The organism is Streptomyces sp. CG 926 (assembly GCF_003148825.1).
GTDB lineage: Bacteria > Actinomycetota > Actinomycetes > Streptomycetales > Streptomycetaceae > Streptomyces.
Window position 1 is genome coordinate 1 of sequence record NZ_QGGZ01000014.1, and the last position, 57,452, is coordinate 57,452.

Here is a 57,452-nt window from a genome sequence, read left to right on the forward strand (position 1 = left end):
CCCGTGAACGTCTCCACCCACACCGGCTCAGCCCTCAACACCCCACCCATACAGGCAAAATGCCCAAAACTGAGCCTTCTGCAACAACCTTTAGGAGTCGATTCGCGAACAGATCGCGCAACGGTCGGGCGAGGAGACGGCCGCCCTGTGGTGGGAGCAACTCCTGCGGCGCCACCGGGACGCGGTGGCGCCGGGCCGGAGGCCGTCGAGGGACTGCCCGAGGCGCCGGCGGAGATCACCCTGCCGGTCTGTGTCGCCTCCGGCGGCTCGCACGACCAGATGCGCCACACCCTCGGCGTCACGGGTCTCCACGAACGCTTCGCGGGCCGCATCTTCAGCGCCTCGGAGGTGGCCCGCGGCACGCCCGCCCCCGACCTTTTCCTGCACGCGGCACGGCGGACGGGCGTCGACCCCGCCGCGTGCGTGGTCGTGGAGGACAGCCGCCCCGACGTCCGGGCCGCCGGCGCCGCCGGGATGCGCGCCTTCGGCTACGCGGGCGGACCCACCCCGGCGGAACGGCTCGCGGGCCCCGACACCGTCGTCCTCCACCACATGCGCGAACTGCCCGCCCTCCTCACCGAACAGCACCGACCGACGCCGGCCACCACCCCGACCGGCGGACTCCGACCGCCCACCCGGACGGCCGGGGCTCGCCGCCCCGACCGGCGACCACCCCGCCCCCACCCCCACCCGCCCGGGGGCCGGGGCCGGGACGGGGGCGGGGGCGGTTTCGGTGCGGGACCTGGGGGTCAGGGGGTGGGCGGGGTCCAGTCGGCGGGCAGACCGGACCGGGACAGGACGGTGGCCAGGCTGTAGTGGTCCCGGTCGGCGACGATCCGACAGTGGTTCCGGTCCAGGTCGAGCTCGGTGGTCATCGGCACGGCGAAGGGCTTGGGCGCGCCCTTGAGGTGGCCGGAGTAGACGGCCCGGACGGTGATGCGGTCACCGTCGAGGCGGGCGGTGCGGATGGTGACGTGGACGTCGTCGATGAGGGTGTCGGCACGGGCCTTCCACCCCGCGATCTCCTCACGGCCCCGGAAGGTCATCCCGACGGCCTCGTCGGTGTAGGTACCGTCGGCGGTGAACAGGGCACCCAACGCCCCGGGTTCGGTGCCGTTTTACGCACGGGCCCAGGCCGCGGCGACGGCCGGGACACGGCGGCCGGTGTCCTGCCCGGCCTGCGCGGCATGCGCGGCGGGGGCCGTGGCGGCAAGGGCGACGGCGGCGGTCGACACGGTGAGGGTACGCAGCATGCGGGACGTCATGGGCGATGCTCCTGGGAGTACGAGGGTGGTGTGGCAGGCCGTCGCTGTCGTGCGGCCGGCCCCGGCACAGACTCCCGTCGGACGGTGTCCACTCTCCAGGCCCCACCGGGCCGGTGACTGTCCAGCACTGCCCACCGATGTCCACCGGTGTCCACCGGGGCGTGCCCGACGGCCCACCGGAGGTTCCCGTCTCCCGCGGCGGACGGGAACGTCCCCGCCCCCGACCGGTCCCCGGTCGTGCGCCCGACCGCAGACCGCCCACGCAACCGCCCCCCTCCCTCCCCCGCCTCCCGCACGTCACACCGCCACCCCGCTCACCGCAACCCCGATCCTCGCCGCGTCACGGCCCGCCGAACCGGCCCCGAAGCACGCCCACCTCCCGACCCACCGCGGGAAGGCCCCGGACGGGAGCCTCGAACAGCCCGGCCGACCGGACGCATCGACACGCCCGGCGCCCACGGGGGCTCCGACCACACCCGCACCACACGGAACACGACCACCCCACCCGCCACCCGCCACCCGCCACCCGCCACCCGCCACCGAGCCTCGACCGCGCGGGGCCGGGGCACGGGGGCTGGGGCTGCGGATCTCGGGGCTGGGGCGCAGCGCGGCGGGCGGGGCTCGGGACCCGGGGCTCGGGCTCGGGGCTCGGGGCTCGGCCCGGGGCGGGCGGTACCCGGGCGCCGGGTGGCGCGCACGGCGGGCGGGGCCCGGGGCGGCGCGCACGGCGGGTGGGGTGCGGGGTTCCGTCGGGTTCGAGACCGTGCGGTTCCACCGACGCACGGACACAACTTCGGGCCCCGTCGGGTGGGGTGGTCGGGCGCGCCGAGAACGGCGGGAAAGCCCGGTGCCGGACGACACCCGGGCCGCCGAGGATGACCGTATGAAGATCACCTCTCAGGCCCGGTCCTTCGACGAGGCGGCCGCCGACTACGCGCAGAACCGCCCCTCCTATCCGCCCGCCGTGCTCGACGCGGTCGAGGAACTCGCCGGCCGGCCGCTGAGGGGCGCCCGCGTCGCGGACATCGGGGCCGGCACCGGACTGGCGACCGCTCTCCTCCACGCCCGAGGTGCGCACGTCCTGGCCGTGGAACCCGGCCCCGCGATGGCTTCCCAGCTCCGCCTCGAGCTGCCCGGGATCCCCCTCGTCCTCGGGGACGGCAACAGCCTGCCCCTCGCCTCCGCATCCTTCGACGTCCTCACCTACGCCCAGTCCTGGCACTGGACCGACCTGCGCAGCTCCGTCCCCGAAGCACTACGGGTACTGCGCCCCGGGGGCACGCTCGCCCTGTGGTGGAACGACTCGGACAGCACCCTCCCCTGGATCGCCGAGCAGGACGCCCGCCTGCGCCGCCTCTTCGCCGGTGACGACGGCGTACCCGACCCGACGGCCCGGTTCCGCGGCCTGCCGCCCGAACTCGACTTCACCACCCGCCGGATGTCATGGACCCGAAGCGTCCCGCTCGCCACACACCTCGCGAACCTCGCGAGCTACTCCGACTTCCTGATGCTCGGGAAGACCGCCACCGACACGTTCCTGGACACCGAACGGAACCTGCTGGCCAAGATCTTCCCGGACGGGACGGTCGAGGAACGATACGTCGTCGGCCTGGCCGTCACCCACCGCTGACGACACCCCACGCACAGGACCCGGCAACCACTCCCCGTCCCCCGACCCGCCCCCGCCCCCGTCGGGTCCGGGTCCGGGTCCGGGTTCGGGTTCGGTTTCCCGGACGGACCGGAGGCCCAGGGCACACCGCTCGCCAACCGGGCCGATCGGAGCCGACCCGTCCGAGGACCTCACCCCCGGCACACGGCGGCGGCCGCGTCCGCCCCCGCAGGCGCGCCCCCGCGGCCCGCCGGGGCGGGACCGCGTCATCTCCCCGGCGGATCCGAAGGCGAACCGGCCGACCACCACGATCCCGACCACCGACCCGACCACCACCGGGCCCCCTCCCCCGACACCGCCCTGACGCCGGCGAGCAGCCATGGCGGGGGCGTCCCGGACCCGGACGGTCACCTCCACGCCCGATGCCGGACGCAGGGGTGGAAAGGCGAGGACGATGACCGTTCCCACCGACGACACACCGGCAGGCCAGGTCGACGGGCCGGGGAGGTGGAGACGGTGACCGTTGCCACCGACGACGTACCGGCAGGCCAGGTCGACGGCCGCGCCGTCGACCTGGGGCGGGCGTCGGCGTCGCAGACCTCGACGGGGCGACGGTCAGTACGGGCATGCCCGCATGCCGGCGTGCCGGGGGTGCCAGGCCGGTACTCGGCGACGAGGGCCGTCGCCGCCCCCATCCGTCCACAGGCGTGCTCTCCACGACCACATCCCCGGCACCCACCCACAGACCACAGGCCACAGACCGCGGGCCGCGGGCCGCGGACGGCGGACGGCGGACGGCGAGCCGCGGATGCTGACGGCGGGCCGCGGATGCGGATGCTCGGCCGTCGGTGGTTCGGCGGGTGATCGGTGTGCTCGACCCGTGCGGGTCGGGTGCACCCCGGGCGTGCCGCCTCCTACCGTCGGGGCCGGCGGTCGCGCGGCCCCCGCGCGGTGGTGTCGTCGCCCGCCCGCACCGGCAGCGGCGGGACCCTGCCGGGCCGCACCGGTCGGTGGCGTACGGCCGTGACGACCACCGCCGTCGCGAACAGGACCACCCCGCCCAGCCGCAGGATCGCGTCGTAGGTGTCCTGGGGCGGCCGCTGCGGTGGCGCCGCGGAGATCGCCGCGGCCGTCCCGGCGAGGGCGATCGCGCCCAGCGTGACCAGGAACGTCAGCAGGACACCCGAGGCCTCCCCCGCCCTGGCCGGTGCGACGACCTGCTGGGTCGCCACACCGGCGAAGGTCCAACCCAGCCCGAGACCCAGACCGCACCACGCGAACACCGGCACGTACAGCCACCAGACCTCCACCAGGGACAGGGCGCACATCCCGGTACCCGCGACGGCACCGGCAAGGGCCATGACCGCGGTCGGCCTCATGTACCGGGCCAGACGCGCCCCGAGCGGGCCGCTGACCGCGACCATCAGGGCCGGGGCCAGGAAGACCGTGCCCGCCAGGAGCGGCGGGAGTCCGCGGACGTCCTGGAGGTAGAGGGTGGCGAGGAAGACGGTGACGCCGTAACCCATGTTCGACAGCGAACCCGTCGCGGTCACCACCACGTAGGGGACGTTCCGGAACAGCCGCAGATCCACCAGCGGATGCCGGGCCAGACGCTCCCGTACCAGGAAGAGACCACCGGCGATCCCGGCCGACACGGAACACGCGAGGGTGGGCGCGCTCGTCCAACCCCAGGCGTCCCCGCGTTCCACGGCCAGGGTCACCGCGGCGAGCGCGCACACGATCAGGGCACAGCCCAGGAGGTCGAGTTCACGGGAGGCGGAGGTGTCACGCGAGTCCGGTACGTACACCACAGCGGTGAGCAACGAGAACACACTCAGCGGGACCATCAACCAGAAGATCCACCGCCAGCCGGGTCCCTCGGTGAAACCGCCCCCGACGAAAGGGCCGAGCGCGGTCCCGATGTTGGCGACGCCGAAGACCGCGCCGAGGGCCTTGACCCGAATCCCGTCGGGGAAGGTGTTGGTGATCACCGACACCGACACGGGGAACACGAACGCCGCGCCCACCCCCTGCACGATCCGGGCCGCCACCAACGGACCGAGCCCGGACGCCAACGCGCAACCCACCGAACCGGCCGCGAACACGGCGATCCCGGCGAGCAGACTCCCACGTCGACCGAAGACATCCCCCGCCCGGCCACCGACGACGAAGAAACAACCGATCGCGAGCATGTACGCGGACAAGGTCCACTGCGCGGCCGAGACCGTGACACCGAGTTCCACCGCGATACCGGGAACGGCCAGATTGAGAGCGAAGAAGTCCAACTGGACACAGAAAAGAGCGACGGCCACCGCGACGAACGCCCCCCTACGCCTGGCCGGCACCGTCCGAGCGGGCATGAAGACGTTCCTTCCGACCGACACGACCGGGACACCCCACGGACAGACACACACAACACCACACACATACCCCGACCCCATTGTGGAACCCACCCCCACCGGACGCAGCACAACAACAAGAACGACACCCCCCGACCCCGACCGCCTCGGGTCGGGTGTTCCGGCGTACCAGGGGCCGCATCGACGGTGACGTCGTCCCACGTGTACGCGGGCTTACGTTCGGCCGGTCCCGGGTCGGGTGTTCCCGGGTAGCAAGGGCCTTACCCGGCCTCGGGTCGGGTGCCGTGCCCGTGTGGATGTCGTTCCACGTGTACGCGGGCTTGCGTTCGGGCGGCCTCGGGTCGGGTGTTCCCGTGTGTCCGGGATGGAGCGTGGGAGTGCCGTCCCGCACGCCCGCACGCATACGTATGCATGTTTGCGTGCTTGTGTTCGGTCGCGTCTCCGGTCGGGGGTTCTCCGTTCCCTGGGGGCTCACGCTCGGCCGGGTGTTCTCGCCTTCCGGGGCCCGCGACCGGGGGTACCTCCGTGCGCACGCGCGCTGACGTTCGGCCGCGTGCGCGCCTGCGGAGCCGCGCCCCGGTCACGGTCCCGGTCCCGGTCACGGTCACGATCCCGGGAACGCGAGAACCCCCGACCGGGAACCCGGCCGAACGTCCACGCGCGTGCACGTGCAGAGCGGGCGGCGCCCCCGTGCTCACAGCCCCGGTACGTGAGAACGCTCGACCGGAGACCCGGCCCGGCACAAGCGCTGCGTGCGTGCGTGCGTGCGGAACCGCGTGCCCGGTCACGGTCGCGGCCCGGGAACGCGAGAACACCTGACCGGAAACCCGGCCGAACGTCAGCGCGCGTGCGTGCGGGACGGCGCACCCGTGCTCACGCCCCCGGTACGCAAGAACACCCGACCGGAAACCCGGCCGAACGTATGCGTTGCGTGCGTGCATGTGTGCGGGGCGGCGTCCCCGGTCACGGTCACGGTCACGGGAACACGAGAACCCCCGACCGGGAACCCGGCCGAAGGTAAGCGCGCGTGTACGTGTGGAGAAGGGGCGGCGCTCCGTGCTCACAGACCCTGCACGAGAACGCCCGGCCGGAGATCGGCCGAGCGTAAGCGTTGCGTGCCTGCGTAGGCGGTGTTCCCGGTCGTGGTCACGGCCTGGAAAACGCGGGAACACCCGGCCGAAGGTAAGCGCGCGTGTACGTGTTGAGCGGGGCGGCGCCCCGGGCTCACGGCCCCCGGTACACGAGAACGGCCGGCCGGAAACCCCGCCGAGCGTATGCGTTGCGTACGTACATGCGTACATGCGTGCGGGGCGGCGTCCCCGGTCACGGTCGCGACCCCAGGAACACGAGAACGCTCGCCCGGGGACCCGGCCGAACGTAAACGTGCGCGTGCGCGCGGGGCGGGGTTCCCGGTCGCGGTCACGGCCCGGGGAACGCGGGAACGCCCGGCCGGAGGCCCGGCCGGGCGTGTGCGTGCGTCTGCTGCTGGTGGTGGCTTAGTACCAGTGGTTGGCGGACCAGAAGTTCCAGGCGCCGACGGGGCTGCCGTAGCGGTCGTTCATGTAGTCCAGGCCCCACTTGATCTGGGTGGCCGGGTTGGTCTTCCAGTCCGCGCCCGCGGAGGCCATCTTCGACGCCGGCAGGGCCTGAGCCAGGCCGTACGCGCCGGAAGAGGCGTTCGTCGCGGTGTGGTCCCAGCCACTCTCGTGCGAAATGATCTTGTCGAAGGCGGCGAACTGGGCCGGGTCCTTGATCATCTGGTGTGCGATCGCCTTGGCGCTCGTCGGGGCCGCGGCCTGGGCGGGCACCGTGGCGAGCATGGAACCGGCGACACCCAGGGCGACGACGGTACCCGCGAGGGCCTTCTTGGAAGCGGCGATGCGGCGGATGACGGTGTTGGACACGGAGAGAACCTTCCACAGGGAACAGGGGCGGTCGCAGACATGTCGAGGACATGCGTGAGCCACTCACACGGTGGAGAGGGGTTCGTCGGCGGCGGGTGGAACACCCGTGCCGCCTGGCGACCCGTCCAGTTCTACAGACACCCCCGACACACCGGCAACGACCCCTCCTACTAACGACCCTCGCAGCCGGACCCCCACCGACCCACCACCACCCCCACCCCATCCACACAGGTCACAACCACCACACCCGGGCCGACACACAGCGACCGAAACCTACTAGACCCGCTCGTATGTGACGTGCGCCCTATGGGACGACTCACCCCCACACCCCCCGAACCTCACCCACCGTCACCACACACACCCCCCACACCGACACCCAGCAGCCAGCAGCCAGCAGCCGACGGACGACGGCCGGACACCACCACACCCCCGCCGAACACCACCACACCGAAGAGAACCGAAGAAGACCGAAGGAAACCAGCAGGCGGAGGAGCCGGAGCACGACCACGACCACGACCGGCGGCGTACCCCGACCAGGGATACCGATCGGGGATACCGGATGCACCCCCCTTCCTCCCGATCCGCGGCCGTCCCCGCGGAACAACAACCCCACCCCTCCTCCACACCCCGGGCAGACCCATCACCTGCCCGGAAACACGAACACGACAAGACCCGCAATGCCCCCAAGACACACCCCGACGACCCCGCACACGACCCCACCCCACCCCACCAGCAGCAACCCCGGCAGCAGCAGCAGCCCAGGCAGCCGCAGCGGCAGCGGCAGCGGCAGCGGCAGCGGCAGCCCAGGCAAAGGCCCAGGCAGAAACCCCCGCACCGACCCACACCCAGGCAGCCACACCAGGCCCCGGCAGCAGCCCAGGCAGCGGCGGAGGTGGTGGCGGCCCAGACCGTGGTGGTGGCGGTGGCGTGCGGTGACAGCACCACCACCGGCCCGACCGCCGTCAAAAGCCCGACCGAGCGTCGCAGCGGGCGGCTTCACGATCCACCAGCGCGGGCACCCGGAGGGCCGGCCCGTCGTCCGCTCCCCCGGCTGCACCAGCACGAGACCCGGCAGACAGCAAAAACCAAACCGGGCCACGTGAGCCAACCGAACTGCAGGCGAGGGAACCTTGTTCACCCACCGCCTGGTCTAATCTGGGTCCGATGATCGAGCACGTGTACCAACTCGGCTCCGCCACAACCCAGATCGGGTCTCCGCCCACCCGCACGACCGCCGCAGTACGGTCCCTCGACACCACCACGGACACCCTCAGCGGAGGCCACGCCAAGGACGTACGCGCCGTCCTGGACACCGCGGAACACACCAAGGCCGCACAACCGCTGCCCAGCTACCACCACCACGAGGAACGGGAAGAAGACACCTGATGATCACCGTGCCGGGCGGGCAGGTCACCCTCACCGACCGCCGCACCCAACACAGTTGGACCGTCGAAGTCGCCCCGTACCTCCTCGCCGCGCACCCCCTCACCCAAGCCGCCCTGACACAGGCAACCGCCGATCAGGACGGCGGGCGGCTCCCTGCGCACAGCCTGTCCTGGTGGGACGCCGTCAGGTACTGCAACACCCTCTCCCTGCAGGAGGGTTTCACCCCCGCCTACCAATTCCACGACACCACGGGGGAAGGGGACGACGGGGACGGCACGGACGGCGCGGACGGCGGCATCGCGTGGGACCGGACAGCGGACGGCTACCGCCTCCCCACGGAAGCCGAATGGGAACACGCCTGCCGCGCCGGCACCGCCGGTCCCCGCTACGGGCCCCTCGACGACATCGCCTGGCATCGCGGCAACTCCCAGGAACGCATCCACGAGGTCGCCACCCGACGCCCCAACTCCTGGGGCCTGTACGACATGCTCGGCAACATCTGGGAATGGTGCTGGGACCTCTACGACCCCGCCGTGTACGGCTCGTACCGGGTCCTGAAAGGCGGTGGCTGGTACGACCCTCACTGGAGCTGCCGTACCTCCGTCCGCCGCCGCAGCCACCCCACACTCCGCATCGAAGACATCGGAGTACGCCTCGCCCGCACCCCCCAAGGCACCCCCGCAAGCACCACCGGCACCACCGGCACCACCCCGTGAGTTCGCAGCACGGCATCGAAGTCCCCGCCTCCCTGATCGCGTCGTACACCCGGAACGGTGGTGAAGCGGAACGGACCTGGATCGCCGGGCTACCCTCCCTGGTGGCGGATTTGCTCGACCGATGGGAAGTGCAGCCCGACGGCGGCATCGGGTCCGGAGAGGCCTCACTCGTGGTGCCGGTGCGCCGTACGGACGGTTCCCGTGCCGCGCTCAAGCTCCAGATGCCCCGCGCGGAGACGACCGCCGCGCTGATCGGGCTGCGGGCGTGGAACGGCGACGGCATCGTACGGCTGCTCGATCACGATCCGGAGAGCAGCGCGATGCTGCTGGAACGTTTGGACGGCTCACGCACCCTGGCTTCCGTCGAGGACGACGACGTGGCCATGGACGCGCTGGCGGGACTCATGGCCCGGCTGCACGCCGTCCCGGCGCCCGAGGGTCTGCGCGACCTGGGCGACGTCGCGCGCGCCATGCTGGCGGCCGCACCGGCGGCCTGCGCCGCCCTGCCGGACCCCTCGGACCAACGGCGTTTGCGCGGCTGGGCCTCGGCGGTGGCGGAACTGGTCGACGAGCCCGGAGACCGGATGCTGCACTGGGATCTGCACTACGACAACGTGCTCGCCGCCGAGCGAGAACCGTGGCTCGCCATCGACCCCGAGCCCCTCGTCGGCGACCCTGGCTTCGACCTGTGGCCCGCCCTGGACACGGGCTGGGCAGGGCTCCATGCCACCGGGGACGCACCGCGGATGGTCCGGCGCCGCTTCGACCTGCTGACCGAAGCGCTCGGGCTGGACCGCCGGCGCGCCGTCGTCTGGACCCGGGCCCGGCTGCTGCAGAACACGCTGTGGGACATCGAGGACGGGCATACCGCCATCGCCCCCTCCCAGACGACGATGGCCGAGGCTTTGCCTCGCCTCTGAGGGCAGTGGGTCGCGATGCGGTCAGGCCGGGCGGCAGGAACGAGCCCGGCCCTCCTCGACTGGGCCGAGGAGGGCCGGGCTCACCGTCGTTCACCAGCCTTGCGTCCGTCCGGTGGGGAGGAGCCGGCTCGGTGTCAGCACTCACGCAGGCCCGGCGCGGGGTCCACCGAGGTGTGGACGTCCACGGCCGCGACGTTGCCCCACTGGCCGTTGTCCAACTGGGTCCAGTACCAGACGTTGTTGCCGCCGGCGTGCTGGTCGCCGCGGCCCCAGCACTGGAACCAGCTGGGGCTCGTGTTCAGCGGCCCGCGGACCGCGGAGTTGTACCGGCGGTGCTCGTAGCCCTTGGCGCCGACCCGGTTGCCGCACCACAGCTTGCCGTCGGCGCGGACGCCGCATTCGGCGGCGGCGCTCTTCCCCGCGGCGGGCGTCGCCTGAGCCGGGCCGGTCACGGTGGCCATGCCACCGGCGAGTGCGGCGGCGGCGAGACCGAGAGCGATCTTCCTGCTTGCGGACATGCTTCCTCCTCGAAGAGGCTCCTTGGGGAGCCGGATGATGGGTGGCCGGTCATCGGTGTTGCAGGTGGGATGCGTGATGGCGTGGTGGACGTGGTGGGCGTGGCACGCCTACCAGGTGCGGTGCGTGCGCACGGGTGCTCAGGGGCAGGTGCGTACGCCGTCCAGCCAGGCAGGGCCCTTGAGGTAGATGTTGGTGATCCACGCCTCGTACTCGGGCAGGTAGGACCAGGCGTCGTTGGTGTAGCCCTCGGCCGTCACCGGTTCGGCGTGCTTCTGGCATTCGACGCGCACCATCGTCGGGCCGGGAAACCGGTGTACCCGCGGACTGCTGGTCGACGGCTCCTTGTGGGTCCACACATCCGTGCCCCACGTGCTGAACGTGCCGGGTGCCGCCGCCGGCGCGATGCGGACCGCCCCCGCGTAGTCCCCACCGAGCCGTACGTCGCTGACGGTGATCCGGGTGCCTGATTCCCGCGCCTCGACCATCTTCCCCGCGCCCAGGTAGATCGCGATGTGGTGGATGGAGCCACCCGACCCCCATGCCAACAGGTCCCCGGGAAGCAGCGGCCCGGTCCCCTGGGCGGCGGTGAAACGCTGGTTCACCTGTGGCGAATTGAACTGGTGGTACGCGTTGCCGGACAGCGGATCGCCGCCGACCGCACGGGCGTAGGCGTACCGGACCAGGCCCGAGCAGTCGAAGCCCAGCCGCTCCGGATCGTGTGCGCTGTCCGGGTCGCTCGGGTCGACCTGGCCGTAGGTCGGCCCCGGCTGTTGCCCGTGGCCGCCTCCCCAGGTGTACCAGACACCGATCTGTTCGCACGCGGCCGCCACCGCCTTCTCGGCCGCCGCAGAGGCGCCGGAGGCGAGCACTCCGCACGTCTCCGCCGCCTTCTGTGTCGTGGCCGGCGTGGCCGGCGTGGCCGGCGTGACCGCTGTGGCGCTGCCGACACCTCCCCACGCGGCCAGGAGGGTGAGTGCCGCCACCATCACCGCCGCCGTTCTCCGCATCGCCATGTCCGTCCCCCGTCCCGCCACGCGGTGTCCCGCGGGGCGTCATGCTCGTCCTGGTATTCGCAACGTGCACGCCGTACGGAGCACGAGCACGCACCGGCCGTCTGCCGGACACTCCGAGCCTGTGGCCCAGCACCCCTCCGTGTCGAGGAAGCGCGGGTCGCCCACTCGAACGGGAAACGGGAAACCTTCGGGAAACCCCCTCTCAGCAGGTCTTTTGAGTGTTCGTCAACAGGGCCGCTCGGTGGAAGCGCGGCGCGCCCGCTCGCACTGTCCGGCACGTCCGAGCCGCTCCAGGGACTCCCTGTTGTCCGGCAAGAGCCGCGCCGGGCGTCGAACGGTCCGCTGCCGGGATGCCTCGGCGGACTCCGCCAGGCCCCGGCGCGCGACCATCGCCTTCTTCCTTCGCGGGGCCCGGCGCACCGATGTCCGAGGGCGGATGGTGGTCTTGACCGCGCGTCGAAGCCGGGGCGCTCGCTTCTCCCGCGCCGGCAGGGGCCGAGTCGGCTGGAACTTCGACAACACCCTCCCCCTCCCTGGCGGGAGGGATGGCGTGCCCCACGCCGACGGGGCGGTTTGGATCCAGGATTCGTGATCAAACGAGGAGACAGACAGAGAAGTACGGCTTCACCTGGGGAAACGAGTGAGGGAGGGGTCCTGGATGGCCATATCGAGAGGCTGTCGTGACGGCGCGGGTGATGGTGCCGCGTCCGTGGGGCGGGACGTCATGCTGGCGGTCGGGCTCGTGGGCATCTGCCTGGGCGGACTGGCCGTGTTCGTGCGGACGGCGGCGAGGGCGGGTGGCAGTGTACGAGTGATGCCCATCGTCACGGTGATCATTCTGGTGACGGCGGTGGCGCTGGCCCGGTGGTGCCTGGCACCCGTCCGACGCCGCACCCCCGTGTACCGGATGCCGGTGGATCTGCCGGCTACGACGTCGCTCCTCGTGCCGCCCGCTCCTGCCGAGCCCGTGGCGGATCCGGTCGACATGCCCGAGGTAGGACCCGAAGCCCTGGATCACGCGGGGGTGGACGCCGACGGCTTCGAGCACACGATCGCCGCGTTGTGCGCACGGGACGGCTGTCTCCAGGTGGAAGTCGTCGGCGGGGCTGGAGACTTGGGCGCCGACGTGATCGCCACGACGGCTGACGGCCTGCGTGTCGTCGTACAGTGCAAGCACTACGGCGAAGGCAACCGGGTCGGCTCGCAGGACCTGCAACGCTTCGGCGGCACCTGCTTCGCCATCCACGAGGCCGATGTGGCCGTGGTGGTGACCACGAGCTCCTTCACCGGTCCGGCCGAGGAGTACGCCGCCGCCTGCGGCATCGTCTGCGTGGACGTCGACGGCCTGGCCGCGTGGACGGAGTCGCGGACGCCGCCTCCGTGGGAGACCGTCGCCACGGAACCGTCGCAGCAGCAAGCCCCGGCACCGGCCGACACAGAGGCGCAGGTCTGACACGCCTGACCGGCCTCACCGGGCCTGACCTGCCTGATAGGCCTGACCGGCTTGAACACCGCATTGCTTGACGTCATCTCAGAATTCTTGAGAAGAGATGCGTTTGAAGGAGGAAAGTCCGGTCAGACGCGTGGACATGGAAGCGAACACCTTGCGGATGGGTGCTTCCAGAGCGGGTCCGGCCGCATGCCGCCCTTCCCCCTGGCGGCATGCGGCAGGCCCGCCCGCACGACGGACTGCCGCCCGGATCCGTACGGGACCCGGTACTCCGCATCCTGGCCCCCTCCCCGGCCGGGACGGGGCGACCGGCGAACCCCCGGCGTCGGCGCTCAGACCGCCGCCCCCGGGCAGCGGACCCGGCGGTAGCAGTCCGCCGCACGATCGAGGACTTCGGGCATGGTCGGTCGCCGCCGCCATGACTGTCTGCTTGCCCCGCCCCTGACCTCGGGGTCCTACAACTGCCCTGGGATCAGGGCGCGGAAGTGGGCCGCCGCGCGCTCGGCCACCGCCTCGACGTACGGCACGTACGCGTCAGGATCCGCGTGGTCGGTCATCGGGAAGGTCAGGCGATCGTCGCGGCCGAGTGCCTGGAAGGCGATGATCTCGCTGTGGATCAGTCCTTCCGCGAACTGTTCGATGCTCTGCTTGAACCATGTGTACCGGTAGCCATAGCCTCCCGGCGGGATCATCGACCTGCTTTCGTGCGCGAAGCCGAACTCGCCGGAGCTGTCCACGGTGAAGATCTGCTCGGCGGTCAGGAACAACTGGTAATGCCATCGGTTCTCGTCCACACTCCCCGGCGGTACCTTCGGTGGTTTCCGCAGCCGGGCTGTGGGCGGGAGGTCCGACCAGTCGAAGTGGATCCACCAACCACGGAGCACCTCGCTCGGGCGCGCCTCGATGGTGTTGATGCCGGGCCTGCCCGCCTCCTCCAGTGCAGCAGCCGTTCCGGTGATCGCCTCGGCGATCTTCCGTACGGCTTGTGCGCTCGCCTGCCTGTTGCGAACCGACGCGCGCACACCCGCCCACCACGCGGCGAGGTCCCCTACTTCCGCTTGCACTTCGGGAGGCCAGCTCGTGGGATTGTCTCCGTTCGCTGCCATCTCACGGGGGCTGAGGCCGCCGGACAGCGGGCGGTCGGCCACCTGCTGCCGGCTCTCCCACTCCCTGAACCGGGCGATGACCTCCATCCGCCGCCGCTCGCCTTCCTGGTACGCGCGTCGTGCTGTTTCGCGCGCATGAGCCTCCCGCTCCGCGAGGCGCGCTTCGATGGTGTTCCGGACCGGCTGGTACTCCGTCACTGCAGGCCGCACCCGCTCCAGAAAGGATGCTTCGGCATCGTCGCGCTTCTCTCGCGCCCGCCGGTACGTCGTCGCCCAGTCCCATCGCCGGATCCGTCGCCGTGCCTTCCTCAGCTCCTCCTGCTCCGCGGCGATCTGCTTCACCAGCACGGCGGCGGCAGCGTTCCAGAAGTCGATCTCTTCGCGCGTGCCGCTCACGTCGACCTGCCTGGGCATCGATGTGTGCCCTGCGCCCAGTGCGTCGGCGACGTAGTCCGCCGGCCGATCAGGTGCACCGGGGAACCAGTACACGGTGACTTCAAGGTCCGCACCGAGCGGAAAGCCCCTGTACGAAATCTGTAAGGCCATACGCCCAGAGTGGCAGTTGCCAGGCCCAGGAACACGGGGTCCGCAGAAACAGGAAGAGCCTCCTCGACCTCTGGGACGGGCCTGCGGGAACGGTCCCACGGGGACGGGCTCAACGCGGACGGGCGCACGCGGACGGGCTCACGTGGACGGGCACCCCTGGTCCGGAAGGCGCCCGAGGAGGCGCGCGTACCAGGACTGCCGGTGGTGGAGCGGCGTACGGTCACCCCGGCGGCGGCCGCGACCTCCGGAAAACCCACTGGCGGAGCCACGGCGACCACTGCTAACTTTCCGGAGGCCGTGCGAGAGAACGAGGAGGTGGTACCCGTGAACGCAGTTTCGACATGGGTGCTCCCCTCCGGGGTCACGGTCGGACGATAGGCAGGTCGTCCGGGAGCGCCATTCACGAGCACTCCCGAAAGGCACGACCATGCATGTCACTTCCGAACAGCGCCTGGATGACGGCGTCCTCGTACGCGAATTCACCCTCGGCGAGATTCCCGGAACCCTGTGGACTCCCGAATCGGCCGCACCGGTTCCGCTGATTCTGATGGCCCACAACAACGGCCTGCCCAAAGACGCGGCCCGGCTGGTGGCCCGGGCCCGGCACTCCGCGCAGTACGGCTTCGCGGTAGCCAGCATCGATGCCTCCGGGTGCGGCAGCCGGCCCCGTTCCGCCACCGACGAGGCGGCGCGCGCCGAACTCCGCCGGGCGATGCAGGCCGGCGAGCCGGTCGACGAGATCTTCGAGTCCTTCATCGGCCCGCTGGTCGAAAACGCCGTGCCGGAATGGCGGACCACCCTGGACGCCCTCCTCGCGCTCCCCGAGATCGGCGGTCCGGTCGGGTACTCGGGGTGGACCGCCCTCGGCATCCGCCTTGCCGTGTCCGACCCGCGCATCGCGGCCGCCGGTTTCTTCGCCGGGGGTTACGTGCCCCACGCCCAGCGCGAGGAGGCCCGGCAGGTCGACATTCCGCTGCTGCTCCTGCTGCAGTGGGACGACGAAGGGAACCCCCGGCAAAGGGCCCTGGACCTGTTCGACGCCTTCGGCAGCAGGGAGAAGACGCTGCACGCCAATCTGGGCGGACACACGGGTACCCCGTGGTTCGAGGGGGAGGACGGGAACCGGTTCTTCGTCCGACACCTGAAGTGAGGCCGGGCCGCCGAGCCGGCAGCAGACGGTAGGCACTAGGTGGTAGGTGGTGGACGGTGTAGGCCGCCAGACGGCTCTCTTCGACAGCAGGCTCTGGCCCTGCCCAGCCCTACCTACCCTGCCTGGCCCGCTCGGTGGCGGTGTCCGGGAGCCGCACCACCCGCCTCGATCGCGGCGGTACCAGCCATCGGTGGTACCGCCCGGTCGGGGCGCACAGCCCGCAGGCAGGCCGCAGGCAGGCAGGCAGGCACCGGGCCTGCCCGTGAGGCCGCCACCCATTCCGCGCCCGTCGTACGAGAAGTCTCCGGTCGACCAGCCCTTGCCCCCGCGGTGATCGGAGGACGGAGCCGCGGTGTCGGCGCACTGTCGGGTCGGTGTCGGCTCGGTATCGGCTCCCTGTCGGCTGCCGACGGGTGCTGTCGGTCAGCTGTCGGCGGCTCGTCGGCGTGGCCTGGCACCTTTTCGGAAGACGGCCGGCCCTCCCCAGGGCGGCCCCGAACCCAAGGAGCCACCACCATGCGCACACCACCCGTCACGATCATCGGCGCCGGACTCGGCGGACTCACCCTGGCCCGCGTCCTGCACGTCCACGGGATCCCGGTCACGGTCTACGAGGCCGAGTCCTCCCCCTCGGCTCGCGGGCAGGGCGGGCTTCTCGACATCCACGACTACAACGGACAGCGCGCCCTCAAGGCCGCCGGACTGATGGACGAGTTCCGCTCCATCGTCCTGGAGGGCCGCCAAGCGCTGCGCGTCCTCGACACGGACGGGACCGTCCTGCTCGACAAGGCCGACGATGGCACGGGCGGTCGCCCCGAGGTGCAGCGCGGCGAATTACGGCAGATCCTGCTCGACTCGCTCCCGGCCGGAACAGTCCGGTGGGGACACAAGGCCGCCGGTATCCGCACCCTCGGCGAAGGCCGCCACGAGGTGGAGTTCGACGGCGGCAGCACGGTCGTCACCGGCCTCCTGGTCGGCGCGGACGGAGCCTGGTCACGGGTCCGGCCGCACCTCTCCGCCGCCACGCCCGAGTACGCCGGCACGTCGACCGTCGAGACGTACCTGTTCGACGCCGACGCCCGTCATCCGGCCACCGCGAAGGCGGTCGGCGGCGGGATGCTGATCGTGCCCGCGCCGGGCCGGGAGATCTTCGCCCACCGGGAAACCGGGGACACCCTGCACACCTATGCGGCGCTGGCCAGGCCGCTGGACTGGTTCGCCGCCATCGACTTCACCGATGCCGCCGAGGCCACCTCGCGTATCGCCCGCGAGTTCGACGGCTGGGCACCGGAACTCACCGCTCTGATCACCGACGGCGACACGGCGCCGGTCCTGCGCCACCAGTACGCTCTGCCCACCGATCATCGGTGGGACCGGGTGCCGGGGATGACGCTGCTCGGCGACGCCGCCCACCTCGCGCCCCCGAACGGCGACGGCGCCAACCGCGCCATGCTCGACGGCGCCGAACTCGGCCAGGCTCTCGCCGCCCACCCCGACGACGTCGAGTTGGCGCTCACCGAGTACGAGCAGGAGATGTTCCGCCGCAGCAGCGAGGTCGTGATGTTCGATGGTGCCGAGGTCCATGGGATGGACAGCGACGGCAACACGGTCCACGCCATGATCGACATGATCACCAAGAAGCACGGATGAGGCGCCGGTCGGAGGTGTGGGGGCGGGCCGCAGGACTCCCCTGACGGGATGCCAGGGGCAGGAAGCTGTCGCGTCCGCGCCGCGCCGCGCCTCGTCGGTACGGCACGGCGCGGCGCGGGGTCTGCCTCGCTCGGTTCGCGGAGCGTGCTGCCGGCCGCCGGCGTGGTCCGGCGGCCCGTGATTCCTCGTCCTGTGTCAGTAGTCGTACCGTCGCACCTGGCCGAGCGCGCGGCCCGGTGCTGCTGCTCAGGCCCGACGGCTGTCCGGCCTGGCCGCCGCGGAGCTCGTGGCGATGGCGGAGTTAGCGGGGCGGCACCCCCGCCTCCGCGCCACCCATGCTTCGCAGCCCGGCGAGGGCCCCGAGCCCGGTCCCGATCCTGATCCCTGTGCCCCGGCGGACCGTTCAACGGCCTGTGCAGCGGCATCGGACTCATGCAGGAGGTACCCCGTCGGACGATCCGGAATCGGCTGCCGCAACGTCGCGCCGGACCTGCCCGACCCACGAATCCGATGTCAGGACAGACCACCTCACGTCGATCTCGACTCCGTGGAGGGTCCTTGTAAGGTCCGCCAGCGCGGCAAAAACCGCCACTTGAACGTCCTCGACGGCCGCGTCACCAGGCATCGCAACCTTGCCGCATCCGCCACCCGCTTCATCGGCGACGACCGTGTAGGGCCACACGTCGTCCCGACCCGACAGCAGGATGATCTCCCTCGGTATACCGAAGTGAGGCTTCTGCCTCTTCGTCGTCTTCGCCTTGGGTCGTCTCGCCATGGCGCAATTCAACCCTGACATCCCCTCTTCCCCGACCCCGTCGACGCCGAATCCCTGCTGGACCGGACTCATCGACATCGGCCACCAGGTCATCGTGAACGGCCCGGCTACAGCCCCGACAAGCGACCCGAGAGCCCCATCGACAAGGCCCGAACTGGCCAACCGGCGGATCAGGCTCCTGGCAGATAGGCATCCTGGGACTGCGGATCCCAAACGACGAGGCGGTACTGAGCAGCAAGTTCCTCGATCGCCCTGAGCGCGGGATCGCTCCTGGCCGAGAAGCTGAGGTGCATGACCACGTGGTCGATACCGATCGACAGCGGCATCGACATCCACGGATTGCTCTCGGCATACGGCGGGCGGTCCGGAAAGCGCGCGCGCAGGCAGGCATAGAACCCGATCACCCGCTCGTCAGGCTCGCCCTCGTCGTGGTCTCCCGAAGTGCACCGCTCATACATCGCTCGCGCGGACACGGCATCCGCCGACGCATCCATCGCAAGAACCGCAAGGTCGAAGCTCACAATCCCATCCTCGCACCCCCACCGGAACGGCCGACGGGCGGCTTCCGGAGAGCTGGTCGACCCCCAACAGCCGGCGAACCAGGTGACGTAGACCCTGGGCGACTCCATGGCAGACGACGCTTCGCCACGCACGACATCGGCATCACTCTCCGATCCGGCGTGACCCGAAGGCTTGCTCCACCCACCGGGCGGTCCGAGCGACCGCGTGGCAGAGTCCCGGACGGGTCCTGGACGACGCGAGCGGAACGTAATGATCGTCCCACGGGCAGAAGCTCGCAGAGCCGGCAAGGTAGTGGCCTTCCCAGAGGCAGGTGGCCATGGGGAAGCAAGAGCCCGACCACGTACCCGCTGTCTCCGCCACCGCCGATGTGCAAGTTCACCCCGGCTGAGTCCTCGGCGAAGCATGCCCGAAACTCCCCTTACAGCACGGGGGCTGCCAGTGCGGATCTCGCCGAGGCAGCCCACACCACCTCCATGGTGCAGGCATCAGCGGCGTTGCCATGCCGGCCCGGTCGCTGCTCGAACGCTGCGGCACTGGACCGCCAGGAGATGGACATGCCGCCAGGCCGGCTGCACCGATCACCCCTCCAGGCTCAGGATGGAGGTTCACGCCTCGTGATCCACAGGAGACGGCTGGCCTAGCCTGCCCGCGGGGTACGGCGGGGCCGAAGCGTTGCGTCCAGGAGAGCCCACAGGCGGCGGCCGTCATCGGCCAGGTCGTCGCCGCAACTGTCGACGGTGGCCAGGGCCTGGAGCGCGGCGAAGACCTCGCCCTCGGGCGCGGCGCCGGGCTGGTGGCTGAGGGCGACCACCAGGATCTTCTCCGCCTGGTCGGCGAGGTGGACGCTGACGCGGCGTCCACCGTCCTTCACGGCCGCGGTGACCAAGACCTTCACCGCGGATTCCATGTCCTGCTCGTCCAAGTCCGGAAGGCTCCACCCCCGAACCACAGCCAGGGCTTGGACCGCGGCCTTCGCAGGCGCCCACTCGTCCGCGCGGAACGTCAGCGCCGCCGTCTGTCGGTTCCGGATCCGCATACGCGGCCGGGGCAAGCCGGGCAGCTGGCCTCCGGAACCCACGGCCGGCTGCGATCGAGGTGACCCCGCCGAATTCCGGTGCGACGTAAGCGACTTCGGCGGATCCGTCGGAGACAGCTTGGGCCCATTGCCCTCGGAACTGGTCAACTCGTTCTCCTCGCAGCGTGCATCAGAGGCTCCACCATCCTGGCAGGGTCCTTCCACCATCGGGAGCGAATCATCCGGCCCCAAGCCGACCGCTCCCCCCAGCACGCCCTGCCGCAAGGGATCCAGTGCCCTCACAGGGCGACGACGGGGTCAGCCGAAAGGGTGCGTGAGAAGACCGCATTGGTACCCCGTCAGCAGGCTGAGAAGGCTGCGATTCCGCACGGGCCTCGTCCGCGTCGCGAGACCAGGCTCGCGGTCGACTTGGTCGGTGAGGTGGAATGGGTGCTCTCGGTATCGCGGGCGGGCGGGTGGTAGAACGGAGTGCGGGGTGGGGACGATCCTCAAGGGCATGAGCAGTGTTCGGTGGCATGAGTTGACGCACGCATACGGGTCAGCGGCGGAGGTTCCGGGCCGGCTGTCGCGGATAGCGTGGGGTGACGCCCGGACCAGTGCTTCGGCGTTGACCGACCTCGGTCTGTGGCTCGGTGAGCCGGCTGTCTTCGACGCGACCGTCGCAACGGTTCCGTTCTTGTGGGATCTCGCGGTGACCGACTCCGTCACCGGTCGGTCCGGCGTGATCGAGTTGCTGCAGACGATCCTCGAACACGCCAACCCTCCGCACATGGAAGTGCAGCGCGCGGCTCACCGTGCCGTGCTTGAGGGCAGGAGTACGGCAGAGAAGCTGGCCGGTGACGGAAATGCCGCAGTCAGGACAGCGGCTCGCGAGCTGGTGACCGCGATCGACAGCCACGTCTGCGAGTCCTGCCGTCCGGCCTGATCGATGGCAGCCTGTCGCTCCTGCGCCCGGTCCGCCCGCCCCGCCATGCAGTCGCGTGGTGTACGCCACCCACTTGATGCCTCATACGCGGGGCTCCGGGGGGCCGCTGGGCGAGGATCACGCCGGCCGGTCGGGGCTTCTACGGCCAAGGCCGGCCGCCTGGCCGCCGAACGGCGAAGCCTCAGCTCACAAGCCCCGCTAGGACGGATCGGCCGGACAACTCGTGCTTTCTCGCCTGCCGTTCCTGCATGAGCGCCCATCGCCAGAGCCTCATGGTCCACTCCCCCGTCTGATCGTCGCACCGGCTGAGTACGATCGCCTACGCCGGTCCGAGTACGCGAGCGGTTTCCCGGCACGGGCTGCACCGGAAGGGTGGAGACATGCGACGACTGCTCTGGCTCGCCCCACTGTTGCTGTTCACCGTCGGCTGCGGGGTCGTGCAGTCCTCCAACGGCGAGGCGACGGACGCCGCACGCGAAGCGGCCAGGAGAGTGGGCGAACGGCTCTACGGCCAGCGTCCGCGCACGGCGGAGGAGGTCGGGCGTTCCGCTTCCGACATCGACGGCGTGGAGGTCATGCGGGTGACGGGTACCTCGACGCACGACGGGGACGGCGTCGACGTGGTCGTACGCACGTCCGGTTCGGCGTACAACAGTTGGTTCGACATCGAGAAGGTCACCGTGCTGCGCTGTTTCGCCGTGCGGGTGTCGCCCACCTCGAAATGGCGTGCCGATCCCCGGGACGTGGACTGCCCGGACAGCCCTCCGCTGACTTTCGCCCCCGCACCCGAACCACCCCGGCTACCGACCGAGGAGCTCCGCGCGAAGCTTCCCCGGGTCCCGGAGGGCGGGCGGGTAGACGAGGCCGAGGTGCACCGTACGCTCGCCGCCTTGGGCCTGGATCCGGCGATCCTTACCGAGGTGAAGGCGGAGGGCGGCCGGGTCGGCGTTCTCCTGTCGGTGAAGGGCAACCACTTCGACGCCCAGGACTGCCTTCTTGCCCGCGTGAGCCCCGGCGCCACCGAGGTATGGGTGCCGCCCCGGATCCAGCGGATGCCGGGAGAGGGCGGCTGCACTGTCGTCAACGCCCTGAACCCGGCGCCGCCACCGCACTGAACGGGGCCGCCGGTGCTCGCCGCACTGCCACTGCGATGGCGCAACGCACTCAGCTCGCGGGCCCTACGAGCCGCTGCGGGTTTCGAGACGTGCCGCGGGGTCAGCCCACGCGGGCACCGGACTTCGCGTTCGGACCCGGCCCTCCGGGCCTCCGCGCCTCCGGACTTCCGCCGGTGACCTGGAACTTTTCTACCTGAAGGAGTGCGTCATGGGGGATGTCGCGGCGGTCGGCGCAGCGGTGGAAGGGCTTGAGGAGTTCCGCGGGGAGCTGACCGGGTACTGCTACAGGATGTTGGGCTCCTACGCCGAGGCCGAGGACGCCGTGCAGGAGACCATGGTCCGGGCGTGGCGGGGCATGGACCGGTTCGACGGCCGGTCGGCGCTGCGGACGTGGGTGTACCGCATCGCCACCAACGTCTGCCTGGACACACTGGCTTCGGGGAAGCGGCGGGCGCTGCCGATGGACCTGTCCGGGCCGAGCGAGGGCAGCGCGCCGCCGGCGCTCCCGGAGGACGCCGCCCTCTGGGTGGAACCCTGCCCCGGCAGCGATCCTGAGGCCGCCGCGACGTCCGGCGAGTCGGTGCGGCTGGCGTTCGTCGCCATGCTGCAGCGCCTGCCGCCCAGGCAGCGGGCCACGCTGATCCTGCGGGACATCCTCGACTTCTCGGCGCGTGAGGTCGCCGACCTGCACGGTTCTACCGTCGCCTCGGCCAACAGCGCCTTGCAGCGGGCCCGTAGCACCCTGACCGACCGCTGCCGGGCGACGCAGGTACCGGCCGCCCTGCCGTGCGACGACAGGATGCACAGGCTGCTGGCCGAGCGGTACGCCGCGGCCTTCTCCCGCTATGACATGGAGGAGCTGAACATGCTCCTCCACGTCGACGCCACGCTGTGCCTGCCCCCGTACGCGAAGTGGATGCGCGGTGTCCCCGACATCCAGGCGTGGCTCACCGGCCCGGCGATCGGCTGCCGTGGCTCGCGGCTGGTCCCGACGGCGGCCAACGGCTGCCCCGCTTTCGGCCAGTACCGCCCCCACCCGGACGGCACCGGCTACCTTCCCTGGGCCCTTCAGGTCGTCGAAGTCTCCGGCGACCTGATCACCGGCATCACGGCCTTCCGTGACACCGAGCGTCTGTTTCCGCTCTTCGGTCTGCCGGACCGCTTGGACCAGGAGCCCACTGTTCCGTGAGGCGCCGCACGGCGTCCACCGCTCCTACGTCGTCACGGGGACCGGCGACGGCGGCCTGACCGTGTACCCCCGGCGGTGATCGGTGGCGCGCGGACCCTCTTCGGCCTCTCCGGAACGGAGTGGTTGCGGCTCGGCCGCTGCGCCGCGCCTCAGCCGCGCAGCAGCCGTTGACGGCGTTCCGCTGCCTGTGGGTCCTCGTCATGGCCGGCGCGAGGTGTCGGGGCGGGCACGGGCAGTCGGTCGGGCGACGGCCATGCGGTGATCAGGTACTGCTCGCCGGATAGGGCGTTGAAGCCATCGGGCTCGAGGCTACGGCCTCGGGCCTTGACCTCCACCACGTACCAGCCGGGTCCGCCGGTACTGAGGAGGGGGAGGTGCTCGTCCGGGCCGTGGGTGAGTGATTCGACGCGGAGCCGTCCTTCAGGTGCGCAGATCCGCGAACGGGCGGTCTCCTCCCAGCTCCCGGCCTCAGGGGCCGGTGCCTCGTCGAGAGCGTGTACCCGCACCTGCACCCCACCGGTGTTGATGCCGGTGACGACGAGAGCGCCTTGCTCCATCGTCACGAGGAATCCCTGGGACCGGTCCGCGGTCTCGATCGGTATCCTGCCGGCGTCGAGGATGCCGAAAACGCCTTCGTTGACGAAGAGCCGGGCTGCTGCTGTCATCCGTACCTCCCGGTGCACGGGGAACCTGCGCGAACTGGGGCCCGTGCCACCCTACGAGGGGTGGTCCCCCCCGCTTGGATACGGTGGCGGTATGACTTCGACCCTGCGGCACCCCCGACCTGGGTTCATATGGGATTGGTGGGCGGTGGACGCTCAGGGTTTTCTCGTGCAGTTCAGCTGCGGCCCGGCTCCCGAGCACCTGCTGGCCCACCTGGAGCGCGTCGACGCCGCAGCCGCCTGGGCGGAGGAGAACTGCCCCACGTGGTTCGGCGATGGTCCACCGCCACTGCACGCCTTCAGCTGTGACGGCGAGGTGCCGACCTACACCCGCAACGGTGTCCCGGGCGCCCCGTTGCGGGCGTCCGACGCACCAGCGGTCATCGCGGACGTCGCGGCCCTGGTCGAGCTGCGGCGGGCGGTGGGAGACGCCTGGACGATCTACCTCGACGAGGGATGGGTGCCGGCCGCTCCGCTGCCCTAGCCTGCCGACGTCAAGGCCGCGAGTCGGGAGTCGGCCCGGACGGCCGCCGTCAGAGCCCGTAGCGCATGCGCCCCAGAGCCGTCATCGGCCGGTCGTGCGCGGCGACCGGGGCCGGGAGGCAGGTGGACCCGGTCAGGTACCGGTCGACGGCGGCGGCCGCCGCACGGCCCTCGGCGATGGCCCACACCACCAGCGACTGCCCTCGGCCCGCGTCACCCGCGACGAACACTCCCGGGGCCTGTCCGCCGGCCGCCGCGAAGCCCGCGTCCCGGGCGAAGTTGCCGCGCTCGTCGAGCTCCAGTGCCAGCTGCTCGCGCAGGCCACCGGCCCGCTCGGGGCCAGAGAAGCCGAGGGCCAGCAGGACCAGGCCGGCCGGTATGACGTCCTCGGTCCCGGTCAGGGGGCTGCGGCCCACCGGCTCGACGGCGGTCAGGTGCAGCGCCCGTACCCGGCCCGCCTCGTCCCCCTCGAAGCGCAGCGTGGCGCGGGCGAACAGCCGGGGGTCGCGTCCCGCGCGTCCGCGGGCCTCTTCGTGGGCGTGCGAGATGCGGTACGTCCTCGGGTACACCGGCCAGGGCTCGTCGTCGGGTCGGCCCGCGCCGGGTTCCGGGTTGATGTCGAGCTGGAGCACGGAGACCGCGCCCTGCCGCAAGGCCGTTCCGAGGCAGTCGGAGCCGGTGTCTCCGCCGCCCACGATGACCACGTGCCTGCCTTCGGCGGTGACGGGCGACACGGCGTAGTCGCCCTCCCGTACCCGGTTCGCGCAGGTCAGGTAGTCCATGGCTTGATGGATACCGTGCAGCGAACGGCCCGGGACCGGCAGCTCACGACGCTCGCCGGCCCCGACCGCGACGACGACGGCGTCGCACCGGCCGCGCAGCTCGTCGGCGCCGGTACCGACGGCGCCGCCGATGTCCGCACCCGTGACGAACACCGTGCCCTCGCCCCGCATCTGCTCGATACGGCGGTCCAGGTGGGACTTCTCCATCTTGAACTCGGGGATGCCGTAGCGCAGCATGCCGCCGATCCGGTCGGCCCGCTCGTGGACCGTGACGCGGTGGCCGGCCCGGGTCAGCTGCTGCGCCGCGGCCAGGCCGGCGGGGCCGGAGCCTATGACGGCCACCGCTCTGCCGCTGCGCTTCTCCGCCGGCCTGGGTGTCATGTAGCCGCGCCGTCGGCCCTCGTCCGCGATCGCCTGCTCGACGTTCTTGATGGTCACCGGGTCGGCGTTGATCGTGAGGACGCACGCGTCCTCGCAGGGGGCCGGGCAGAGTCTGCCCGTGACCTCCGGGAAGTTGTTGGTCGCGTGGAGCCGCTCGTAGGCCGCGTGCCAGTCGCCGCGGGCGGCGTACGCGTTCCACTCGGGGATGAGGTTTCCCAGGGGGCAGCCGGTGTGGCAGAACGGTATGCCGCAGTCCATGCAGCGATCGGCCTGCCGGGAGACGAGCGGGAGCAGTGCCTGGCCCGCGTAGACCTCGTGCCAGTCGCCGAGTCGTTGCTCGACGGGGCGGGCCGGGACGGCCTCTCGGGGGATCCTGAGGAAGCCGAACGGATCGGTCACGCGCCGCCTCCCTGGATCGTGGGCGGGTCGTGGGTGGGTCGTGAGCGGGGTCGTGGGCGCGGCGCCGTGCACGGATGGCGCGCCGTGTCGGTCGCACGCGCATTCTGTGGTGGTTCAGCCAGATTACGCCGCCTTCGCGGCTCCGCCCTGGGCGACCGGAAGGGGTAACGGGACGGCGACCGGGCGGGTGCGGAAGGTGACGGCCCTGCGGTGATCCACCGCCCGCGGTGATGCGCGGCCGGGTGGCCTCGTACGCCCGCGATCGCGGTGGCACCGCGGTCCCGTCGTAGCCTCGGCCGTAGCCGTAGCCGTAGCCGTAGCCGAGGCCGGCCGCGCCGGTGGCGATCCGGCCGCCGAACCGCTCCACCGAGGCGGTACCAGCCTCCGGGAAAGGAGGCCGGTACCGAGCGGCGGCAGGGAACCTAGGTGAGCGGTTCCAGTGTCATGAAGGCCTCTTGCGGGTTGCCGTCGTGCACCAGAGACTCGTGGGCGCCGACGTCGTCGAAGGCGAAGCCGTACGCCTTACCGTCGACCATCTGTCCGTGGATGATGCGGGAGTAGTGGTTGGTGACGTCGTCCCGGTAGAAGTTGGCGCCGTTCGCGTCGGGTTGGGCCGGGTTGGTCAGCAACGTCGACCGGTTGAAGCCCGCGCACAGGGTGCGGGAGATCGGGCCGCGGACAAGGTCGTTGGGCGCGTCCAGGAGCTTGTAGCAGCCGAAGACGCTGTCGGAGTCCGGCTTCTGGAAGCTGGTGACCACCGCCCCTGATCCGTTGGTGAAGTTCATGACGTTGCCCGAGACGCGGCCGTAGTACTTTGTGTCGGGTCGGTCGACGAAGGGCGTCACGGTGAGCATGGAGGAGCTGTACTTGGTCCAGACCCGGTTGATGTAGTCGTTCATGACGCCGGCCGGGATTCCGCCCGCCTCGATGCCGTGACCGGGTGAGAGCGCGCGCAGCGGCGTACCGTCGGGGCGGTTCTGGATCAGTCCGCCCCAGCCAGCCGAACGCAGCTGCGCGAAGACGGCGTTGTAGCCGCCCGGCCTCAGCCGACCCGTGTTCGTGACCGTGCCGTCGGCGGCCTTGACACCCACCGCGTACGGGGCCGAGAACATGTCGACCTGGGTGCTGTTGATCCACAGGCCGGCGTCGTTGAGCGTGTACTCGGACCAGTTGAACAGGATGTTGCGGTTGGGGTCGGAGGGGTTCTGCACGGCAGTCTGGACCAGGCCGCCGGTGCTGAGCTTGAAGACCAACTTCTGGCCGATGGAGAAGTAGACGCGTCCCGAGAACTTGGGTATCCGGATGGTCTTGGTCCGGCCGGCGGCCGGGCCCGGAATGGACGCGTCGGGCGCGGGGGTGGGGGGATTGCCACCCCCGGGCCACGGGTGGAACGTGCCGCCGGCGTCGGCCCAGCCCTGCCGGCCGGTGGTCAGCTGTGTTCCCAGGTTGTATACGTATACCGGCTCGCTGCTGCCTGAGGTGTTCTTGATCGTGAGCGGGACGGTCGCCGGTACGGCCTCTGCCACCGACGGGCCGAATGTCACCAGGCCGGCGCCGACGACCAGCGCCGCGAGCCCGGCCGCAAGCACTTTCGATAAGCGGAACACGATCTGCCTCCTGAGGGGACACCGCGAAGTGGGGGGAGGTGCACAGTGCTCCCGGGCACATGAAGTGATGACTGAGAGCGCTCTCAGGTTCGGACTGTGTTCAATTTCTGCCAATGGCCTGGCCGGGACACGGCCCGGAGAGCCGGCCGGTCAGAACGGCGCGGGTGCGGGCGTGAACCGGTCCGAGACGTCCCCGACGAGGTCGATCCCCTCAGGATCCAGCATCATGACCGGAGCGCCGGGCGACAGGTCGAAGCGGTCGATCTCGGCCCACAGGAGGTTCGGGCTGGTGGCGAGTTCGAGGAAGTAGCGCTTGCTGGTGAGGTCGCAGATCGTGCGGTACTCGGTGTTGTAGGTGTGGAACCTCCCCTCGCGATACGGCGCGCCGAACGGCACGGAGGCGTTGCGGGTGACGGCCAGGATGCCGGCGACCGCCTGGCGGTCGTCCGCCGGCTCGGGCAGCAGGGAGCTGAAGTAGGCGGCGCGCTGGAAGCGGTCGACCGCGTTCACGTTCCCGGGCAGGGGTACCTCGCTGTTCGGCCGGTCGTGGCCGAGCCCCTGCACGGCGCGCACCTTTTCCCGCAGCAGGCGGAGTTGTTCCTCGTAGGAGGGTTCGTTCGTCATGATCGTGTAGCTGCGGTCGTGGTGCACCTGCCGTTGGCCCGCGATGTACTCGACGATCGCGGAGTCACCTGCAGCGTCCTCCAGGGCCACGTGCACGGAGGCCTTGAAGCCCCGCAGCTCTACCGGCACCAGCTGGCAGGTGTCGAGCAGGTCCAAGGCTTCCTGGACGGTGTGTGCGCCGTCCAACAAGTATTGGATCCACAGGCCGATCTGGAGGCCCGGCCTACTGGGGTCGCGGGGGCCGAGATCGGTGCTGTCCAGGTAGAGCATGTGGGCCGCGAGGCCGGCTTCGTTGAGACCGTCGGCCGTGCCGGCTCCGTAGACGGTGGTCACGATGCTGCCCAGACTGCTCGTCCACCGCAGGGGGTTGTCGCCGACGACGGTGGTACCCGCCAGCATGCCGCCGTCGCGCTCGATCCCCCGGGGGAACACGGTCAGGACCGGCTCGGTCGATTCCGGCCAGTCCATCGTCCGACCGGCGAGGACGGCGTGGTCGTTGGTGTTCCACAAGATCCGCGTGCACATGGGTGAATCCCTCATCCTTCTCTACGTGAGCCGCGCGCGTCGGTAGGTCCCCGCCCGGGCACCGACCGGGCGCGGGCCCGGTCGCGGAACCACGCACACGCGCCGACCAGCACCGCCACCCCCAGTCCGTACACCGGCAGCCACTGGGTCGTCGTGGCCGCCAAGCACTCGGCAACCGCCTTGCGCGCCTGGTCCTGTTGTACGAAGGCCAGGGCAGCGCCGTCACCGGCGGCCAGGTTCCCGAGCGCGGCCTCCACCTGGAGGGCCTGGTACCTCCCCGCCAGTGCGCAGTCGGCGCGCGTGCCCGGCATCGGGAACAACCAGGCCCGGCGCTGCAACAGGGGGGCCAGGGCGACCGCCACGCACAGCCCGACGACCAGCGAGTACGCGACCAGGCCGCGCATGTACGGCGAGCGGACGTTCGGGGTCCACTCCGCCCGTCGCTGGAAGGCGAGCAGCACCGCGAGCAGCGTCACCCCGATGAACGTGGCGAACCACTGCCACGAGCCCTGGGCCAGCGCGAACGTCAGCACCGCGGCGAGTCCGATGCCGATGACCCCGGGGGCGGGAATGCCGTCGGCCGCTGTGGCCGACGGCGACGGCGGCTTCGTGCCGGTCACGCGCGGTGCGGGATCACTCACAGGCCTCTCCTGCAGGGCGGGAAGACTCAGCATGCGCCGCGGGGTGCCGCTGCTCTGGGCGCCATGCCGTACGCACCCCGCGCCCCGCCCGGATGGCCCGCCCGGGCGGCCGGCGGGGGGGGCGGACCGCAGGCACGGGGCAAGGGCGCCCGCTCCGGCCGTTCTCGCCTCGGCTACGCTCGGCGCCACCGACGATCGCGCCGCGGCCCGGGTACGCCGCAACGGAACCACCACGCGGGAGAAGCAGACGGATGAATACGCCACCATCACCGCTTGTCGCCGGGCGGTCTGACGGGTCATCCGTCCGGATCGGCGCCCTCGTTCCGCTGAGCAGGCCTGGTTGGGTCGAGGCGGGCCAACACCTGCTCGCCGGACTGGAACTGGCCGTTCGGGAGGTCAACGACGCCGGCGGGATCGCCGGCAAGCCGCTCGAACTGCTGGTCCGAGACACCGCGGCCGATCCGCAGCGGGCCGTGGCAGCCGTGGACGAGTTGGCCCGCCTCGGGGTGGCCGCTCTGGCCGGTGAGTACCACAGCGTCGTCGCGCGCGCCGCCGCGGCCCGGGCCGACGCCCTCGGCCTGCCGTTCCTGTGCTCGTCCGCGGTTCTCGACGCGCTCACCGAACAGCCGACCCGATGGGTCGCGCGCCTCGCCCCGGCGCAGTCCCACGGTTGGCGGATCTACGCGGACTTCCTCCTCGGCGCGGGCCACCGCCGCATCGCCGTGGCAACCCAGTCGAGCGTCTACTGGGCCGCCGGTACCCGCATCCTGCGGGAACACCTCGCTCCGCACGGCGGATCCGTCGTCGAACTCGACATGACGGTGCACTCCCCCACCGCACTGTGCACGGAGCTCGTCGACCGTCGCGCGACGGCCCTCCTGCTCCTGGTCGGCCTCCCGGAGCCGGCGGTCCCGATCGTCGAGGCCGTCCGCCGCGACCGGCGACTCGCCCAGGTCATGATCGGCGCTCCGGCCGGGCAACCGGAGTTTCCCGAATGGGCGACGCTGTTGGGGGACGATGGCGCGGCCGTCCCGTTCCTGCGCTACCTGCCCGAGCGCCTCGGCCCGCTCGGTACACGGGTCGAGGCCGCCCTTCGCGAGCGGCTGGGCGTGACGCCCTCCTTCGTCGCCTTCGAGGGGTACGACACCGTGCTCGTCCTGGCCGATGTGCTGTGCTCGCGCGGCGCGACCGAGGCGCGCGCCGACGATCCCTGGGCCCGTGTCGCGGTCGAGGGCACCCGCGGCCGGATCCGGTTCTCCGGCGCGCCGGGCATCGGCGTTCGGCAATGGACCTGGGCTCCGACCCAGGTCGTGGACCGGGACCCGGAGCGGCCCGATCGGTTCCGAATCCTTCACACCGGCTGAGAGGACGGGGCACGGGGCGGGTCGGTCGGCCGTCCCGTCGGGAGCCGCCGAGCGATCCGAAGGCATCCGAACGGATCCGAAGGCACCCGCAGGGATCCGGGAGAGGCGATCTAGCCGGTGGTCGCCGGGCCGACGGCCTGTTCCAGGACTTCCAGGACGGTGTTGCGGAACAGCTTCGCCTTGTAGCCGGTCTGCGGCAGTGGCCGGCAGCGGGCGAGGACCGTCTCCGCGGCCGCTGCGAGGACATCGGGGGTGGCCTCCCGGCCGATCAGGGCGGCCTCCACCTCCGTGAGTCGCAGGGGTACACGGGCCACCCCGCCCGCCGCGACGGCGGCGTGCGTGACGGTGGAGCCGTCGAGCACCAGTCGGACGGTGGCCTCGACCAGGGGCCATTCGGCATGGGCCCGGCTGATGGCCCGGTGGCAGGCGGCGCGTTCGCCGGGCAGGGGTGCGGGGAGGTGGACCGCGGTGAGGATGCGGTCCGGCGGCAGCAGGTGGTCGGCGTGGGAGAGGCGGTCGCCGTCCCCGTACAGGTCGGCGACTGCGCGCGGGGAGTCGCCGTGGACATGGGCCTCGGCGTCGTAGGTGAGCAGGGCCATGGCGAGGGTGGACGGGTGCGGGGCCACGCACGGGCCGTCTCCGCTGACCACGCCGAAGTGGTGGTCGCCCTGGCGTGCGGGACAGCCGGTGCCGCCCTTCTGGAGACAGCTGAAGTGTGGATTGCGGTAGTACCAACAGCGGTTGCGTTGGAGGAGGTTGCCGCCCACGGTGCCGGCGGCCCGGATCTGCGGAGTGGCCGCGCTCCCGGCCGCCAGGGCCAGGGCCGGCCAGCCCTCGCGTACCTGCGGGTCGGTGGCCAGTTCGGTGAGGGTGGTCAGGGCGCCGATCCGCAGCCCACCGCCGGGCAGCGGGGTGCAGCCGCGCAGGTGATCGGCGCCGCCGAGGTCGGTGAACGGTCCGGGAGATACGCCGCTGCGCCGGCGGGCGGTGGTGTCGGTGCCACCGGCGCGCAGCTCCCCGCCGCGGGCCAGGACGGCGGCCGAGAGGTCGGTGAGGGCGGTCTCGGTGCTCACGTACCCAGTCCTTCCAGGAGCCGGTCGGGGCGGATGGGCATGTCGTACGGGCGCCAGCCGGTGGCGTCGTGGACCGCGTTGGCCAGGCAGGCCGCGGTGGGCAGGGTGGCGATCTCGCCGAGGCCGACTCCGCCACCGGGCACGTGGTCGAAGCCCTCCTGGTGGAAGTGGATGGTGATCTCGGGGGTGTCGCCGATGCCGGGGATGCGGTAGTCCTCCATGTTCTCGGTCAGCACCCGCCCGGTGACCGGGTCGGTGCGCCGCTCCTCGTAGAGGGCGTAGCCGACGCCTTGTACGACGGCTCCCTGGCACTGGCCGCGGGCGAGGCGGTCCTCGTGGATCCGGCCCGCCGCGATGCCGCTCCACACGCTCAGCGGGCGGACGCGGCCGAGCCGGGTGTCCACCTCGACCTCGGCGACCTGGACCGATCCGGTGAATCCCCGGCCGATCGCGATACCGGCCATGGTGAAGGGGGTCACGAAGCCCCGGCGGTCGCGGGGGCGCCGGCCGGTCACCCGTACGCCGTGCGCGGTATCCAGCCGGGCGGCCACGTCATCGCCGCCGAGCGCGTCGCGCAGCCGGGCGGCGGCGTCCGCGGCGGCGGGTACGAGGGAGGGTGTGGTACGGCTGCCGCCGGAGGTTGGCCCGTGCACGGTGTCGCTCCGGCCGACCTCGGCGCGCACCTTCGTCTCGGGCAGGCCGAGCCCGGCGGCGACCGCCCGGCGCAGCACGGTCCGCGAGCCGGTGCCCATGTCCTGTACGGCGCAGCGGGCGACGACGATCCCGTCCTCGACGGTGAGCTCGACCTCGGTGACGGGGTCGAGGAAGTACATCCAGTTGGCCGCCGCGACGCCGACGCCGCGGCGGAACCGCCCGGTGCCGCCGCGGGGGCCCGACCAGACCGGGAGCGCGGCGGCCCGGTCGTAGAGGGCGTGCCGTTTGGGGTTGCCGTCCCAGCGGCGGCGCAGGGCGATGGGGTCCTCGCCGAGCCGGTGGGCCATCTCGTCGACGGCCTGCTCCAGCGCCCAGCACATCGTGGGGCCGCCGGGGCCGCGGAAGGGGGCGCCCGGAGGTCGGTGGGTGACCGTGTCGAAGTCGCGGAGCCGGCGGGGGGCCTTGCCGTACATGAACCGGGCCAGTGCGGCCACGGTGCCGCCGACCGCGACGCCGCCGTCGTTGTCCGCGTCCATGGCCAGTGCGCTGAGCTCGCCGGCTTCGTCCGCGACCATCGCCAGCCGGATCCGGGTGCCGGGCCGGTATCCGCCGTCGGTGAGTTCCTCGTCCCGGTCGAGCACCACGCGTACGGGGGCGCCGTGCAGCCGGGACAGCTCGACGGCGGCGACGACGTCGGAGGTCAGTCCCATCTTGCAGCCGAAGCCGCCGCCCACGTGGACGGCCCGCGCCACCACCCGATCGACGGGCAGGCCGAAGCGTTCGGCGGCCAGCTCGGCCGTGTGCTTCACCGACTGGGTGGACACGTCCAGATGGAGGGTGCCGTCGATCCATCGGGCGAGGCAGGCGTGCGGTTCGAGCGGCGTGTGCGTCTGCGCGGCGGTGGTGTAGACGCCCTCCACCACCCGTTCGGGGGTGCGGCTGCGGGCCTCGGTGATCCGACGCACGGCTGCGGCGGGACGCTTGCTCATGGCGGACGGTCCCCGGAGGTTGCCGCGCCAGCGGGCGGGCACCAGTTGGGGGGTCTCGCCGGAACCGGGCGCTCGCTTGCGTGCCGCCTTGTCCTCGTAGACCAGCGGGCCCTCGCCGGTTCGGGCCTGGCGTGCGTCCAGGGCCGCGGGCAGGACCTCGTAGTCGACCCTGACCCGCGCTGCCGCCGCCCGTGCGGAGGCCCGGTCCGGCGCGGCGACCGCGGCGACCGGCTGTCCGACGTAGCGCACGACACCGTCCGGGGGCAGCAGCGGTACCAGGGGCAGGTCCCCCGCTTCGAGGGAGCGTACGTGCGCATGCGCGTGCGGCGAGCGGATGATCACCCCCTCCAGCAATCCCTCGGGCCGTAGGTCCGTGGTGTAGCGGGCCGATCCGTCGACCTTCTCCGGGGCTTCGGTGCGCGGGACCGCGGGGGCCTGGCCGTCGGTCGGGGCGTCGTCGTAGTCGCCCGCGCAGGCGGCGGCCACCGCGTTGAAGATTCCCTCGTAGGCACCGCACCGGCACAGGTGACCCGCGAGCGCGTCGGCGATCGGCTGCCGTCCGGGCCGGGTACGGCCGTGGGCGGCCCGCCACCGCTCGAAGAACGCCGCTGCCTCGACGACGAACCCGGGGGTGCAGTAGCCGCACTGGAGGGCGTCCTCGCCGGCGAAGGCACGTCCGACCGGGTGGCCGGCGAGGCCCTCCACGGTCGTCACCCGCCGCCCGGCCAGCCCGACCGCCGGGGTCAGGCAGGACACCCGGGGTTCACCGTCGACCTGGATCGTGCAGGCGCCGCACACCCCGCCCGCGCAGACGAGCTTGGTGCCGGTCAGGCCCAGTCGGTCCCGGACCACCTCCACGGCGGCCGGATCGTCGTCCACATCCACCGCGTGCCGGGTGCCATTGACCTCGAACTCCACGAGACGTTCTCCTCACCGCGGGGTGGCGTCTGTCGGGCCTCGCTCCGGCCTTCACGCTCCTTGATATCCCGCTCGCGGCTCGGGCGCAGTTCGGCGACCGGCGGGCCGGGGCGGCCCGACGCGGGCGGCAAGGGGGCCGGCGCAGGCCCGGCGGCCTCTTCCGGATCTTGCCCGGCGGATCTTGCCGGAGCTCGGGTCCGGTTCCGGATCGGCTTCGGCGGCCCGTGGCCGTGGGTCACCGGTCGGCGAGTTCGGACCGCTCGGCGACCAGGTGCTCCAAGGCGTGGACGACGAGCGTCCGGGGAACCGCAGCAGGCAGCTCTGACGGGCCGTGATGTGAGCCGGCCGTCGGGGCGCCGACCGACAACGAACGCCGCCGCGACCGCCGTACGTCGCCCGTCGGGACGTCCGCATGGTCCGCATGGTCCGCAGGGCCGGCAGCACCCGGTCGGCAACGGTGTCGTCGCCTAAGGAGCCGCCGATGTCGATGTCCCAGCTGCCCATCCCGTCCTACGGATGACACGCTGGCGCGCTGACGCGCCGACGGCTCAGCGGGAGTCGTCGGGCGTGGCGTTCGCCGCCCGGCGGAACTCGGCGTTGATGCGCTGGGCCTCTTCGAGCTGGTCCTCGAGGATGACGATGCGGCAGGCGGCTTCGACCGGGGTTCCCTGGTCCACGAGCTCCCGGGCGCGGGCCGCGATCCGGAGCTGGTAGCGCGAGTACCGGCGGTGTCCGCCCGGGGAGCGCAACGGAGTGATCAGACGGGCCTCGCCGATGGCGCGCAGGAAGCCGGGGGTCGCGCCGAGTAGTTCGGCGGCCCGGCCCATCGTGTAGGCGGGGTAGTCATCGTCGTCCAGCCGGCCGCCGAGCGAGTCATCCGCTGTCATCTGCACCTCTTCTTAGAACGCGTCGAAGGGCCTTGGTGCCGTACGGCACCAAGGCCCTGAAGGGAATTCAACACCATCTGTCGGCCTCAGCGCTGCGCCGACCTTCTGTTACCGCGGTCGCGCCCGGGAGACGGGCGGGAGTGCGGGGATCGTGGATGCCTGACCGGGGACCACCTGCCGTTCGGGGTCGTTCGGTACCCGAGCCGTGTGCTCCGTGCCCGGGCGATCCTGATGGTGTCTCGTTCCTCCCTTCCTTCGAGCTTGGCTACGGGAGAAACCCTAGGCACATAACAACCGGATGTCTACCGTGACGCCGATAGATTTTCTTGTACCCGACCAAGAGATCTTCCTTCCACCGAAGCAGCACCACCGACGCAGCACCACCGGCACGGCCCTTCCGGCACGGCCCTTCCGGCACAGCGCTGAGGGCCCGACCGGATGTGCCGGTCGGGCCCTCAGGGATGGTGCGGGAGCTGCTGTGCGGTCAGACGGAAGCCGATACGGGCGCGGGCTCGCCGAGCATGGCCGACGCCCGCTGGAACGCGGTGAGGCCGGGCGTGGTCGTGGGCGCGGCGGCGGCCTGCGGCAGGCCGCGGCACGTGAAACCGAGCAGGGTCATGGCGCGTACGACCTCCGCGGCGCTGAAGTCCCGGCGGTCCTGACGGGTCACGACCTGGCCGACCTGCTTGACCGGGTAGTGCCGGCGTCCGATGATCACGGACTCACCGTCGACGGGCTCGGGCTTGACGCCCTTCATCGACTCCAGCACTCCGCTCTTGGTCAGATCGAAGGGGAATCGGGCGATGACGACGCGCATGATGCCTCACAAGGGGAGAAGAAGGGTTCACGCTACGGCGTCGGCGGCGGACTGCCGTGCCGGCCTACGGCGGGCGGTCGCCGCGGCGGGGCGGCGTCGATTGCGCGAGGCGGGGCCGCCGCGCTCGCGCCGCTCGGCCGCCGGGGCGGTGATGACGACCGGGATGCCGGAGGGGGCCTGGGCACCGGTGATCCGGCTCAGGGCCTCTTCACCGGAGCGGACCTGGGTGGTCTGCGGGGTGATCCCGGCGGCTGCCATCAGCCGCGCCATGCCACGGCGCTGGTTCGGGGTGACCAGGGTGACGACGCTGCCGGATTCCCCGGCACGAGCGGTACGCCCACCACGGTGCAGGTAGTCCTTGTGGTCGGTGGGCGGATCCACGTTGACGACCAGGTCGAGGTTGTCCACGTGGATGCCGCGGGCGGCGACGTTGGTCGCGACGAGCACGCTGACGTGCCCGGTCTTGAACTGCGCCAGGGTGCGGGTGCGCTGCGGCTGCGACTTGCCGCCGTGCAGGGCGGCGGCGCGCACTCCACTGTTCAGCAGGTGGCTGGTGAGCTGGTCCACGGCGTGCTTGGTGTCCAGGAACATGATGACGCGACCGTCGCGCGCCGCGATCTCGGTGGTGGCGGCGTGCTTGTCACCACCGTGCACGTGCAGCACGTGGTGCTCCATCGTCGTGACGGCGCCCGCGGACGGGTCGACGGAGTGGACGACCGGGTCGGTCAGGTAGCGGCGCACCAGCAGGTCGACGTTGCGGTCGAGGGTGGCGGAGAAGAGCATCCGCTGACCCTCGGGGCGGACCTGGTCGAGCAGTGCGGTGACCTGCGGCATGAAGCCCATGTCGGTCATCTGGTCGGCCTCGTCCAGGACGGTGACGGCCACCTGGTCGAGTCGGCAGTCGCCGCGGTCGATGAGGTCCTTCAGCCTGCCCGGCGTGGCAACGACGACCTCGGCGCCACCGCGCAGCGCGCCGGCCTGCCGCCCGATGGGCATCCCGCCGACGACCGTGGCGAGCCGCAGTCGGACCGAGCGGGCGTACGGGGCGAGGGCGTCGGTGACCTGCTGCGCCAGCTCGCGGGTCGGTACGAGGACCAGCGCGAGCGGCTGACGGGGCTCGGCGCGTCGGCCGGCCGTACGGGCCAGCAGCGCCAGTCCGAAGGCCAGGGTCTTGCCGGAGCCGGTCCGCCCGCGGCCGAGCACGTCACGGCCGGCCAGGGAGTTCGGCAGGGTCGCTCCCTGGATGGGGAACGGCACGGTCACGCCCTGCGCGGTGAGCGCGGCGAGCAGTTCTTCGGGCATGGCGAGGTCGGCGAAGGCCTCGACGGCGGGCAGCGCGGGGGTGATCGTCTTGGGCAGGGCGAACTCGCCCTGCACGGCGGCGGGCCGTCGGCCGTACCCGTTCGAGCGGCTCGGGCCACCGGAACGGCTGGGGGCACCCGAACGGCTGGGGGCACCGGAACGGCTGGGGGCCGAACCGCCGAAGCGGCCGCCGCTCGTGCCGGATCCGGCCGTGCCGTTGCGTGTGCGGGCGAATCGTTCGTTCGTGCGCGTGCGGTTCATGCGGAACCTTCCTCGATACGGCGCATATCAAGGAATTCCCGCAGGCATGCACTGCGCGGAGAATTGCAAGAAACGGGCCGAATGAAAATATGAAACGGACCTGCCCGGCCGGAGAACCTGGCGGGTACAGGTACCGAAAAAATAGGTGATGCCGTCCGTCAGGGTGCGCAACCCGGCGTATCCGCCGTGGCGCGATCCGCGTACGAAGGACAGCGGATACCTCGGCGCCGTACCCGCGGCTGATACAGGGCGGGACGGGCGGTGACGGACGGGGCGGTGACGGGGCGGAAATGCGTGCAGCTGGGGCCCGCACCCCGAAGGATGCGGGCCCCAGCTACGAAGTGCGTGTCAGCGTCAGGCGGGAACGATGTTCTCGGCCGTCGGGCCCTTCTGGCCCTGCGCGATGTCGAAGCTGACCTTCTGGCCCTCGAGCAGCTCACGGAAGCCCTGGGCGGCGATGTTCGAGTAGTGGGCGAAGACGTCAGCGCCGCCACCGTCCTGCTCGATGAAGCCGAAGCCCTTTTCCGCGTTGAACCACTTCACGGTTCCAGTAGCCATGTCATATCTCCTTTGGGGCAGTACATCGGGATCCACGCTGTGAGGATTCCGTGTCGCCGCGATGATTACCCCGACCGATGATGACTTGACCGGAAAAATAAAAGTACTCCTAGGGGTGTGGACACCTGCTGGGAGGACTTGAAGTTTTGGGAACCACAACTGCAACTGAGATCGACAGTAGCACGAATCGACATCCGTTGTACGGTGAAACATTTCACTCGCCCGCTGCGAGAAAAAGCCTCATGGCGTCGTTCCTCTCATTCTCATCGCGCGGGCACAGATATTGGCCCGATCGACCGATCCACCGAGGTCGGGCGGACCACGCCCAGCGGTCCGGCACCGTTCACGCTCCCCGGCGAGCCGGTGGTGAGCGTCCGGTGAGCGCCTGGTGAGCGCCTGGCGCGACTGTCGGGTCATCGCCGGATCCGCCGCGGACCGGCCACCGATACAGGGAGCGACGATGAACGATCTGACCGGCAAGACGGCACTGGTGACCGGCGGCTCGCGGGGAATCGGTCGGGCGGTCGCACTGCGACTGGCGGCTCAGGGCGCGCTGGTCGCCGTCCACTACGGGAGCAACGACGCAGCGGCCGAGGAGACCGTGGCCCGGATCGAGGAGGCGGGCGGGCCGGCATTCGCGATCCGGGCGAGGTTCGGCGAGGCAGGCGCGGTGGACCGACTGTTCGAGGAACTGGCCGCGGGGTCGGCGGGAGCCGGGCTGGACATCCTCGTCAACAACGCGGGCATCAGTTCGGGCAACCCGATCTCGCAGGTCACCCCGGAGGAGTTCGCAAGGCTGCTGGAGATCAACGTCGCCACCCCGTTCTTCGTGATCCAGCGCGCGATGGCGCTGCTGAACGACGGCGGCCGCGTGATCAACATGGGCTCCACGGCCAGCAGGTTCGCGGTCTCCACCCAGATCGGCTACACGATCACCAAGGCGGCACTGGAGTCGATGGCGCCGTCGCTGGCCAACGAGCTCGGCCGTCGCGGCATCACGGTGAACACGGTCGCGCCCGGAGCGGTGCGCACCGACATGACGGCGGGGTACACCTCCATCCCCGAGGTCGTCGCCGGGCTGGAGTCGATCACGGCGTTGGGGCGGCTGGGCGAGCCGGAGGACGTCGCGGACGTCGTCGGGTTCCTGGCCGGCCCGCAGGGCCGCTGGGTGACCGGCCAGACCGTCGACGTGTCGGGCGGAACGTTCCTCGGCCCGATCGCCCCGTGACCGCGGCCACGCCCCTGACCGCCCGACGAACCCCATCACCACCCGACCCGCCCTGACGGACCGCCGTGCCGCCGCGCCGCCGTGCCCTGAATAATCAACCACCATGAAGTTCGGCATACTTGGTGAGACCCGGGCATGGCGCGGCGGCGGCGAGGTAGCGCTGGGCGGTCCGGCGCGGCGGGCGCTGCTCGCCCTGCTGCTCGTGCGCCCCGGGGAGGTCGTATCGGCGGACCGGCTGGCCGAGGAGATCGACCCCGCGGGGACACGGTCGGCGCATTCGCTCCAGTCCCAGGTGTCCAGGCTCCGGGCCGCCCTGGGGGACGGGGCCTCGATCGAACGGGCCGGGGCGGGCTACCGGATCCTCGTCGATCCGCAGGAGGTGGACGCCTCCCGGTTCGAGAGGCTGGCCGGGGAGGGCCGTTCGGCGCTGGCCGACGGTGATGCCGGGCGGGCGGTCGTGCTGCTGCGGGAGGCCCTGGAGCTGTGGCGGGGACCGGCGTTGGCCGACCTGCCCGAGAGCGGGACGGCCCAGGCCGCCGCCGTACGGCTGGAGGAGCGCCGGCTCGGGGCGCGCGAAGACCGCATCGAGGCCGAACTCCGGCTCGGCGAGCACCGCGGGGCCGTACCGGAGCTACGCGAACTGGTCGCCCGCCATCCGCTCCGGGAACGGCTGGCGGGGCTGCTGATGCGGGCGCTGTCCGCCGAGGGCGGGCAGGCCGAGGCACTGGTGATGTTCGAGGAGACCCGGCGGCACCTGGCCGACGAGCTGGGCGCCGACCCCTCTGCCGAGTTGACCGCGCTGCACCGGGAGCTGCTGACCGCCGACCCGGAGCCGTCGCCCGCCCCGCCTCCCGCGCAGCTGACGAGTTTCGTGGGCCGCGCCGCCGAGGTCGCCGAGATCGCCGAGATGCTGCGGGTGGCCCGGTTGGTCACCCTGATCGGGCCCGGAGGCGTCGGCAAGACCCGGCTGTCGGTCGAGGCCGCAGGTCTCGTGGGCACCAGGAGTGCCGCGGGCGGCGGGGGCCGCGGGGACGGCGGGGGCGCAGCGGACCAGGTGTGCTTCGTGGAGCTGGCCCCGTTGCGCGACGGGGCCGGGCTGCCGCAGGCCCTGCTGGCCGCCCTCGGCCTGCGCCAGAACGGGCTCCAGATGGACGGCGGCGCGACCACGCCGGTCGACCGCCTGATCGCGGCGCTGTCCGATCAGGTGCTGCTGCTCGTTCTGGACAACTGCGAGCACCTCGTCGACGAGGTCGCCAGGCTGGCGGCGCGACTGCTGGCGACCTGCCCGCGGCTGCGCGTGCTGGCGACGAGCCGGGAGCCGCTCGGCATCATCGGCGAGAACCTCCTCCAGGTGCGTCCGCTCGACGCCGACGCGGCCGTACGGCTGTTCACCGAGCGGGCCGTGGCCGTGCGGCGGGGGTTCACCGCCGACCCCGGGACCGTACGGCGGATCTGCGCGGCGCTCGACGACCTGCCGTTGGCCATCGAGCTCGCGGCGGCGCGGTCGCGCACCCTGGACGTCGAGGACCTCGCTGACCGGCTGGACGACCTGCTCGGCGTCGCCCGCGGAAACCGGACGGCCGACGAGCGGCACCGCACTCTGCGCTCGGTGGTCGCGTGGAGCTGGGACCTGCTGTCCGACTCCGAGCAACGGGCCGCACAGCGGTTCACGGTCTTCATCGGCGGCGCGACGGCCGAGTCCGCGGCGCGGGTGTGCGGCATCGACGGCGGGACACTGGAGTCGCTGGTCGACAAGTCGCTGCTCGACGTCTCGGGCGGCCGCTACCGGATGCTGGAGACGATCCGGGCCTACGGCGCCGAGCGGCTCGACGCCGCGGGCGAACACGGCTCCGTACGGCGTGCCCATGCCCAGCACCTCCTGGAACTGGTGCGCACGGCCGATCCGCGTCTGCGGCGGGCCGAGCAACTGGAGTGGCTGCCCGTCGTCGCGGCCGAGCACGGTGACCTGCTGGCGGCGCTGCGCTGGGCGGTCGGGGAGCCGGACGTGAGGACGGCCTTCGAGCTGCTCGCCGCGGCGTTCAACTACCTTTGGATCCGGGGCGCTTCCGCCTCCGTCGTACCGGTGGCGATCGAGCTGCTCACGGGGGTGGGCGAGGCGGTCCCCGACGCGCTCGGCGAGGAGTACGCGACGTGCGTGCTGCTCGCCGCGTCGGCGTCGGGCGACGCCGGGGAGCGGCTGTGGCAGTTGCACCGCGCCACGGCCGGCGAAGCGCTGGCTGCCGCGTGGCCCGGCGACCGGCGTGGCCGTTACCCGGTCACGCTGTTGCTGTGGATGATGCGCAACGCGGTCGGGGCCGACCCGCGGGGCGCGTACGAGCTCGTCTCCTCCCAGCGGGACTGCCCCGACCCGTGGGCACGGGCCACCGCCCACTACGTGTCGGGGTTCGGGCACCTGGGCAAGGGCGATTCCGGGGCGGCCGAGGAAGACTTCGGCCGAGCCCTGGACGGATTCCGCTCGCTCGGCGAGCGCTGGGGTGTCGCGTTGGCCCTGGGCACGCTCGCCGACGTGGCGGGAGCGCGCGGCGACCGGACACGCGCCATCGCGCTGACCGACGAGGCCCTCGTACTCACCGGACGGCTCGGCGCCCTGGAGGACAGCGCCGACCTCCTGGTCAACCGGGGCGACCACTTCGCCGGGGACGATCCGGCGACGGCCCGTACCGACTACGCGCAGGCGGCCGCGCTCGCCCGCCGCGCCGGCAGCGCCACCTACTTGGCGGCGGCCCTGCGCGGCCTCGGCGACATCGCCCTGGAGGAGGGCGACCTCACCCTGGCGGAACGGCTGTACACCGAGGCGCTGGAGCAGATCGACCCGCACTGGATCAAGAGCCTGGGGCCGCGGGTACGCACGCTCACGGGCCTCGGGCGCGTCGCCGCGGCCCGGAGCCACCATGCCGAGGCGCGCACGCGCTATCGGCAGGCCACCGAGGTCGCCGGCATCGTGGGCGCGCCCGTACCGGAGGTGCTGCGCATGCTGGGGCTGTCGCCGGGCGTCGTCGCGTCCGTCCTCGAGGCCGCGGCATCGGGCCGGTGAGGGCGCCCTTCACACCGGGGTAGCACAGGCCTGCGGCCGCGGTGAGCGCGAGGTGAGCTCGCGGTGAGCGCCCCCCGGCAATCTCCGGGGCATGACGAACCTCAAGGTACTGATCTCCGGCGCCTCCGTCGCCGGCCCCGCGCTCGCCTACTGGCTCCACCGGCACGGCTTCCAGGCCACCATCGTGGAGCGCGCCCCCGCCCTCCGTGAGGGCGGCTACGCCGTCGACTTCCGCGGCGAGGCCCACCTGACGGTCCTGCGCCGCATGGGCATCCTGGCCGAGCTCGAAAGCGCCCGGACCGGCACCGGCTCGATGTCGTACGTCAACAGCGCGGGCAAGCCGCAGGCCGAACTGCCCGCGGACCTGTTCGCCGGAGACATCGAGGTGCTCCGCGGGGACCTGGCCCGGATCCTCTACGACGCGACCAAGGAGCACACCGAGTACCTCTTCGGCGACTCCATCACCTCGCTCACCGAAGACGCCCACGGCGTGCACGTGAGCTTCGAGCGCGGCGCCCCGCGCCGGTTCGACCTGGTGATCGGAGCCGACGGGCTGCACTCCAACACGCGGCGCCTGACGTTCGGGCCCGAGGAACAGTTCGTCGAACACCTCGGCGTGAACTGCGCGATCTTCACCACCGCCAACCATCTCGGGCTCGACCACACCGGGCACGCCTACCGCACCGCGGGTCGGCTCGTCGCCATGTACAGCGCCCGCCACAACACCCAGGCCAAGGCCGTCTTCTACTTCGCCTCCCCGCAACTGGACCTGGACCGCCGTGACGTGGCGCGACAGCAGGCCGTCCTGACGGAGACCTTCGCGGGCAACGGTTGGGAGAGCGACCGGCTCCTGAACGACATGCGGTACGCCCCCGACTTCTACTTCGACTCGGTCGGCCAGGTCCACATGGACAGCTGGTCCCGCGGCCGCGTCGCCCTGATCGGCGACGCCGCCCACTGCCCGTCCTCGCTGTCGGGCATGGGTTCGGGGCTCGCCCTGGTCGGCGCCTACGTCCTGGCGGGCGAACTGGCCGCCGCGCACGGCGACCACCGCGTCGCGTTCGGCCGGTACGAGGAGGAGATGCGCGCATATGCCACGGGCTGCCAGAAGATGGGCGGGGGCGTCGCCAAGCTCATGGTCCCGGGAAACCGCCTCATGGCCACGCTCCTCAACCGCTACTACAAGGTCATGCCGTACCTACCGGGCAAGGACATGGCCGCCAAGATCGCCCGCAAGGCCGCGGAGAACATCACCCTCCGCGACTACTGCGCCCTCGCCCGGCGGTAGGGACGAGCTGCTGCCCTGTCGCCGCCGAAGTCGGGGAAAGCTCACTCGTCGTCGAGTTCGGCCGGCCGTGCCGTCAGGGGCAGCTCGGGCCCGTGGCGCCGAACGGTCCGGAGGGTGGGTTCCCAGGGTCGCCGCCCGTCCGGCGGTGCAGGCGTCGTGCGGGCGCTCGCGAGCCCGAACGCCCAGGCGAGGGCCGTTCCGGCGGCTCAGCGCGTGAGGATGACGCGCTGGTGGACCCAGAGGTCGCCGGTCGCGGCGGAGAGCAGGAAGTCCGCGACATCGACACGGTTGATCCTCCCACCGACGCGTCCTTGGGTGCCGTCCAGCGGGATCGTCCTGTAGTCGGCCGTGCGCCGGCCGTTGCCGAACATCACGGGCAGGGCGATGGTCCAGTCACGGTCGCTGCGGGCGATGGTCTCATCGGCGATGCCCTTGTCGGCCATGAGCGTGCCCATCACCAGCTTCGCCGCCGTGGCCTGGAAGAGGGATTGGCGCCGGGCCGTGTCGCCCGATCCGAGGGCCGAGAGCCAGACGAGACGCTCCACGCCGGCCGCGGACATGGCCTCCAGGACGGGACCGGCGGTGCGGGTGGCGAGAGTGGACTTGTAGTCCTTGCCCGGCCCCAGGGCACAGATGAGGGCCCGGCTGCCCCGAGCCGCCTCTTCGACGTCCGCGGCGGAGGCGGCGTCGCCGATGACGACGGTGACGCGTTCATCGTCGCGCTGCGGCAGCCGGGCCGCATCACGAACCAGTGCGGTGACCCGGTGCCCGGCCGCGAGGGCCTGCTGAAGTACCTGGCCGCCGACGGGTCCCGTGGCGCCGAGGACGGTGAGCTGCATGATCAGGCCTCTCTCTGCGTGCGGGCGGCCCTTCGGGCCAGGCCGCCTCTTTCGGATCGTGGCGGCCGAGCCCGCGGCGTCCGGTGCCGTGCCCGGCAAGGCGGAGGGGCGCCCGTGTACCGGACGTACTCGGTCGCCCCGACAACGCGGCCGGGTGCGGTGCCGGACGCCGCGGGCCCGGCAAGATCCGGAAGAGACGGCCTAGGCGCGGCACCGGGGCGTCCGTACGCGGCCGACCGCGGCGGGCCGGCACCCGATCCCGGGCACCATCGGCAACTCCCCGACGGCCGGGAGCGTGATTCGGCAGGACACCCGTGCCGGACCGGTCACGAGCCTAGGCCGTCTGTTCCGGATCGTGCCTGACCCGCGCCGCGCGCTTGACCGGCGAGGTCTGAAAGAGGGGGCCGGGCGCAGCCGGCCTCTGCGGCGAAGCGCGTGCGGTATCCCAGGTTCCCAGGTACTGCGGGTCGGACTCGAAGAGCAGGCTGTCGGTGGCCTGTCCGTAGCGCTCCCGCGCCCGTTCGACACCCCGTACTCCTCGACCTCCACCCCGCCCTGGGCACGGCGGGCCGTAGCCCTGACGGTCATCGCGCCGGGCTCGGCTCCGATACGGAACTCCGGTCGTGCGTCGCCTCCGTGGTCCACGCCATGACGACGTCGGAGTTCGATGTCCAGCGCCGGGTTGCGTGCGGCGAACGCGCGGATCACCTCGCCGGGCGCCTCGATCGACGCGTCGACCGGGGTCGACACAACGACGGCCCGGTCGAAGGAACGGTAAGCCGGGCGGGCGGCCCCGGGGCGAGAGTGGCTACGCCGCCCACGTCGACGATCAACCGCTCCGCCGAGGCGGTGCGGGCAGAGGGGGCGGAGTCGAACGCGTAGAGGTGTCGCAGCTGGTCGCGGGTGTGGCCGGGGGCGCCTCGGGAAGGGGGACGGACCACCGTGGTCGTCGGCCGGCAGGCTCCAGCCGGGCGGGCACGACGGCCGACCGACCCGACCCCGATCAGCAGGATCCGCACAGGCGGACTGCTGTTCCGCGGCCTCGCGGCCTCCCCCACCACCGTGCTCGTGCACGCGACAGTAACGCTGTGCACCGACGGACCCCACCGACGGCAGGGCGGGGGCGTCCGGTCCAACCCCTGCCCCTGCACGACGAATTGATCCGCGTCCTGAGATCGGGGTCGCTCGCGCGGCTCGCCGTGCGGCCGCGACGGTCCGTGTTTCGGGCCGGGTGGGTTACGGTCCGTTACCTGATCTTCGCGTCACGTGGACGTCCGACCAGCTTCCCCCGGAGACCAGCGTGTCCCAACTCCCCCGCCCCGCCCACGCCCGGCGACGCCGGGTGGCCGCCGTGGCTCTGGCCCTGCTGGGCCTGCTGCTCACCCCGGCCGCCCTGCCCTCGGCCGCGGCCCTGCTCCCAGAAGCCGGTCCACGTTCCGCGCCCATCGCGCCCATCGCGACGACCGTGGCGCCCGGCGGGACCGCCGCGCTGACTGGGTACGCGATCCGGTCGGCGGCCGAGGTGCCCGACACGGCGGCCGCCGTGTCCACGCCCGGATACCCGACGGCCGGCTGGCACCGGGCCGGGCCTCGCTCCACCGTGCTCGCCGCCCTGGTCGCCGACGGCACGCACCCGGACCCCTTCTACTCCACCGACCAGCAGCGCATCCCGCGCCGTGACTTCGCCGATCCGTGGTGGTACCGCAGCGACTTCACGCTCCCCGACACCTCGGAGCGCACCTCTCTGGACTTCAGCGGGGTGGTCTCCGCGGCGGATGTGTACGTCAACGGCCGGCGGGTCGCCTCCGCGGCCGAGGTGGCCGGTATGTACACGCGCCACGAAATCGACATCACCCGCCTCGTGCGGGCCGGCACCAATACCGTCGCCTTCCGGATCCATCCCAACGATCCACGCAAACACCTCACGCTGGGCTGGCTGGACTGGCTGCAGCCACCGCCCGACGCCAACATGGGCATCGTCCGTGACGTACTGGTGCGCCGCCGGGGATCCGTCTCCCTGCACGACGCGCACGTCGTGACCCGCCTGCACGTGCCACCTCCGGCCCCGGGCTCGTCCTCGGTGGAGTCCACGGGATCGTCCTCGGGGGCGGGCGCCGCGTACGCCCCCGCCGAGCTGACCGTGAAGGCGCGGGTCCGCAACGACTCGCCGGAGACCACCACCGCGACCGTCTCCGCCGCCATCGGCGGCACCGGGATCGTGCTGCGTGAGGACGTGACCCTGCGCGCGCAGGAGACCCGTACGCTCGTCTTCGCCCCGAACCGCCATCCGCAGCTGCGTCTGAAGCGGCCCGCTCTGTGGTGGCCCGCCGGTATGGGGGCCCAGAACCTGTACGGACTGCACGTGACGGCCACGGTGACCGGCCGCCGCTCGGACTCCCTACGCCACGCCTTCGGAATCCGCGACGTGAAGGCACCCGTCGACCCGGCCGGCGCCCGCCGTTACACGATCAACGGCCGTCCCCTCCTGATCCGGGGCGCCGGCTGGTCGGCCGACGAACTGTTGCGCTGGAACACCACGGCCGCGGAGGACCGGATCAAGGCCGCACTCGACGCGGGTCTGAACACGTTCCGCCTCGAAGGCCATATCGAGCCGGACGAGTTCTTCGACCTCGCCGACCGGCACGGCTTCCTGGTGCTGCCCGGCTGGGAGTGCTGCGACAAGTGGGAGGGGCCGGTCAACCCCACCGGCACGGGCGAGAAATGGAACGCCGCCGACCGTTTGACCGCGCGGGCCTCCATGGCCGCCGAGGCCGCCCGGCTGCGCGACCATCCCAGCGTCCTGTCCTTCCTCATCGGCAGCGACTTCGCACCCGACGCGCAGACCGAGCGGGACTACCTCGACGCGCTGCGCGCGGCCGACTGGCCCACCCCCGTGATTCCCGCCGCCTCCGCCGTCACGACGGCGCTGAGCGGCCCGTCGGGCATGCGGATGACCGGGCCCTACGACTGGGTCCCGCCCTCGTACTGGTACGACAAACGCGAGGGCGGCGCGACGGGCTTCAACTCCGAGACCAGCGCCGGGCCCTCGATCCCCACCCTCGACACCCTGCGTCGCACGCTCTCGCCGGCCGAGCTCGAGACGCTGTGGAAGTCGCCCTCCGCCCCTCAGTACCACCGCTCCCCCTCCCGCACCTTCAACACGCTGAAGCTGTTCAACGACGCCCTCACGCACCGCTACGGCGCGCCGCGCAGCCTGGCGGACTACGTGGCCAAGGCCCAGCTCGGCCAGTACGAGAACGTCCGTGCCCAGTTCGAGGCCTACGCGCGCAACGCCACGGACCGCACAGGCCCGTCGACCGGGCTGGTCTACTGGATGTTCAACAGCGGCTGGACCTCTCTGCACTGGCAGCTCGTCGACCGCTACCTCGACCAGGGCGGCGCCTACTACGGCGCGAAGAAGGCCAACGAGCCCCTGCACATCCAGTACTCCTACGACGACCGGACGGTGGCCGTGGTCAACCGCCGGGCCGCCGCCGTGTCCGGGCTCACCGCCCGGGTCACCCTGTTCGACACCACCGGGACCTCCCTCTACGACCGCACCGTGCGCGGGCTGCGGGTCGGCGGCGACGGCGCGACGACCACCGCGCTGACCGTGCCGGCCGTTCGGGGTCTTCGGGGCCTTCGGGCCGTTTCGGCTGCCGCGGGCGGACCGGAGTCCACGTACCTCGCCCGGCTCACGCTCACCGACCGCGCCGGCCGCGAGGTGAGCCGCAACGTCTACTGGCTCTCCACCCGCCCCGATGTCCTGGACTACGACGCCGGCGACTGGTATCACACCCCCACGACCGCCTACGGCGACCTCACGGGGCTGAACTCGCTCGCGGCCGCCACCGTGTCCGCGACCGCTCGTACGACACGCCACGCCGGCTCGGTCTCCACCACCACGGTCACCATCCGCAACACCGGCCGCGGGAACACGCCCGCGCTGCTGACCGATCTCCATCTCGTCGACGGCCGAGGCGCACCTGTGCTGCCGGTCCGCTGGAACGACAACCAGATCAGCCTCTGGCCCGGTGAGAGTGCCGTCCTCACCGCCGAGCACCGGACGGCCGGCCCGCCCGGCCCGGCCGGTGGCGCGCTCCGGGTCCGGATCTCGGGCTGGAACACCCCCACCACGCACATCACGCCGAGCTCTCGCTGACACCGGTCCCCGCGCCGGAACCTGGCCGTTCAAGGGGCTTGGGCAGCGGCCGAGCCGAGGACGTCGTCGAGGGGGCGGGCGGGGTGTGCGCCGATGCGGCGGCAAGCGCCACTGGAGTGGCGAAGGGCGTGTTCGGTGTACCTATGGCTGCCTGCCTGCCTGCCCCGTCGGCTTGCCTCCCCTGGCCTAGGCCGTCTCTTTCGGACCTTGCCCCCGCTCAGGAGCGGGACCAGGGTCGGCGTCCATTGGTACGGCGGGTACGGCCGGCGCCGATGCCCGCGACGTGCAGGGCCAAGGCTGTGAGCCCGAGCAGCATGACGTTCGTGGAGGAGAACACATCATTGGTGGCGATCTCCGCAGCGTTGATCAGGAATGCGACGAAGAACAGTACGGCGGCTGCTATGCCGAGCATCGCGGGGCTCCTTCCGAGAGGTGTTGTCCGTATGCCCCCGCACTGCCGCAGCACACCTGTACGACCGCTGAGCCGAGCGTCGGGCTTCAGCTCGGCATCGGCGGGGGTGGCCACACGAGTGCATGGTCGTGTGCCGCCGTCGGGCCTTTCCGTACCCTGGCTACATGCGTACGCGCCCCACGCTCAGCTGGACCCCCACAGCGGAACCGCTGCCGGGTACCACGGATCCCGAGCCGGTCGCCGACGCGCTGAGGACCGGCGGCGTGCTGGTGCTCAGCGGGGCCGGCCTTTCCACCGAGTCGGGCATCCCCGACTACCGCGGCGAGAACGGAAGCCTGCGCCGGCACACCCCGATGACCTACCAGGAATTCACCACGAGCATCCAGGCTCGACGCCGCTACTGGGCACGCAGCCACCTCGGCTGGCGTACCTTCGGCGGCGCTCGACCCAACGCCGGGCACCGGGCCGTTGCCGCGTTCGGGCGGCGCGGCCTGCTCTCGGCGGTGATCACCCAGAACGTCGACGGTCTGCATCAGGCTGCCGGCAGCAGGGACGTGGTGGAACTCCATGGAAGTCTGAACCGGGTCGTCTGCCTTTCCTGCGGCGTCTTCAGCACACGCCGGGAACTCGCCCGGCGGCTGGAAGATGCCAATGCCGGCTTCGATCCCGGGGCCGCCCAACTGAATCCGGACGGCGACGCCGACCTCACCGACGAACAGGTCGGAGACTTCACCGTCATGCCCTGCTCGGAGTGCGGGGGCACCCTCAAACCCGACGTGGTGTTCTTCGGCGAAACCGTTCCCCTGCCTCGGGTCGAGCGCTGCCGCGAACTGATCGATACGGCAACCTCAGTCTTGGTACTGGGGTCGTCGCTGACGGTGATGTCGGGCCTCAGATTCGTCCGCCAGGCAGCCAAGGCGGGAAAACCCGTAGTGATCGTCAACAGGGATCCCACCAGAGGCGACCAGCACGCGGCCGCACGCGTCGCGCTCCCCCTGGGTACGACCCTCACCGCCCTGGCCGACGGACTGAACATCCCCGTCGACGACGAGCAGACGCACTGAAGCAGGGACCTGCCGGTCCCGAGCATCGTGCGGCCGGAGGGCGCACGGCCCGGGTTCCGCCCGGGAGTCACCACTGCGCTCTGCCCGCAGGCACGCCCGGAAGGCTCCGAGCCCGGGTCACCCGCCCGCGGCCGCTTCTGCGAGCAGCTCGCGGTGGACCGCGCCCACCTTTCGCGGACGGACATCCGGCGTCACCCCGGCCCGTGACGGAGTCCGTAGGGACAGCCGGCCCTCGCCGGGAAGCTCCGTCGGCCCGTGAACCCCCTCCGTGCCCGACCCCTGGGCTACGAGGGGTGGGGCTCCCATCGCCGATCGCCTCCACCGTCCCGCACGGCCGTACAACGCGCCGCAGGGCGGGAGCACGGCCGACCGTCGCCCGTCTCGCCGCGCCCATCGGCTCCCTTCGGCTGCTGCGGGGAGGCCTCCTCCTGGGTCTCGGCGCCTTCGTACAGATCAACGTCGACGTCGACGGCTCCACCCTGCGCGACATGAGCCCCCGGATCTAATCGCTGTACAGCGTAAGACAGTCCCTTGTACGGTGTACGAGAAAAGTCTCGTACACCGTACAAGGGAGCACCATGACGGCGACGACCGCCGCCTCCTCGCCCACCACCACCGGCGGGCACCCGCAGCGCTGGCTGATCCTCGGCGTCATCTGCCTTGCCCAGCTCACCGTGCTGCTCGACAACACCGTCCTGAGCGTCGCGATCCCCTCGCTGACCTCCGAACTCCACGCGTCCACCACCGACATCCAGTGGATGATCAACGCGTACTCACTCGTCCAGTCCGGCCTCCTGCTCACCGCGGGCAACGCCGCCGACCGCTACGGCCGCAAGAAGCTCCTGGCCGTAGGACTCGCGCTCTTCGGTCTCGGCTCGCTCGCCGCCGGACTCGCCGGCTCCACCGAGCAGCTCATCGCCGCACGAGCCGGCATGGGTGTCGGCGGCGCACTCCTGATGACCACCACGCTCGCCGTCGTCATGCAGATCTTCGACGACTCGGAGCGGGTCAAGGCCATCGCGCTCTGGTCCACCGTCAGCTCGCTCGGCTTCGCCGGCGGCCCGCTGATCGGCGGAGTCATCCTGAACCACTTCTGGTGGGGAATGATCTTCCTCGTCAACATACCGGTGGCACTGATCGGCCTGATCGCCGTCCTCAAGCTCGTACCGGAGTCGAAGAACCCGCAGGGCGAGCGCCCCGACCTGCTCGGCGCGCTGCTCTCCACGATCGGCATGACCGCCGTCGTGTACGCGATCATCACCGGGCCCGAGCACGGCTGGACCTCCGCCGAGGTACTGCTGCCGGCTGCCGTCGGCGCCGCCGTCCTCGGTGCCTTCGCCCTGTGGGAGCTGCGTACCCCGTACCCGATGCTCGACATGCACTTCTTCCGCAACCAGAAGTTCATCGGAGCCATCGGCGGTTCGCTGCTCGTCGTCTTCGGCATGGGCGGCTCGCTCTTCCTCCTGACCCAGCACCTGCAGTTCGTCCTCGGGTACGAGCCGTTGGAAGCCGGTCTGCGGATGGCCCCGCTCGCCCTGACGATCGTGGGCCTCAACCTGACCGGTCTGGGCCCGAAGCTCGTGATGAGGATCGGCACGCCGATCGCGGTCCTCACCGGCATGACGCTGGTCTCCGGCGGCCTCACCTCGATCGCCGTGCTCGGTGGGGGCACGGACGGCAGCTACTGGGGCATGCTCCTGGGCCTGGTCCTGATGGGCGCGGGTATCGCCCTCTCGTCGCCCGCCATGGCCAACGCCATCATGAGCGCGATCCCGCCCGAGAAGGCGGGTGTGGGCGCCGGAATCAACGGCACGCTCGCCGAGTTCGGCAACGGACTGGGCGTCGCCGTCCTCGGTGCCGTCCTCAATGCCCGGTTCGCCGCCCTGGTCGCCGTCACCGCGACATCGCTGCCCGCGGCCCTCGCGGCGGCCGGGAACGAGGCCGAACGGGCCGAGATCTCCGACGCCTTCGCCTCAGGGCTCCAGACGAGCCAGCTGGTCGGAGCGGCCGCCGTCTTCGCAGGTGGTCTGGTCGCCGCGGCGCTGCTGCGCAGGGCGGAGCGGTACGAGAAGGGGGACGCGGCTGCATAGCATGGCGAACGACCGCTGACAGGTGAGCGCACGGAGGAACGCGATGGTCAAGGCTGCCGACCGGGCCAAGAACCCGGCGGGTTCCAGCGTGTGGCTCGAACAACGGGCTCCGCGCAGCGGAGGCGGCCCGGCCGGCCTCGACCGCGAACGGATCGTGGCGACCGCGATCCGGATGTTGGACGAGGACGGGCTGGGCGGTCTCTCGATGCGCAAGCTCGCCACCGAGCTGGGCGTCACGGCGATGTCGCTCTACTGGTACGTGGACACCAAGGACGACATCATCGAGTATGCCGTCGACTCGGTGTACGGGGAGATCGACCTCGACGCGGTCGATGCGGCCGGGGATTGGCAGGACCGGGTCCGTGTCCTCGCTCTGGACTACCGGCGAATGCTGGTACGTCACCCGTGGATGTCACCGAGCGCAGGGCGCTACCTGAACATCGGACCGCACGCGATCGCCGTGGGCGCCAAAATTCAGGAAGCCGTCGGGGCCACCGGTCTGCCGATGCAACGGCAGCCGAGCGCGATGTCGGCCATCTTCCAGTTCGTGTACGGCTACGGCACGATCGAGTCGCAGTTCGAGCGCCGCGCGGCCGAGGCAGGCATGTCCCAGGACGACTTCTACGGCGAGTCGATCAAGGCCTACCGTGACGATCCGCAGTTTACGGAGGTACTCGAACCGATGGCGGAGATCCTCGACGAACGCGCGTCGCACGGCAGCGTCAGCGCCATCTGGGAGCGGGACTTCGCGTACGCCCTCGACATCCTCGTCGCAGGCATCGAGGTCATGGTCGCCCGGGAGCGCGCCGGCTCCGCGTGACCCCGCAGCCGGGGCGCCCGCTCTGCGAGGCGCCCTCCCTACGAGGGCGCCTCGCCGACGAGCCTCCCCGCCAGGTGATGCCCAGCCGGCTCTGTGACGGCGCCAGCCGTCGCCGTCCCTCGCATACGGCTCACGCGGCGTCGGAGGGGCAGATCGTGGAGGCCGGACCGGGGCGGTCCAGCAGTTCTACGATGACGCGTTCCAGGACCCGGCCGGTCTGTCTTGCGGGGCGCTTCACCACTCCGGCCTCCGACCGCGGCGGCGCGCCGCGCTCCGACGGCCGGCCGCTCGCGTTTCCCGCCTCAGGCTTCGAGCGCCCGCAGGCCGTCGTTCCAACGGGCCCTTCGCTCCTCGGCGTTCTGTTCCCACCAGGGCACGCCGCGCTCACCGAGGGCCACCTTCGCCGTCTGCACCCGGTCCCGGGCGGCGCGCTCCGCTGCCGCGTCATCGATGCGCCGTGCGGCGGCCACCGCACGGCGCGCGGCCATCAGGTGGGCGCGCAGCCGGGCGGACGCCCCCGCGGGGACGGCCGGGTCGGTGGCGCGCCAGCGGCGGCCGCCGATGACGACGTGATGCCCGTCCGGGGTGACGGGCGGCGACGCTTTGCCGTTCACGACCGGCGCGTGCCCGCTGCGGGCAGCCGCAAACCCTCCCGGTACCCACCGCCCCCCTGAGGCCTCGGTGTGAAGCCGCTCATCGCCCGCCGAGGCGCCGAGCGCGGCTCGGGGCTCGGCGCTCGACGCCGGTTTGTGGAAAGCGCCTTCGCCCACCTGCACCGGTTCCGCCGCCTGCGGCGCCGTTGGGAGGTCCGCGACGACACCACGAAGCCTTCCGCACCCTGGGCCGCGCGCTCGTCTGCCGGCGGCGCTCGGCTCCCTACGCCGGCTTCACCGGAACCCAGTAATCCCTCACTTGCCGCAGACGTTCCCGATGGTCTGCAATCCAGTCGTCCGGAGGAACGATCGGTACCCGCACGGTGACCATCGACCCCGACTCGTCCTCCACGACCACCTCAGGACAGTCGCGCTCGCCAGTGAGCTGGATGAAGAGGGACGGACCGTTGCTCATGTCCATCCAGGCCACGTCCGGTCCCAAGGGGTCTTCCTCGTGGCCACCAAGGGTGAACCGTTTCTGCTCAAGGCGACCACCAGCGGCCCCGACGCGATCGATCTCGCCTTCACCGGCATCAACAAGCCTGTACAGGTGGACCTTCCGGCCGACAAGGACGTCTACGACCCGGACGACGTCGGCTGACGTACGCCCCGACGTGCCCGCTCCCCATCGCTCCGGCCCCGGCCGACGACGGTGCCGACATCCGGAACGCCCGGCCGGATCCGGCCGGATCGTTGATGTCGGCGCTGTGGGACGGGTTGTCGGGCGGGGGTGCGGGAAGTCCGGTCCTGGTGGCGCGGGGCGGCCGCCGGCGCCATGCCTCCGCGCTGGTCCTGGCCGACTGGTGGACAAGCGGTCAGGTGCCTTCGGCGTACTCCTTGGCGTTCGTCACACATCCGACGGCCGCCAGGGGCAACGGGGTTACGCGCGCGCTGCACTGCTCCGGGCTGCTCGGGTCCGGCTCGTCCCGGGCGCCGGCGCCGGTCAGCTGGTCCGTGCGTCCGTGTCGCTGTCCTGCTCGACCGAGTGAAGCAGTTCGATGACACGTTCCTCGTACCGGACGCGGGCCGGGGAGAAGTCGTACGGCATCTTGCCGATGGCCTCCAGCACGCTCGTCCTCGCCGCGTCTCCTTCCTCGCCCGCGTGCTCGTCCTCCTGGTCCAGGAGAACGTCGAGGGCCTCGTCCAAGCCGGATCTTTCGCCGGTGACTGCCAGGGCGGTCTCGTGATCACATCGCTGGGCGGCCAGGTCTTCGATGCGGGGGTCGTCGGGGGACACGGTGTCGTCCAGGGTCGCCTCGGCCTCGGCCAGGCGGTCCTCCTCGGCCCGCAGCTCGGGGTGGGTGGCCAGGACGATGAACCGGTTGGCCTGGATCGCGGCGCCCAGAGGGCCGAAGACGCGTTCCGTGACCAGGAGGGTATCGAGGTCGGCGGAGCGCAGGGCCCCGGGCGGTAGAGCGTGCAGACGGCCTGTGACCAGCGGTGAGAGCAGGCCCAGGGGGCTGCCCACCTCACGGAGACGGTTGACGGCGGCCCGCTGGGCCTCGATGGCGGCCGCCTTGGTGGCGAGGGACTCCTCCAGGCGGGCCAGCGACTGCTCGATGCCGGTGGCGTCCTCGAAGGCGGCGTGGATGTCGTCCAGGGAGATACCCGCATCGGCCATCTTGCGGATCCACAGCAGGCGGATCATGTCGTCGTATCCGTAGCGGCGGCGGTCATCACCGCCGCGTTCCGGTTCGGCGAGGAGACCGATGGCGTGGTAGTGGCGGATGGCGCGGGGTGTGGTCCCGGCGAACGCGGCGGCATCGCCGATCTTGACCCGGCGGGGAATCTCAGGAAAGGGCATGCGAGGGAACCTCTCATCGTCGTGCTCGCCGCCTACTCGACCACATGCCGCTACGGCACATGCAACCTCAGGCCACGACGAGCAGGAACCGGCGGACCGACCGCGCCGACGAACGATGCATGCCGTGGACAGCCGCCCACAACGTCACGAAGGGTGCCGCGTGCTCGGCGTTGTTCTGCATCAGGGTGGCAACTCAGGACGGACCGGTCCTGGGCCGGGCCGGCCGGAACTTCCCAGCGGGCTCCTGGGCTTCGTCCGCCGGTCCCGACGCGCGGGCGCGACGGCCGCGGGTGGCGGAGGCGTAATGATGACCACCGCAGGTACCCACCCCGTCGGCCACGAGCTCATCATCCGGGCCGCGGCCGCGCAGGGCGCCTACGAGCTGGACACGCTCGTCGGCGCCGGCGACAGGGACCGAGGCATCGTTCTCCCGTGCGGAGAGCTACGTCCGGGCCGACCACCGGCCACCCCCGCAGACGCGGGCGTGGCCTTCGGACAGGACAGGTGCGAGACAGTTGTGGGCGGCTCCGTAGGACTTGGGCCGGCCCGTTCGGGGGCAACGGACTTCGTGGGCTCGGCCCCCGTTCGGTCAGACCGTTTCCCCTGACCGCCAGAACCGGTTCCGCCCGCTCCGAGGCCTGCGCCGGCACACCGGCGACCTATGGCATGGTCCGGCTCGATCGGAAGGCGGGACTGGCCGCGGGCACGCTCGCGTCAGCCGCGTTTCGCCCCGAGCTGCTGGACGCCGCCGTCACCGGGCGGATCACTGACGATCAGTGGCGCCGGCACGTCGCGGAAGATCTTGCGGAGGTCTGCGGCTCACTGGACGGTGCCCTCGATCTCGTCGACGGCTGGACGGCGCTGGGGCTGGCCGACGCCTTCGACGCGGTCGTCAACACCGCCCGCATCGGCATGGCCAAACCCGATCCAAGGGTCTTCGAGGCCGCAGCGCAGGCAGTGGGAGTGACGCCTCAGCGATGCCTGTTCGTCGACGACACGGCGGGCCACGTCGCTGCGGCCCAGGCGGCCGGGCTGACCGGACTGCACTACCGGCATGTCGATGAGCTCAGACTGGCGACGGCGCGGTGGTAAATCGATGGACGGGCATCGCGGCCTGATCGAGAATGCTCGGCATGACGACGTGAAGAGCACCGGCCGGGCGGCAGCACTGGCGCAAGGTCGGAGCCTGGGACACCGTCCCCGACGGGGACGGCCGCGCCTGCGCCGCTTGTGGGACGCCCGTCCACTCGTACCAGTACCGACACTATCCTCCCGGTTCCTCCCTGTTCCAACGGTGCGTCGGATTCGCCTGGTGCTCGGAGTGCCGGATCTACCTCGCGAACATGGTGTACATCCACCCGGAGCGCGTCCTCGTCGACGCCCTCGCTTCGCTCCCCTGCGAACAACGTGAACGGATCGCCCGTTCGGAAACACGACTCGTCGAGTTCCTGGACCGACGACTCCGAAACGGGCTGGGCGCCTTTCGTGAACCTGGGCATCGCCGGTCAGGCGCCGGGCCGATCATCGACCAGGTGTAAATCCCGTGTGGTGGCGATGGCAGGTCTCGTACAGTGCGTCGATGTCGACTGTACGAGTCATGACCGAGGCCGATGTCTCAGCCGTGTCGGAGATTCGGGTGACCGGCTGGAAGGCCGCGTATGCCGGGATCGTCCCCCAGCCCTACCTCGATCGCATGACGGTCGAGGCGGATGAGCGCCGGCGCCGGCAGTTCTTCACGAAGCCGGACAAGGTCGCCCTCGACCTGGTCGCCGTGGACACAGCGGGTTCGGTGGTGGGTTGGGCCTGCCTCGGGCCCGCTCGTACGACCGGGGGTGAGCTCTACACCCTGTACGTTCGACCCTCGCTCATCGGGTCCGGCATCGGTCGCGCGCTCCTCCAGGACGTACACGCCAACGCTCGGGCTCGTGGCTTCGACTCGGTCCTGTTGTGGGTC

The 57,452-nt window shown here is 71.5% G+C and carries 50 protein-coding genes (1 of these 50 running past the window's edge); 24 read left to right on the forward strand and 26 right to left on the reverse strand.

Annotated features, from left to right (window positions below; genetic code table 11):
* Window positions 1-150: 150 nt before the first annotated feature.
* Window positions 151-816: an HAD-IA family hydrolase gene (locus BCL76_RS40410; RefSeq protein WP_309136874.1), complete on the forward strand. Its 666-nt coding sequence runs from the start codon at window positions 151-153 to the stop codon at window positions 814-816.
* Here BCL76_RS40410 and BCL76_RS31380 read toward each other — a convergent pair.
* Both BCL76_RS31380 and BCL76_RS39215 read right to left on the reverse strand, forming a co-directional pair.
* A complete protein-coding gene (locus BCL76_RS31380) occupies window positions 750-1,097 on the reverse strand; it encodes a nuclear transport factor 2 family protein (RefSeq protein ID WP_109782754.1) in 348 nt (115 codons plus the stop codon). The two genes, BCL76_RS40410 and BCL76_RS31380, sit on opposite strands and share 67 nt — an antisense overlap.
* A gap of 21 nt (window positions 1,098-1,118) precedes the next feature.
* Window positions 1,119-1,265, reverse strand: coding sequence for a hypothetical protein (locus BCL76_RS39215; RefSeq protein WP_181382807.1), 147 nt, complete (start codon window positions 1,263-1,265; stop codon window positions 1,119-1,121).
* Between the two features lie 883 nt (window positions 1,266-2,148).
* On the opposite strand from BCL76_RS39215, the gene BCL76_RS31385 reads away from it, so the two are divergent.
* Window positions 2,149-2,895 carry a class I SAM-dependent methyltransferase gene (locus BCL76_RS31385; protein ID WP_109782916.1) on the forward strand — a complete coding sequence of 249 codons (747 nt, stop codon included), beginning with the start codon at window positions 2,149-2,151 and terminating at the stop codon, window positions 2,893-2,895.
* Window positions 2,896-3,788: 893 nt separating this feature from the next.
* On the opposite strand, the gene BCL76_RS31390 is transcribed toward BCL76_RS31385, so the two are convergent.
* Window positions 3,789-5,234, reverse strand: coding sequence for an MFS transporter (locus BCL76_RS31390; protein ID WP_181382808.1), 1,446 nt, complete (start codon window positions 5,232-5,234; stop codon window positions 3,789-3,791).
* Between the two features lie 1,496 nt (window positions 5,235-6,730).
* Complete coding sequence (locus BCL76_RS31395) at window positions 6,731-7,138, reverse strand: transglycosylase SLT domain-containing protein (protein ID WP_109782756.1); 408 nt, start codon at window positions 7,136-7,138, stop codon at window positions 6,731-6,733.
* Window positions 7,139-8,302: 1,164 nt separating this feature from the next.
* Here BCL76_RS31395 and BCL76_RS31405 point away from each other — a divergent pair.
* From BCL76_RS31405 to BCL76_RS31415, 3 genes are read left to right on the forward strand one after another with little or no spacing between them, the layout of a single operon-like run.
* A complete protein-coding gene (locus BCL76_RS31405; protein ID WP_109782758.1) occupies window positions 8,303-8,524 on the forward strand; it encodes a hypothetical protein in 222 nt (73 codons plus the stop codon).
* Window positions 8,524-9,240, forward strand: a complete 717-nt coding sequence (locus BCL76_RS31410; RefSeq protein WP_109782759.1) for a formylglycine-generating enzyme family protein — start codon at window positions 8,524-8,526, stop codon at window positions 9,238-9,240. The genes BCL76_RS31405 and BCL76_RS31410 overlap by 1 nt, the downstream gene beginning before the upstream one ends.
* Complete coding sequence (locus BCL76_RS31415; RefSeq protein WP_109782760.1) at window positions 9,237-10,160, forward strand: aminoglycoside phosphotransferase family protein; 924 nt, start codon at window positions 9,237-9,239, stop codon at window positions 10,158-10,160. Before BCL76_RS31410 ends, BCL76_RS31415 begins: the two co-directional genes overlap by 4 nt.
* Window positions 10,161-10,294: 134 nt before the next feature.
* Here BCL76_RS31415 and BCL76_RS31420 read toward each other — a convergent pair whose 3' ends face one another.
* Window positions 10,295-10,678 (reverse strand): hypothetical protein, encoded by a 384-nt coding sequence (locus BCL76_RS31420; RefSeq protein ID WP_109782761.1) that lies wholly within the window; start codon window positions 10,676-10,678, stop codon window positions 10,295-10,297.
* 138 nt (window positions 10,679-10,816) lie between these two features.
* Window positions 10,817-11,692 carry a C40 family peptidase gene (locus BCL76_RS31425; protein WP_181382809.1) on the reverse strand — a complete coding sequence of 292 codons (876 nt, stop codon included), beginning with the start codon at window positions 11,690-11,692 and terminating at the stop codon, window positions 10,817-10,819.
* Between the two features lie 709 nt (window positions 11,693-12,401).
* Here BCL76_RS31425 and BCL76_RS31430 point away from each other — a divergent pair.
* A complete protein-coding gene (locus tag BCL76_RS31430; RefSeq protein WP_258310001.1) occupies window positions 12,402-13,145 on the forward strand; it encodes a restriction endonuclease in 744 nt (247 codons plus the stop codon).
* A 452-nt stretch (window positions 13,146-13,597) separates the two neighbouring features.
* Here the strand turns inward: BCL76_RS31430 and BCL76_RS31435 are convergent, their stop codons facing one another.
* Window positions 13,598-14,794: a hypothetical protein gene (locus BCL76_RS31435; protein WP_109782763.1), complete on the reverse strand. Its 1,197-nt coding sequence runs from the start codon at window positions 14,792-14,794 to the stop codon at window positions 13,598-13,600.
* Window positions 14,795-15,221: 427 nt separating this feature from the next.
* Here BCL76_RS31435 and BCL76_RS31440 point away from each other — a divergent pair, with 427 nt between their 5' ends.
* Together BCL76_RS31440 and BCL76_RS31445 are read left to right on the forward strand one after the other, a co-directional pair.
* Complete coding sequence (locus tag BCL76_RS31440; RefSeq protein WP_109782764.1) at window positions 15,222-15,944, forward strand: dienelactone hydrolase family protein; 723 nt, start codon at window positions 15,222-15,224, stop codon at window positions 15,942-15,944.
* A gap of 516 nt (window positions 15,945-16,460) precedes the next feature.
* Window positions 16,461-17,594 (forward strand): FAD-dependent oxidoreductase, encoded by a 1,134-nt coding sequence (locus BCL76_RS31445; RefSeq protein WP_109782765.1) that lies wholly within the window; start codon window positions 16,461-16,463, stop codon window positions 17,592-17,594.
* A gap of 430 nt (window positions 17,595-18,024) precedes the next feature.
* Here the strand turns inward: BCL76_RS31445 and BCL76_RS31450 are convergent, their stop codons facing one another.
* From BCL76_RS31450 to BCL76_RS31465, 3 genes are all read right to left on the reverse strand, one after another.
* Window positions 18,025-18,369, reverse strand: coding sequence for a hypothetical protein (locus BCL76_RS31450; protein ID WP_109782918.1), 345 nt, complete (start codon window positions 18,367-18,369; stop codon window positions 18,025-18,027).
* A gap of 170 nt (window positions 18,370-18,539) precedes the next feature.
* Window positions 18,540-18,890, reverse strand: coding sequence for a hypothetical protein (locus BCL76_RS31460; protein WP_219933995.1), 351 nt, complete (start codon window positions 18,888-18,890; stop codon window positions 18,540-18,542).
* A 638-nt stretch (window positions 18,891-19,528) separates the two neighbouring features.
* Window positions 19,529-19,813, reverse strand: a complete 285-nt coding sequence (locus tag BCL76_RS31465) for a hypothetical protein (protein ID WP_258310002.1) — start codon at window positions 19,811-19,813, stop codon at window positions 19,529-19,531.
* 589 nt (window positions 19,814-20,402) lie between these two features.
* Between BCL76_RS31465 and BCL76_RS31470 the strand changes: the two genes are divergently transcribed.
* The 3 genes from BCL76_RS31470 (at window position 20,403) to BCL76_RS31475 (ending at window position 23,156) form a co-directional block, all read left to right on the forward strand.
* Complete coding sequence (locus BCL76_RS31470; protein WP_109782766.1) at window positions 20,403-20,852, forward strand: hypothetical protein; 450 nt, start codon at window positions 20,403-20,405, stop codon at window positions 20,850-20,852.
* A gap of 380 nt (window positions 20,853-21,232) precedes the next feature.
* Window positions 21,233-21,967 carry a translation initiation factor IF-2 gene (locus tag BCL76_RS39220; RefSeq protein ID WP_181382810.1) on the forward strand — a complete coding sequence of 245 codons (735 nt, stop codon included), beginning with the start codon at window positions 21,233-21,235 and terminating at the stop codon, window positions 21,965-21,967.
* 208 nt (window positions 21,968-22,175) lie between these two features.
* Complete coding sequence (locus tag BCL76_RS31475) at window positions 22,176-23,156, forward strand: sigma-70 family RNA polymerase sigma factor (RefSeq protein ID WP_109782767.1); 981 nt, start codon at window positions 22,176-22,178, stop codon at window positions 23,154-23,156.
* A gap of 149 nt (window positions 23,157-23,305) precedes the next feature.
* Here BCL76_RS31475 and BCL76_RS31480 read toward each other — a convergent pair whose 3' ends face one another.
* On the reverse strand, window positions 23,306-23,821 hold the full coding sequence (locus BCL76_RS31480) for a hypothetical protein (protein WP_109782768.1): 516 nt from the start codon (window positions 23,819-23,821) through the stop codon (window positions 23,306-23,308).
* 166 nt (window positions 23,822-23,987) lie between these two features.
* Here BCL76_RS31480 and BCL76_RS31485 point away from each other — a divergent pair, with 166 nt between their 5' ends.
* Complete coding sequence (locus BCL76_RS31485) at window positions 23,988-24,302, forward strand: hypothetical protein (RefSeq protein ID WP_258310003.1); 315 nt, start codon at window positions 23,988-23,990, stop codon at window positions 24,300-24,302.
* A gap of 49 nt (window positions 24,303-24,351) precedes the next feature.
* On the opposite strand, the gene BCL76_RS31490 is transcribed toward BCL76_RS31485, so the two are convergent.
* The 4 genes from BCL76_RS31490 to BCL76_RS31505 all read right to left on the reverse strand — a co-directional run bounded on the left by BCL76_RS31490 (window position 24,352) and on the right by BCL76_RS31505 (window position 29,260).
* Window positions 24,352-25,863: a glutamate synthase subunit beta gene (locus BCL76_RS31490; RefSeq protein WP_109782770.1), complete on the reverse strand. Its 1,512-nt coding sequence runs from the start codon at window positions 25,861-25,863 to the stop codon at window positions 24,352-24,354.
* A gap of 422 nt (window positions 25,864-26,285) precedes the next feature.
* Window positions 26,286-27,470 (reverse strand): glycoside hydrolase family 64 protein, encoded by a 1,185-nt coding sequence (locus BCL76_RS31495; protein WP_109782771.1) that lies wholly within the window; start codon window positions 27,468-27,470, stop codon window positions 26,286-26,288.
* Between the two features lie 150 nt (window positions 27,471-27,620).
* Entirely contained in the window at window positions 27,621-28,619 is a 999-nt protein-coding gene (locus BCL76_RS31500) for a linear amide C-N hydrolase (protein ID WP_109782772.1), read from the reverse strand.
* Window positions 28,620-28,630: 11 nt separating this feature from the next.
* Window positions 28,631-29,260 carry a hypothetical protein gene (locus BCL76_RS31505; protein ID WP_258310004.1) on the reverse strand — a complete coding sequence of 210 codons (630 nt, stop codon included), beginning with the start codon at window positions 29,258-29,260 and terminating at the stop codon, window positions 28,631-28,633.
* Between the two features lie 251 nt (window positions 29,261-29,511).
* Here BCL76_RS31505 and BCL76_RS31510 point away from each other — a divergent pair, with 251 nt between their 5' ends.
* On the forward strand, window positions 29,512-30,624 hold the full coding sequence (locus BCL76_RS31510; RefSeq protein WP_109782774.1) for an ABC transporter substrate-binding protein: 1,113 nt from the start codon (window positions 29,512-29,514) through the stop codon (window positions 30,622-30,624).
* 110 nt (window positions 30,625-30,734) lie between these two features.
* Here BCL76_RS31510 and BCL76_RS31515 read toward each other — a convergent pair whose 3' ends face one another.
* The 6 genes from BCL76_RS31515 to BCL76_RS31540 form a co-directional block, all read right to left on the reverse strand.
* On the reverse strand, window positions 30,735-31,697 hold the full coding sequence (locus tag BCL76_RS31515; RefSeq protein WP_109782775.1) for an FAD binding domain-containing protein: 963 nt from the start codon (window positions 31,695-31,697) through the stop codon (window positions 30,735-30,737).
* The gene (locus tag BCL76_RS31520; protein ID WP_109782776.1) at window positions 31,694-34,258 is read right to left on the reverse strand and encodes a molybdopterin-dependent oxidoreductase; all 2,565 of its coding nucleotides are present in this window, start codon (window positions 34,256-34,258) and stop codon (window positions 31,694-31,696) included. Before BCL76_RS31520 ends, BCL76_RS31515 begins: the two co-directional genes overlap by 4 nt.
* Before the next feature lie 548 nt (window positions 34,259-34,806).
* Window positions 34,807-35,145: a MerR family transcriptional regulator gene (locus BCL76_RS31525; RefSeq protein ID WP_109782777.1), complete on the reverse strand. Its 339-nt coding sequence runs from the start codon at window positions 35,143-35,145 to the stop codon at window positions 34,807-34,809.
* Window positions 35,146-35,629: 484 nt separating this feature from the next.
* Window positions 35,630-35,962, reverse strand: a complete 333-nt coding sequence (locus BCL76_RS31530) for an SCO5918 family protein (RefSeq protein WP_109782778.1) — start codon at window positions 35,960-35,962, stop codon at window positions 35,630-35,632.
* Between the two features lie 27 nt (window positions 35,963-35,989).
* Window positions 35,990-37,525, reverse strand: coding sequence for a DEAD/DEAH box helicase (locus BCL76_RS31535; protein ID WP_109782779.1), 1,536 nt, complete (start codon window positions 37,523-37,525; stop codon window positions 35,990-35,992).
* A gap of 354 nt (window positions 37,526-37,879) precedes the next feature.
* Entirely contained in the window at window positions 37,880-38,083 is a 204-nt protein-coding gene (locus tag BCL76_RS31540; protein WP_004986771.1) for a cold-shock protein, read from the reverse strand.
* Between the two features lie 460 nt (window positions 38,084-38,543).
* On the opposite strand from BCL76_RS31540, the gene BCL76_RS31545 reads away from it, so the two are divergent.
* From BCL76_RS31545 to BCL76_RS31555, 3 genes are all read left to right on the forward strand, one after another.
* Window positions 38,544-39,311, forward strand: a complete 768-nt coding sequence (locus BCL76_RS31545) for an SDR family NAD(P)-dependent oxidoreductase (RefSeq protein WP_109782780.1) — start codon at window positions 38,544-38,546, stop codon at window positions 39,309-39,311.
* A gap of 103 nt (window positions 39,312-39,414) precedes the next feature.
* Entirely contained in the window at window positions 39,415-42,366 is a 2,952-nt protein-coding gene (locus BCL76_RS31550; RefSeq protein WP_109782781.1) for a BTAD domain-containing putative transcriptional regulator, read from the forward strand.
* Between the two features lie 91 nt (window positions 42,367-42,457).
* Complete coding sequence (locus BCL76_RS31555; protein WP_109782782.1) at window positions 42,458-43,654, forward strand: FAD-dependent monooxygenase; 1,197 nt, start codon at window positions 42,458-42,460, stop codon at window positions 43,652-43,654.
* 206 nt (window positions 43,655-43,860) lie between these two features.
* Here BCL76_RS31555 and BCL76_RS31560 read toward each other — a convergent pair whose 3' ends face one another.
* Complete coding sequence (locus BCL76_RS31560) at window positions 43,861-44,493, reverse strand: NAD(P)-dependent oxidoreductase (protein WP_109782783.1); 633 nt, start codon at window positions 44,491-44,493, stop codon at window positions 43,861-43,863.
* A 1,300-nt stretch (window positions 44,494-45,793) separates the two neighbouring features.
* Here BCL76_RS31560 and BCL76_RS31565 point away from each other — a divergent pair.
* A complete protein-coding gene (locus tag BCL76_RS31565; protein ID WP_258310005.1) occupies window positions 45,794-48,655 on the forward strand; it encodes a glycoside hydrolase family 2 protein in 2,862 nt (953 codons plus the stop codon).
* A gap of 217 nt (window positions 48,656-48,872) precedes the next feature.
* On the opposite strand, the gene BCL76_RS31570 is transcribed toward BCL76_RS31565, so the two are convergent.
* The gene (locus BCL76_RS31570) at window positions 48,873-49,067 is read right to left on the reverse strand and encodes a hypothetical protein (protein ID WP_109782784.1); all 195 of its coding nucleotides are present in this window, start codon (window positions 49,065-49,067) and stop codon (window positions 48,873-48,875) included.
* A gap of 164 nt (window positions 49,068-49,231) precedes the next feature.
* On the opposite strand from BCL76_RS31570, the gene BCL76_RS31575 reads away from it, so the two are divergent.
* The 4 genes from BCL76_RS31575 to BCL76_RS31590 all read left to right on the forward strand — a co-directional run bounded on the left by BCL76_RS31575 (window position 49,232) and on the right by BCL76_RS31590 (window position 53,041).
* Window positions 49,232-50,131 carry an NAD-dependent protein deacetylase gene (locus tag BCL76_RS31575; protein ID WP_109782785.1) on the forward strand — a complete coding sequence of 300 codons (900 nt, stop codon included), beginning with the start codon at window positions 49,232-49,234 and terminating at the stop codon, window positions 50,129-50,131.
* A 293-nt stretch (window positions 50,132-50,424) separates the two neighbouring features.
* Window positions 50,425-50,637, forward strand: coding sequence for a hypothetical protein (locus BCL76_RS38650; protein WP_146228461.1), 213 nt, complete (start codon window positions 50,425-50,427; stop codon window positions 50,635-50,637).
* 72 nt (window positions 50,638-50,709) lie between these two features.
* On the forward strand, window positions 50,710-52,221 hold the full coding sequence (locus BCL76_RS31585; protein ID WP_109782787.1) for an MFS transporter: 1,512 nt from the start codon (window positions 50,710-50,712) through the stop codon (window positions 52,219-52,221).
* A 43-nt stretch (window positions 52,222-52,264) separates the two neighbouring features.
* Window positions 52,265-53,041, forward strand: a complete 777-nt coding sequence (locus BCL76_RS31590) for a TetR/AcrR family transcriptional regulator (RefSeq protein ID WP_109782788.1) — start codon at window positions 52,265-52,267, stop codon at window positions 53,039-53,041.
* 302 nt (window positions 53,042-53,343) lie between these two features.
* Here the strand turns inward: BCL76_RS31590 and BCL76_RS31600 are convergent, their stop codons facing one another.
* Together BCL76_RS31600 and BCL76_RS38655 are read right to left on the reverse strand one after the other, a co-directional pair.
* Window positions 53,344-53,655: a hypothetical protein gene (locus tag BCL76_RS31600; protein WP_109782789.1), complete on the reverse strand. Its 312-nt coding sequence runs from the start codon at window positions 53,653-53,655 to the stop codon at window positions 53,344-53,346.
* 262 nt (window positions 53,656-53,917) lie between these two features.
* Window positions 53,918-54,136, reverse strand: a complete 219-nt coding sequence (locus tag BCL76_RS38655) for a DUF5959 family protein (RefSeq protein ID WP_146228462.1) — start codon at window positions 54,134-54,136, stop codon at window positions 53,918-53,920.
* Between the two features lie 12 nt (window positions 54,137-54,148).
* Between BCL76_RS38655 and BCL76_RS39225 the strand changes: the two genes are divergently transcribed.
* A complete protein-coding gene (locus BCL76_RS39225) occupies window positions 54,149-54,295 on the forward strand; it encodes a hypothetical protein (protein ID WP_181382811.1) in 147 nt (48 codons plus the stop codon).
* A 342-nt stretch (window positions 54,296-54,637) separates the two neighbouring features.
* Here the strand turns inward: BCL76_RS39225 and BCL76_RS31610 are convergent, their stop codons facing one another.
* The gene (locus tag BCL76_RS31610) at window positions 54,638-55,498 is read right to left on the reverse strand and encodes a MerR family transcriptional regulator (RefSeq protein WP_109782790.1); all 861 of its coding nucleotides are present in this window, start codon (window positions 55,496-55,498) and stop codon (window positions 54,638-54,640) included.
* Window positions 55,499-56,164: 666 nt separating this feature from the next.
* On the opposite strand from BCL76_RS31610, the gene BCL76_RS40090 reads away from it, so the two are divergent.
* Window positions 56,165-56,590, forward strand: coding sequence for an HAD-IA family hydrolase (locus tag BCL76_RS40090; RefSeq protein WP_258310006.1), 426 nt, complete (start codon window positions 56,165-56,167; stop codon window positions 56,588-56,590).
* 487 nt (window positions 56,591-57,077) lie between these two features.
* Window positions 57,078-57,452: the 5' portion of a GNAT family N-acetyltransferase gene (locus BCL76_RS31630; protein WP_258310007.1), read on the forward strand. It continues 126 nt past the right edge of the window; the window shows 375 of its 501 coding nt (coding positions 1-375); the start codon lies at window positions 57,078-57,080; its stop codon lies off the right edge, out of view.

What these genes read in the sequence shown, in the direction of transcription:
- BCL76_RS31405 (WP_109782758.1), top strand. Translation starts at nt 8,303, where the DNA reads ATGATCGAGCACGTGTACCAACTCGGCTCCGCCACAACCCAGATCGGG.
- BCL76_RS31570 (WP_109782784.1), bottom strand. Translation starts at nt 49,067, where the DNA reads ATGCTCGGCATAGCAGCCGCCGTACTGTTCTTCGTCGCATTCCTGATC.
- BCL76_RS31610 (WP_109782790.1), bottom strand. Translation starts at nt 55,498, where the DNA reads ATGCCCTTTCCTGAGATTCCCCGCCGGGTCAAGATCGGCGATGCCGCC.
- BCL76_RS31540 (WP_004986771.1), bottom strand. Translation starts at nt 38,083, where the DNA reads ATGGCTACTGGAACCGTGAAGTGGTTCAACGCGGAAAAGGGCTTCGGC.
- BCL76_RS31410 (WP_109782759.1), top strand. Translation starts at nt 8,524, where the DNA reads ATGATCACCGTGCCGGGCGGGCAGGTCACCCTCACCGACCGCCGCACC.
- BCL76_RS31585 (WP_109782787.1), top strand. Translation starts at nt 50,710, where the DNA reads ATGACGGCGACGACCGCCGCCTCCTCGCCCACCACCACCGGCGGGCAC.
- BCL76_RS31560 (WP_109782783.1), bottom strand. Translation starts at nt 44,493, where the DNA reads ATGCAGCTCACCGTCCTCGGCGCCACGGGACCCGTCGGCGGCCAGGTA.
- BCL76_RS31535 (WP_109782779.1), bottom strand. Translation starts at nt 37,525, where the DNA reads ATGAACCGCACGCGCACGAACGAACGATTCGCCCGCACACGCAACGGC.
- BCL76_RS31420 (WP_109782761.1), bottom strand. Translation starts at nt 10,678, where the DNA reads ATGTCCGCAAGCAGGAAGATCGCTCTCGGTCTCGCCGCCGCCGCACTC.
- BCL76_RS31390 (WP_181382808.1), bottom strand. Translation starts at nt 5,234, where the DNA reads ATGCCCGCTCGGACGGTGCCGGCCAGGCGTAGGGGGGCGTTCGTCGCG.
- BCL76_RS31480 (WP_109782768.1), bottom strand. Translation starts at nt 23,821, where the DNA reads ATGACAGCAGCAGCCCGGCTCTTCGTCAACGAAGGCGTTTTCGGCATC.
- BCL76_RS31530 (WP_109782778.1), bottom strand. Translation starts at nt 35,962, where the DNA reads ATGCGCGTCGTCATCGCCCGATTCCCCTTCGATCTGACCAAGAGCGGA.
- BCL76_RS31510 (WP_109782774.1), top strand. Translation starts at nt 29,512, where the DNA reads ATGAATACGCCACCATCACCGCTTGTCGCCGGGCGGTCTGACGGGTCA.
- BCL76_RS31425 (WP_181382809.1), bottom strand. Translation starts at nt 11,692, where the DNA reads ATGGCGATGCGGAGAACGGCGGCGGTGATGGTGGCGGCACTCACCCTC.
- BCL76_RS31575 (WP_109782785.1), top strand. Translation starts at nt 49,232, where the DNA reads ATGCGTACGCGCCCCACGCTCAGCTGGACCCCCACAGCGGAACCGCTG.
- BCL76_RS31550 (WP_109782781.1), top strand. Translation starts at nt 39,415, where the DNA reads ATGAAGTTCGGCATACTTGGTGAGACCCGGGCATGGCGCGGCGGCGGC.
- BCL76_RS31435 (WP_109782763.1), bottom strand. Translation starts at nt 14,794, where the DNA reads ATGGCCTTACAGATTTCGTACAGGGGCTTTCCGCTCGGTGCGGACCTT.
- BCL76_RS31555 (WP_109782782.1), top strand. Translation starts at nt 42,458, where the DNA reads ATGACGAACCTCAAGGTACTGATCTCCGGCGCCTCCGTCGCCGGCCCC.
- BCL76_RS31440 (WP_109782764.1), top strand. Translation starts at nt 15,222, where the DNA reads ATGCATGTCACTTCCGAACAGCGCCTGGATGACGGCGTCCTCGTACGC.
- BCL76_RS31385 (WP_109782916.1), top strand. Translation starts at nt 2,149, where the DNA reads ATGAAGATCACCTCTCAGGCCCGGTCCTTCGACGAGGCGGCCGCCGAC.
- BCL76_RS31475 (WP_109782767.1), top strand. Translation starts at nt 22,176, where the DNA reads ATGGGGGATGTCGCGGCGGTCGGCGCAGCGGTGGAAGGGCTTGAGGAG.
- BCL76_RS31500 (WP_109782772.1), bottom strand. Translation starts at nt 28,619, where the DNA reads ATGTGCACGCGGATCTTGTGGAACACCAACGACCACGCCGTCCTCGCC.
- BCL76_RS31545 (WP_109782780.1), top strand. Translation starts at nt 38,544, where the DNA reads ATGAACGATCTGACCGGCAAGACGGCACTGGTGACCGGCGGCTCGCGG.
- BCL76_RS31450 (WP_109782918.1), bottom strand. Translation starts at nt 18,369, where the DNA reads ATGGCGAGACGACCCAAGGCGAAGACGACGAAGAGGCAGAAGCCTCAC.
- BCL76_RS31590 (WP_109782788.1), top strand. Translation starts at nt 52,265, where the DNA reads ATGGTCAAGGCTGCCGACCGGGCCAAGAACCCGGCGGGTTCCAGCGTG.
- BCL76_RS40090 (WP_258310006.1), top strand. Translation starts at nt 56,165, where the DNA reads ATGGTCCGGCTCGATCGGAAGGCGGGACTGGCCGCGGGCACGCTCGCG.
- BCL76_RS39220 (WP_181382810.1), top strand. Translation starts at nt 21,233, where the DNA reads ATGCGACGACTGCTCTGGCTCGCCCCACTGTTGCTGTTCACCGTCGGC.
- BCL76_RS31445 (WP_109782765.1), top strand. Translation starts at nt 16,461, where the DNA reads ATGCGCACACCACCCGTCACGATCATCGGCGCCGGACTCGGCGGACTC.
- BCL76_RS31525 (WP_109782777.1), bottom strand. Translation starts at nt 35,145, where the DNA reads ATGACAGCGGATGACTCGCTCGGCGGCCGGCTGGACGACGATGACTAC.
- BCL76_RS39215 (WP_181382807.1), bottom strand. Translation starts at nt 1,265, where the DNA reads ATGACGTCCCGCATGCTGCGTACCCTCACCGTGTCGACCGCCGCCGTC.